The organism is Culturomica massiliensis (assembly GCF_900091655.1).
In the GTDB taxonomy this organism is placed as follows: domain Bacteria; phylum Bacteroidota; class Bacteroidia; order Bacteroidales; family Marinifilaceae; genus Culturomica; species Culturomica massiliensis.
The window spans coordinates 115,344-173,014 of the sequence record NZ_LT594621.1 but is presented as its reverse complement, the minus strand read 5'-3'; the positions used below and the strand labels follow the sequence as shown (position 1 = coordinate 173,014).

At 42.6% G+C, this 57,671-nt stretch carries 52 protein-coding genes (2 of these 52 cut by a window edge); 24 read left to right on the top strand and 28 right to left on the bottom strand.

The genetic code is table 11. The features are described from left to right. A protein-coding gene (locus BN8908_RS01870) for a TrkH family potassium uptake protein (RefSeq protein WP_021986716.1) crosses the window boundary here: on the top strand, nucleotides 1-540 show its 3' end. The gene continues 909 nt to the left of window position 1, outside the view; 540 of the gene's 1,449 nt are visible here — the last part of the coding sequence; its start codon lies beyond the left edge, outside the window; the stop codon is at nucleotides 538-540. Nucleotides 541-776: 236 nt separating this feature from the next. Here the strand turns inward: BN8908_RS01870 and atpG are convergent, their stop codons facing one another. From atpG to BN8908_RS01820, 10 genes are all read right to left on the bottom strand, one after another. Continuing rightward, entirely contained in the window at nucleotides 777-1,661 is an 885-nt protein-coding gene (gene atpG / locus BN8908_RS01865; protein ID WP_068688643.1) for an ATP synthase F1 subunit gamma, read from the bottom strand. Nucleotides 1,662-1,748: 87 nt separating this feature from the next. After that, a complete protein-coding gene (gene atpA, locus BN8908_RS01860; protein ID WP_068688641.1) occupies nucleotides 1,749-3,326 on the bottom strand; it encodes a F0F1 ATP synthase subunit alpha in 1,578 nt (525 codons plus the stop codon). 29 nt (nucleotides 3,327-3,355) lie between these two features. Continuing rightward, entirely contained in the window at nucleotides 3,356-3,892 is a 537-nt protein-coding gene (locus tag BN8908_RS01855) for a F0F1 ATP synthase subunit delta (protein WP_068688639.1), read from the bottom strand. Nucleotides 3,893-3,900: 8 nt separating this feature from the next. Then, a complete protein-coding gene (atpF, locus tag BN8908_RS01850; RefSeq protein ID WP_021986712.1) occupies nucleotides 3,901-4,398 on the bottom strand; it encodes a F0F1 ATP synthase subunit B in 498 nt (165 codons plus the stop codon). Nucleotides 4,399-4,522: 124 nt separating this feature from the next. Then, nucleotides 4,523-4,780 (bottom strand): ATP synthase F0 subunit C, encoded by a 258-nt coding sequence (atpE, locus tag BN8908_RS01845; RefSeq protein ID WP_021986711.1) that lies wholly within the window; start codon nucleotides 4,778-4,780, stop codon nucleotides 4,523-4,525. 84 nt (nucleotides 4,781-4,864) lie between these two features. Then, nucleotides 4,865-5,947: a F0F1 ATP synthase subunit A gene (gene atpB / locus BN8908_RS01840; protein WP_068688634.1), complete on the bottom strand. Its 1,083-nt coding sequence runs from the start codon at nucleotides 5,945-5,947 to the stop codon at nucleotides 4,865-4,867. A gap of 21 nt (nucleotides 5,948-5,968) precedes the next feature. Beyond that, a complete protein-coding gene (locus tag BN8908_RS01835) occupies nucleotides 5,969-6,202 on the bottom strand; it encodes an ATP synthase F1, epsilon subunit (RefSeq protein ID WP_021986709.1) in 234 nt (77 codons plus the stop codon). Nucleotides 6,203-6,230: 28 nt separating this feature from the next. Then, nucleotides 6,231-7,739: a F0F1 ATP synthase subunit beta gene (gene atpD / locus BN8908_RS01830; protein WP_021986708.1), complete on the bottom strand. Its 1,509-nt coding sequence runs from the start codon at nucleotides 7,737-7,739 to the stop codon at nucleotides 6,231-6,233. Nucleotides 7,740-8,052: 313 nt separating this feature from the next. Then, nucleotides 8,053-8,433, bottom strand: coding sequence for a hypothetical protein (locus tag BN8908_RS01825; RefSeq protein WP_068688632.1), 381 nt, complete (start codon nucleotides 8,431-8,433; stop codon nucleotides 8,053-8,055). Between the two features lie 96 nt (nucleotides 8,434-8,529). Continuing rightward, a complete protein-coding gene (locus BN8908_RS01820) occupies nucleotides 8,530-10,200 on the bottom strand; it encodes a putative transporter (RefSeq protein WP_068688630.1) in 1,671 nt (556 codons plus the stop codon). 234 nt (nucleotides 10,201-10,434) lie between these two features. Here BN8908_RS01820 and BN8908_RS01815 point away from each other — a divergent pair, with 234 nt between their 5' ends. Both BN8908_RS01815 and BN8908_RS01810 read left to right on the top strand, forming a co-directional pair. Beyond that, nucleotides 10,435-11,817 (top strand): aminopeptidase P family protein, encoded by a 1,383-nt coding sequence (locus BN8908_RS01815; RefSeq protein WP_068688628.1) that lies wholly within the window; start codon nucleotides 10,435-10,437, stop codon nucleotides 11,815-11,817. Nucleotides 11,818-11,845: 28 nt separating this feature from the next. Further along, nucleotides 11,846-13,471 (top strand): dipeptidase, encoded by a 1,626-nt coding sequence (locus BN8908_RS01810; RefSeq protein WP_082989195.1) that lies wholly within the window; start codon nucleotides 11,846-11,848, stop codon nucleotides 13,469-13,471. Nucleotides 13,472-14,182: 711 nt separating this feature from the next. Here the strand turns inward: BN8908_RS01810 and BN8908_RS01805 are convergent. From BN8908_RS01805 to BN8908_RS01795, 3 genes are all read right to left on the bottom strand, one after another. Beyond that, nucleotides 14,183-15,412, bottom strand: a complete 1,230-nt coding sequence (locus BN8908_RS01805) for an IS4 family transposase (protein WP_068688501.1) — start codon at nucleotides 15,410-15,412, stop codon at nucleotides 14,183-14,185. Between the two features lie 370 nt (nucleotides 15,413-15,782). Beyond that, nucleotides 15,783-16,970 carry a retropepsin-like aspartic protease gene (locus BN8908_RS01800; RefSeq protein ID WP_068688624.1) on the bottom strand — a complete coding sequence of 396 codons (1,188 nt, stop codon included), beginning with the start codon at nucleotides 16,968-16,970 and terminating at the stop codon, nucleotides 15,783-15,785. 11 nt (nucleotides 16,971-16,981) lie between these two features. Further along, complete coding sequence (locus BN8908_RS01795; RefSeq protein ID WP_021986702.1) at nucleotides 16,982-18,505, bottom strand: hypothetical protein; 1,524 nt, start codon at nucleotides 18,503-18,505, stop codon at nucleotides 16,982-16,984. Nucleotides 18,506-18,837: 332 nt separating this feature from the next. Between BN8908_RS01795 and BN8908_RS01790 the strand changes: the two genes are divergently transcribed. Genes BN8908_RS01790 through BN8908_RS01780 form a run of 3 tightly spaced genes read left to right on the top strand, consistent with a single transcriptional unit; the run spans nucleotide 18,838 to nucleotide 19,893 of the window. Further along, nucleotides 18,838-19,125: a YtxH domain-containing protein gene (locus BN8908_RS01790; RefSeq protein ID WP_021986700.1), complete on the top strand. Its 288-nt coding sequence runs from the start codon at nucleotides 18,838-18,840 to the stop codon at nucleotides 19,123-19,125. Nucleotides 19,126-19,160: 35 nt separating this feature from the next. After that, nucleotides 19,161-19,595: a phage holin family protein gene (locus tag BN8908_RS01785; RefSeq protein WP_068688622.1), complete on the top strand. Its 435-nt coding sequence runs from the start codon at nucleotides 19,161-19,163 to the stop codon at nucleotides 19,593-19,595. Further along, nucleotides 19,543-19,893 (top strand): hypothetical protein, encoded by a 351-nt coding sequence (locus tag BN8908_RS01780; protein ID WP_068688621.1) that lies wholly within the window; start codon nucleotides 19,543-19,545, stop codon nucleotides 19,891-19,893. Before BN8908_RS01785 ends, BN8908_RS01780 begins: the two co-directional genes overlap by 53 nt. A 1-nt stretch (nucleotide 19,894) precedes the next feature. Here the strand turns inward: BN8908_RS01780 and BN8908_RS01775 are convergent, their stop codons facing one another. The 11 genes from BN8908_RS01775 to BN8908_RS01725 form a co-directional block, all read right to left on the bottom strand. Then, on the bottom strand, nucleotides 19,895-21,316 hold the full coding sequence (locus BN8908_RS01775; RefSeq protein WP_068688618.1) for an NADH-quinone oxidoreductase subunit N: 1,422 nt from the start codon (nucleotides 21,314-21,316) through the stop codon (nucleotides 19,895-19,897). A 10-nt stretch (nucleotides 21,317-21,326) separates the two neighbouring features. Further along, nucleotides 21,327-22,820: a complex I subunit 4 family protein gene (locus BN8908_RS01770; protein ID WP_021986696.1), complete on the bottom strand. Its 1,494-nt coding sequence runs from the start codon at nucleotides 22,818-22,820 to the stop codon at nucleotides 21,327-21,329. Between the two features lie 34 nt (nucleotides 22,821-22,854). Then, the gene (gene nuoL / locus BN8908_RS01765) at nucleotides 22,855-24,750 is read right to left on the bottom strand and encodes an NADH-quinone oxidoreductase subunit L (protein ID WP_068688616.1); all 1,896 of its coding nucleotides are present in this window, start codon (nucleotides 24,748-24,750) and stop codon (nucleotides 22,855-22,857) included. Between the two features lie 51 nt (nucleotides 24,751-24,801). Further along, a complete protein-coding gene (nuoK, locus tag BN8908_RS01760) occupies nucleotides 24,802-25,110 on the bottom strand; it encodes an NADH-quinone oxidoreductase subunit NuoK (RefSeq protein ID WP_021986694.1) in 309 nt (102 codons plus the stop codon). Between the two features lie 16 nt (nucleotides 25,111-25,126). Next, a complete protein-coding gene (locus BN8908_RS01755; protein WP_021986693.1) occupies nucleotides 25,127-25,630 on the bottom strand; it encodes an NADH-quinone oxidoreductase subunit J family protein in 504 nt (167 codons plus the stop codon). Nucleotides 25,631-25,641: 11 nt separating this feature from the next. Continuing rightward, nucleotides 25,642-26,118 (bottom strand): 4Fe-4S binding protein, encoded by a 477-nt coding sequence (locus tag BN8908_RS01750; protein WP_021986692.1) that lies wholly within the window; start codon nucleotides 26,116-26,118, stop codon nucleotides 25,642-25,644. Between the two features lie 21 nt (nucleotides 26,119-26,139). Further along, a complete protein-coding gene (gene nuoH / locus BN8908_RS01745; protein ID WP_021986691.1) occupies nucleotides 26,140-27,216 on the bottom strand; it encodes an NADH-quinone oxidoreductase subunit NuoH in 1,077 nt (358 codons plus the stop codon). Nucleotides 27,217-27,302: 86 nt separating this feature from the next. Beyond that, nucleotides 27,303-28,925, bottom strand: coding sequence for an NADH-quinone oxidoreductase subunit D (locus BN8908_RS01740; protein ID WP_021986690.1), 1,623 nt, complete (start codon nucleotides 28,923-28,925; stop codon nucleotides 27,303-27,305). A gap of 75 nt (nucleotides 28,926-29,000) precedes the next feature. Continuing rightward, on the bottom strand, nucleotides 29,001-29,555 hold the full coding sequence (locus tag BN8908_RS01735; protein ID WP_068688614.1) for an NADH-quinone oxidoreductase subunit B: 555 nt from the start codon (nucleotides 29,553-29,555) through the stop codon (nucleotides 29,001-29,003). After that, nucleotides 29,546-29,896: an NADH-quinone oxidoreductase subunit A gene (locus BN8908_RS01730; RefSeq protein WP_021986688.1), complete on the bottom strand. Its 351-nt coding sequence runs from the start codon at nucleotides 29,894-29,896 to the stop codon at nucleotides 29,546-29,548. The genes BN8908_RS01735 and BN8908_RS01730 overlap by 10 nt, the downstream gene beginning before the upstream one ends. 80 nt (nucleotides 29,897-29,976) lie before the next feature. After that, nucleotides 29,977-30,336, bottom strand: coding sequence for a hypothetical protein (locus BN8908_RS01725; protein ID WP_021986687.1), 360 nt, complete (start codon nucleotides 30,334-30,336; stop codon nucleotides 29,977-29,979). Between the two features lie 679 nt (nucleotides 30,337-31,015). On the opposite strand from BN8908_RS01725, the gene BN8908_RS01715 reads away from it, so the two are divergent. Beyond that, nucleotides 31,016-32,872, top strand: coding sequence for a DUF3857 domain-containing protein (locus BN8908_RS01715; protein ID WP_068688610.1), 1,857 nt, complete (start codon nucleotides 31,016-31,018; stop codon nucleotides 32,870-32,872). Then, nucleotides 32,869-34,827 carry a transglutaminase domain-containing protein gene (locus BN8908_RS01710; RefSeq protein ID WP_068688608.1) on the top strand — a complete coding sequence of 653 codons (1,959 nt, stop codon included), beginning with the start codon at nucleotides 32,869-32,871 and terminating at the stop codon, nucleotides 34,825-34,827. The genes BN8908_RS01715 and BN8908_RS01710 overlap by 4 nt, the downstream gene beginning before the upstream one ends. 252 nt (nucleotides 34,828-35,079) lie before the next feature. On the opposite strand, the gene pepT is transcribed toward BN8908_RS01710, so the two are convergent. Both pepT and BN8908_RS01700 read right to left on the bottom strand, forming a co-directional pair. Then, entirely contained in the window at nucleotides 35,080-36,297 is a 1,218-nt protein-coding gene (pepT, locus tag BN8908_RS01705; RefSeq protein WP_068688606.1) for a peptidase T, read from the bottom strand. 66 nt (nucleotides 36,298-36,363) lie between these two features. Beyond that, a complete protein-coding gene (locus BN8908_RS01700; protein WP_068688604.1) occupies nucleotides 36,364-38,328 on the bottom strand; it encodes an OPT family oligopeptide transporter in 1,965 nt (654 codons plus the stop codon). A gap of 214 nt (nucleotides 38,329-38,542) precedes the next feature. Here BN8908_RS01700 and BN8908_RS01695 point away from each other — a divergent pair, with 214 nt between their 5' ends. From BN8908_RS01695 to meaB, 7 genes are all read left to right on the top strand, one after another. Further along, a complete protein-coding gene (locus BN8908_RS01695; RefSeq protein WP_068688602.1) occupies nucleotides 38,543-39,121 on the top strand; it encodes an RNA polymerase sigma factor in 579 nt (192 codons plus the stop codon). A gap of 30 nt (nucleotides 39,122-39,151) precedes the next feature. Further along, the gene (locus tag BN8908_RS01690; protein WP_021986681.1) at nucleotides 39,152-40,321 is read left to right on the top strand and encodes a FecR family protein; all 1,170 of its coding nucleotides are present in this window, start codon (nucleotides 39,152-39,154) and stop codon (nucleotides 40,319-40,321) included. 44 nt (nucleotides 40,322-40,365) lie between these two features. Beyond that, nucleotides 40,366-41,850: a M20/M25/M40 family metallo-hydrolase gene (locus BN8908_RS01685; protein ID WP_021986680.1), complete on the top strand. Its 1,485-nt coding sequence runs from the start codon at nucleotides 40,366-40,368 to the stop codon at nucleotides 41,848-41,850. A gap of 289 nt (nucleotides 41,851-42,139) precedes the next feature. Next, nucleotides 42,140-45,610, top strand: a complete 3,471-nt coding sequence (locus BN8908_RS01680) for a TonB-dependent receptor (RefSeq protein WP_068688600.1) — start codon at nucleotides 42,140-42,142, stop codon at nucleotides 45,608-45,610. Nucleotides 45,611-45,622: 12 nt separating this feature from the next. Further along, a complete protein-coding gene (locus BN8908_RS01675; RefSeq protein ID WP_068688598.1) occupies nucleotides 45,623-47,074 on the top strand; it encodes a RagB/SusD family nutrient uptake outer membrane protein in 1,452 nt (483 codons plus the stop codon). A gap of 18 nt (nucleotides 47,075-47,092) precedes the next feature. Then, nucleotides 47,093-48,274, top strand: a complete 1,182-nt coding sequence (locus BN8908_RS01670; RefSeq protein WP_068688596.1) for a C1 family peptidase — start codon at nucleotides 47,093-47,095, stop codon at nucleotides 48,272-48,274. A gap of 126 nt (nucleotides 48,275-48,400) precedes the next feature. Further along, nucleotides 48,401-49,492, top strand: a complete 1,092-nt coding sequence (gene meaB / locus BN8908_RS01665; protein ID WP_068692043.1) for a methylmalonyl Co-A mutase-associated GTPase MeaB — start codon at nucleotides 48,401-48,403, stop codon at nucleotides 49,490-49,492. A 48-nt stretch (nucleotides 49,493-49,540) separates the two neighbouring features. Here the strand turns inward: meaB and BN8908_RS01660 are convergent, their stop codons facing one another. Further along, the gene (locus BN8908_RS01660) at nucleotides 49,541-49,996 is read right to left on the bottom strand and encodes a type I restriction enzyme HsdR N-terminal domain-containing protein (protein ID WP_068688594.1); all 456 of its coding nucleotides are present in this window, start codon (nucleotides 49,994-49,996) and stop codon (nucleotides 49,541-49,543) included. Nucleotides 49,997-50,010: 14 nt separating this feature from the next. Beyond that, nucleotides 50,011-51,237: an S-adenosylmethionine:tRNA ribosyltransferase-isomerase gene (locus BN8908_RS01655; RefSeq protein WP_068688591.1), complete on the bottom strand. Its 1,227-nt coding sequence runs from the start codon at nucleotides 51,235-51,237 to the stop codon at nucleotides 50,011-50,013. Between the two features lie 266 nt (nucleotides 51,238-51,503). On the opposite strand from BN8908_RS01655, the gene BN8908_RS01650 reads away from it, so the two are divergent. From BN8908_RS01650 to BN8908_RS01610, 9 genes are all read left to right on the top strand, one after another. Further along, on the top strand, nucleotides 51,504-52,274 hold the full coding sequence (locus BN8908_RS01650) for an AMP nucleosidase (protein ID WP_021986673.1): 771 nt from the start codon (nucleotides 51,504-51,506) through the stop codon (nucleotides 52,272-52,274). A gap of 9 nt (nucleotides 52,275-52,283) precedes the next feature. Next, complete coding sequence (locus BN8908_RS01645; RefSeq protein WP_021986672.1) at nucleotides 52,284-52,715, top strand: DUF1573 domain-containing protein; 432 nt, start codon at nucleotides 52,284-52,286, stop codon at nucleotides 52,713-52,715. A gap of 73 nt (nucleotides 52,716-52,788) precedes the next feature. After that, nucleotides 52,789-53,106, top strand: coding sequence for a preprotein translocase subunit YajC (gene yajC, locus BN8908_RS01640; RefSeq protein ID WP_021986671.1), 318 nt, complete (start codon nucleotides 52,789-52,791; stop codon nucleotides 53,104-53,106). 272 nt (nucleotides 53,107-53,378) lie between these two features. Further along, nucleotides 53,379-54,362: a CdaR family protein gene (locus BN8908_RS01635; protein WP_118773773.1), complete on the top strand. Its 984-nt coding sequence runs from the start codon at nucleotides 53,379-53,381 to the stop codon at nucleotides 54,360-54,362. 9 nt (nucleotides 54,363-54,371) lie between these two features. Next, nucleotides 54,372-54,959 carry a dephospho-CoA kinase gene (gene coaE / locus BN8908_RS01630; RefSeq protein ID WP_068688589.1) on the top strand — a complete coding sequence of 196 codons (588 nt, stop codon included), beginning with the start codon at nucleotides 54,372-54,374 and terminating at the stop codon, nucleotides 54,957-54,959. Nucleotide 54,960: 1 nt separating this feature from the next. Beyond that, the gene (locus BN8908_RS01625; RefSeq protein ID WP_021986668.1) at nucleotides 54,961-55,689 is read left to right on the top strand and encodes a TerB family tellurite resistance protein; all 729 of its coding nucleotides are present in this window, start codon (nucleotides 54,961-54,963) and stop codon (nucleotides 55,687-55,689) included. A 64-nt stretch (nucleotides 55,690-55,753) separates the two neighbouring features. Further along, nucleotides 55,754-56,164 carry a DUF5606 family protein gene (locus tag BN8908_RS01620; protein ID WP_021986667.1) on the top strand — a complete coding sequence of 137 codons (411 nt, stop codon included), beginning with the start codon at nucleotides 55,754-55,756 and terminating at the stop codon, nucleotides 56,162-56,164. 195 nt (nucleotides 56,165-56,359) lie between these two features. Then, nucleotides 56,360-57,064, top strand: coding sequence for a tRNA1(Val) (adenine(37)-N6)-methyltransferase (locus BN8908_RS01615; RefSeq protein WP_068688587.1), 705 nt, complete (start codon nucleotides 56,360-56,362; stop codon nucleotides 57,062-57,064). Nucleotides 57,065-57,417: 353 nt separating this feature from the next. Beyond that, nucleotides 57,418-57,671: the start of an ROK family protein gene (locus tag BN8908_RS01610; RefSeq protein WP_021986665.1), read on the top strand. Its footprint extends 709 nt past the window's final position; 254 of the gene's 963 nt are visible here — the first part of the coding sequence; its start codon is at nucleotides 57,418-57,420; the stop codon falls past the right edge of the window.

The following is a 57,671-nucleotide window of genomic DNA, read 5'->3' as shown; positions in this document are numbered from 1 at the left end:
GATGCAGCCTTCCAGGTCGTAACAATCATGACGACAACCGGTTTTGCAACGGCCGATTACTTGTTATGGCCGACCTTGTTAGGCTTACTTATTTTCGTATTGATGTTTATCGGCTCCTGTGCCGGCTCGACTGCCGGAGGTATTAAAGTCGTCCGAGTCGTTCTGTTATTCAAGAATTCTTTCACCGAAATGAAGCGGATCATTCACCCCAATGCTGTCATTAACGTCAAATACGACGGTAAAAGCGTACACCCTACAGTTATGACCGGAGTAATGGCCTTCTTCATTCTTTTTATGATTGTATTCAGCATCGGAAGTATCATTATGGCTATATTTACCGACGACATTGCTACGGCCTGTAGTGCTGTCATCAGTTGTATGAGCAATATCGGTCCCGGATTCGGTTCTATCGGCCCGATGGACAATTTCTCACACTTAAGCGATGCCGCCAAACTATTCTGCGCAGCCCTGATGTTGATCGGCCGCCTCGAAGTATTCACCGTATTGGTATTATTCAGCAAAGCGTTTTGGAAAAGATAAAAGAAAGCTTGTAAACTAAAAACAGGAAGTGAATCAGAGAAAGCCATTCCGGCTTTGATTGATGACTGATGATTTTTGATTATCAACACTTTAGCAAATTCATCCCACACAAAACCGAAAAACTTCAGATTAGCTTTATGTGATTAATCCAAAATCAGACAACTTCCGGTTAAACGATCAAAATCTATCTCTTTCTGTCCTCAATTGTAAATCAAAAACTCCAATTCAAAACTCTCTTATTCTTCGACATTACCACCTGCCATATCCAGCAATTCGGTCGTAATACCCTGCTGCCGCAGTTTATTATATTCCAATTGTAAACTTCCCAATAATTTATAAGCATTATCACTGGCCATTTGCATGGCTATAATACGAGTGGCTTGCTCGGAGGTCTGATTTTCCAAAAATGTCTTATAAAACATAGTTCGTATAATCAGCGGATAGAGTATCTCAAAAATTTCCCGGCAATCCGGTTCATAAATATAAACCCTGGGAAGATTCGGACGGTCGGGGCCTGACTGTTCTTCCTGCTTACGACCGAGCAATGGCAACAATTGCAAACGGGTAACAATTTGAGTCCCACGGCTCTTATAATGAGTATATATGACTTCCACCTTATCGACATCTCCTTGTAGAAAACGGGCGATCAACTCATCCGTCAAAACTTTGACTGCTTCCGGATACTTCTTCTCTATAAATAAATCCGTACTCTTCTTATAGTCGATATTTTGCATTCGCTTGACATATCCGACCATCTTTTTTCCGATCGGATATACTTCCGGATGCTGAATACCCAGTGAAGCATATTCCCGGATCGTTCCAAGAAGTTCCTTGTATAAATTGATATTAAAAGCCCCGCACATTCCCTCATCAGAGCCAAGACATATCAAAGCCACCTGCCGCACAGGACGTATTTTCCGCAAAGGCGATTCGTAATCACAATCCTTTTCGTTGACGTGCGCCAATATGGATTGCAATTGCTCCTCATAAGGCAGAGTGCGGTTTAAGGCAATCTCTGCTTTACGCATCCGGGCAGAAGAAATCATCTTCATCGCCGCAGTAATCTTTTGAGACGATTGCACCGAATTGATCCTTCGCTTCAGTTCACGCATTGTGGCCATAACTTCTCTTTTAAATACTCTATATGAATGATATATTCACGGTAATCCCTGTCTGTTCCCAGAGATCACCGGATCCAATCGTATATATTACATCTTAAAACGTTCGCTGACTTCCTTAGCAACGGCTGTCATCAACTCTTCTACCTTATCGTCCAGGATACCTTCTTTCAAACGATCGAGTACCTCTTTCCGATAACGGGCATTCAACAATTCCAGATATAACTTTTCAAAATCCGATACATGATGCAAAGGGACATCTTTCAACAAACCCTGCGTTCCGCAATAGATCACGGCTACTTCTTCCTCTACCGGCATTGGAGCATACTGCGGTTGCACTAACAAACGGGCATTTTTACGTCCCTTATCGATCACCATTGCCGTTACAGGGTCCATATCCCCACCGAATTTAGAGAAGGCCTCCAATTCCCGGTACTGAGCCTGATCGATCTTCAATGTTCCGGCAATTTTTTTCATCGATTTCAACTGGGCATTACCTCCCACACGTGACACCGATATGCCGACATTAATAGCGGGACGCATCCCTTCATTAAATAAGGTCGTATCCAGGAATATCTGTCCGTCTGTAATTGAAATCACATTGGTCGGAATATAGGCAGAAACGTCCCCGGCCTGCGTTTCAATAATCGGCAAAGCCGTCAACGACCCACCCCCTTTAATCATAGGTTTCAACGATTCGGGTAAATCGTTCATCTGAGCAGCAACATCGTCATTGGAAATAATACGGGCCGCCCGTTCCAATAAACGGGAATGCAAATAAAAAATATCTCCCGGATACGCTTCCCGTCCGGACGGACGCCTCAATATCAGGGAGATCTCCCGGTAAGCTACGGCCTGTTTCGAAAGATCATCGTATACGACCAAAGCATGTCGTCCGCTATCCCGGAAATACTCTCCGATAGCAGCTCCGGCGAATGGGGCGTAGTAACGCATGGCGGCAGAATCCGAAGCATTGGCAGCAACGATGATACAATATTCCAAGGCACCTTTTTCACGCAAGGTATTCACCAAAGTAGCCACCGAAGAAGCTTTCTGTCCGATAGCGACATAAATGCAGTACACAGGATCCCCATTCGTAAAATTCGCTTTCTGATTGAGAATCGTATCTATGGCAATGGCTGTCTTTCCCGTTTGCCGGTCTCCGATAATCAATTCCCGTTGTCCTCTTCCGATCGGAACCATCGAATCGACAGCTTTAATACCCGTTTGCAAAGGTTCTTTTACAGGTTGACGGAAAATCACCCCCGGCGCTTTCCGGTCCAAAGGCAACTCGATTGTATCCCCGGCAACAGGGCCGGCACCGTCAATCGGATCTCCCAAAGTATTCACAACCCGTCCCAACAACCCATCTCCGACACGTATTGAAGCAATATGCCCTGTACGTTTCACCGTAAAATTCTCTTTCACCCTGTCTCCTGCATTCATCAGGATAACCCCGACATTATCCTGTTCCAGGTTCATCGCCACTCCCCGCACTCCATTCTCAAATTCAACCAACTCACTGGAACGCACATTGTCCAATCCGAAAACATGGGCTACACCGTCACCGACCTCCAACACCGTACCCACCTCCTCAAAAGCGGTTTTCGTATCTACGCCCTTGAGCTGCATTTCCAATATATCCGAAACCTCATCCAATTTACTCATAACTTCAACTTATTAACTGTTTATATCCTCTAGCCCAGTAAACCTTTCCGTATCTGTTTCAACTCTCTCCGCACGGAAACGTCTAACTGTTCCGAGCCGATCCTGAGTATAAATCCGCCTATAATCTCCGGATTGACAGTTGTCGTAAACTCAACCGTAAATTTCGTCCGTTCGGTTACCATAGCCTTGATTTTATCGATAACTGCCGCCGAAAGTTCTTTGGCTGTCGTTATATTCACCAGGATAATTCCATGTGCTTTACGATACATATCCTCGTATATCAGAGCAATTGTCCGCATATAGCTTTCCCGGTGGTTCCGGATCAACAAACGAATTGCCCGGATATAAGCCTCTCCGGGTTCAATACCGATAGCCGTTGAAAGCAGCAATTCCTTATCCTTCGGCGAAAGAACCGGGTTGAGCAAAGCTTTCTGTAAATCCGGATAGGCCGTATAATTTTCCAGGAACAGTTGCATCTTTTCATAGACCATCCCATCCACCCCCAATTCCTTGGCATACCGGAACAACGCTTTGGCATAACGCTGTGAAATCAATCCCTCGTTCATCTATTTACTCAATTTTTATTCTCCAGTTCATCCAGGTATTTTTCGACCATTTCCTCCTGAGCTTTATTCCCGTCCAGATTCTGACGGATCACTTTCCCGGCGATTTCCAGCGATAATTTCCCGACCTGCCGGCGCATCTGTATTTCAGCCTCTTTTTTCGTTTGCTCGGCAACCAGACGGGCAGCGTCCAGAATTTTCTGCGCCTCGGTAGTTGCAGATTTTTTAGCCTGCCCGACAATATCATCCTTCAAGCGTTGCGCTTCCTGAAGGATTTCCAATTGTTTGCGCTGAGCATCTGTCAAAAGAGTTTGCGCATCGTATTCGGCTTGCTTTTTCAACTCGATAGCCTCTCGTGCCGAAGCAACCCCCTTATCGATATAAGCGGCCCTTTCTTCTACACTCCGGATAATAACCGGCCAGGCATATTTAGCTAAAATACCGAACAAAGCCAGAAAAACAACCAGCATCCAGAAAATCAACCCGAATTCCGGTTCGAATAGTGCCATATTTTTTCTTTTTTATACGGGAATAAATACCCGTCATCTACCAATTGATATATTACATGTCTTCTTTCTCCGAAAAGACAACAGAAAACATAAAGCCTGATCGCTCTGTGGACCTTATCGCATGTTATTGAATAAACAAAGCCAACACACACACGATGATTGCAAAAAGTGCCACTCCTTCGATCAAAGCTGCAATCACAATCATATTCGTCCGGATATTATTTGCCTCTTCCGGCTGACGGGCAATAGCATCCATCGCGTTAGCTCCGATTTTACCAATTCCGATTCCGGCTCCGATAGCTGCCAAACCAGCTCCGATACAAGCTCCGATTTTAGCCAGACTTACGCCGGCTGCCACCTGTAATGCAATAATACTTAACATACATTCTTGTTTTTAATTGTTACAAATTTTTCCTATTGTCAAAAGTCAACCCAGCGCTGTAAAAACAGCTTCTGATAATTCGGGTCAGCTTTCTATATTTACACTTTTCTTTACATGCTCATGAGTTTCAGGACGCGCAAGACTGATAAAAATCGTCGATAACATCATAAATACATAAGCCTGTATAAAACAAATCAAAAAATCAACCAGATTCATAAATACGGCAAACAATACGGCTATAACCGTAGAACCGGCCGTCACAGCAGCTCCCCACGCCCCGAAAACAAAGATAAGGGAAATCAATACCAAAGTAATCAAATGTCCGGCCAGCATATTGGCAAACAACCGGATCATCAAAGCGATCGGCTTTGTAAAAACACCGAAAATCTCGATAACCGGCATAATCGGCAAAGGCAATTTCAACCACCCCGGTACATCCGGCCACAACGTTTCCCGCCAATATTTCCTCGTTCCCGATAGATTGACAACCAAAAAGGTACATACAGCCAATACCAAAGCGACCGAAATATTTCCCATCACATTGGCACCTCCCGGAAATACAACCATTAATCCCAAAACGTTGGAAAAGAGGATAAAAAAGAACAATGTAAGCAAATAAGGAGCAAAACGCCTGGCATCTTTTCCCAACACCGGTGCAATAACCTCATCATACACCATTCCGATAATCAATTCCATCAATCCGACTCCACGCCGGGGTGCTGTCAGCGGATTTCTCCTATACCAACGAACCAAGGGAAAAATGCAAAGCATCACGACAAACGCCGTAATCCATAAAGCCAGTACATTCTTTGTCACAGACAAATCCCAGGGTCGATACTGTTCTCCGCCTGCCATCTCTATTATTTTTCCGGCATACCGGCCTTCTGTAGCAATCCGGAATCCTTTATATTCCTGACCGTCCTGTATACGGCTCGAACTGAAACAATGCCAACCGTCCTTACCATATAAGATAATCGGTAAAGGAATGATCAGTTGCCTGTCGTGAGGTAGCTTAATACTCCACCCGTATTCATCGCCCAAATGCCCGAAAATAGTACTTTCCAAATCAAAAGATTTCTGTCCGCCGGACTCTTCGGCCCGAAGAATTTCCGGTGTAATCAGCAGCAATCCGAAAAATACCAGATATAGTATTATCCTCTTTTTCATTTTTTTACAGTCATCCCGATATTAATTTACACATACAGCGACCCAGTTATCCCGCACCTCCACAATACCCCCCTCTACAACAACCCGTTTTTCCACCCCATTCACAACATATACGATTTCACCTTCCGCCAATGTTGAAATCAAAGGAGCATGTCGGTCCAGCACAGTAAAAGGGCCGCAACTTCCCGGCAATGTTACCCGGTCAACCGGACCGTCGAAAAGAATCTTTTCCGTGGATATAATGCGTAATATCATACTCTCGATTTATTGACCAGATTTATTTTCAATTCTTCCCGGCTTTTTCCAGCATCTCTTTTCCTTTTTGAATCGCCTCGTCTATCGTTCCGACATTCATAAACGCCTGTTCCGGATATTCATCCATCTCTCCGTCCAGAATCATCTTAAAGCCCCGGATCGTTTCTTCCAAAGGAACCATTACACCGGGTATACCGGTATATTGCTCGGCCACATGGAAAGGCTGGGACAAGAAACGCTGTGCCCGTCTTGCCCGGGCAACCACCATCTTATCTTCATCCGACAATTCATCTACCCCCAGAATAGCTATAATATCCTGTAACTCATTATAATGCTGCAACAAACCGATAACCTGCTGAGCTACATTATAATGCTCTTCCCCGACAATATTCGGGTCAAGAATACGGGAAGAAGATTCCAACGGATCGACTGCCGGATAAATTCCCAACTCCGTAATCTTACGACTCAAAACCGTCGTTGCATCCAAAAAATTAAACGTCGTTGCCGGAGCGGGGTCCGTCAAGTCGTCTGCAGGCACGTAGATGGCCTGTACCGAAGTAATAGAACCGTACTTTGTAGAAGCAATACGTTCCTGCAACTTACCCATTTCCGAAGCCAGTGTAGGCTGGTACCCGACAGCCGAAGGCATACGTCCCAACAAAGCCGAAACCTCCGAACCGGCTTGCGTGTATCTGAATATATTATCGATAAAAAGCAATATCTCGTTACCGCCTTCATTCGAATCCCGGAAAGACTCCGCTACCGTCAAACCAGACAAAGCGACCCTCAAACGGGCTCCGGGGGGTTCGTTCATCTGCCCGAACACTAAGGTTGCCTGGGATTGATTTACTTTCTCCATATCAACAGTCTTGACATCCCAGTTTCCCTTTTCCATCTCTTTCAGAAAAGTCTCTCCGTAATTGATGACATTCGACTCGATCATTTCCCTTAACAAATCGTTTCCTTCCCGGGTCCGCTCCCCGACACCGGTAAATACAGAGTAACCATTATGTCCTTTGGCAATATTATTGATCAATTCCATAATCAGCACAGTCTTACCGACACCGGCACCACCGAAAAGACCGATCTTCCCCCCCTTTGAATAAGGCTCCAGTAAATCGATAACCTTAATCCCCGTATAAAGGAATTCCTCAGAAATAGATAAATCTTTAAACTTAGGCGCTTCCTGATGAATCGAGCGGGTATCGCTATAATCCAGGGGTGCCAGATGATCGATCGCATCCCCGGTAACATTCATCAACCGGCCTTTAATCTGTCTTCCCGTAGGCATAGTAAGGGGACGTCCCAAATCCCAGGCCTTCATTCCACGATGCAATCCATCGGTCGTATCCATTGCCACGCAACGGACGGTATCCTCCCCTATATGTTGCTCCACTTCTACGATCAATTTCTCTCCATTGTCCCGTTCGATCCGAAGGGCTTCATAAATAGGTGGCAGACTATCTCCACCTTCTTCAAATATCACGTCGACAACAGGTCCGATCACTTGTGTAACGTATCCGAATTTCTCTGTCATATCTTTATTTACTTTCACCATAATTTCAATTCCTAATCCAGCTTCCGGTTGCAGATACTGAAAAATCCGCTTCACCTTCAATTTTCTCCATTCCGGCAAATGCAACTACCCACAAATCCTAAAACGTAAAAACATATTAAAAGTTACGAACGGTATACCTCAAAAATTATACCATTCACACAATATGTAATCATACATAACGAAATTTATACTATGATAACATACTCTCTCCGACAAGTATATATTTCAAGAAGCAATAGAGCAAAAACTCCAGGAACACGACGGCACTGAAGTTCTCTGTTATATGAGGCTATTAAACGATTAACTTAGCCAAAAAGAAGATATAAAAACCGTGAAGATGGCGTGTAGACAAAAAATCCCGAAATTGCCTGTTACCCCTATAAAAAGAAAGGCAAACCGTGAGATCATAAAATACATTATTTTTTAAGCGATACAAAAAAGAACCTCCTTTTCCCTGATTACCCTGTGATAAATTATCATCGGTCACCGGCGAAAATGCATTTTTTAAATGATGGTAAATCGTGGCCAGCTTCAACTGGAGAATACCTTGCTTGTTTCCTATCCGAACCACCTCATTTTCACTCTGTACCGGCACATTTTCTGATTGCTTTTCAACACCCTGAAAAGTCAGTAAGAAAAAAATGCTTGTTATACAAAGTAAAAATAACTTCATAATCGTCTCCTTATTTCTACAAAGCTAAAAAGAAGTTTCGACTTTTAAAACAAATCGGCTTCAAGAATTTGCAAAAGAATTTTATAAAACTGCAACCTATACGAGAGACAATACCAGTATCTGCGCCGTCAATACCCGTAAAAACATCGTAAGCGGATACACCGTGGCATAACCGACCGAAGGCATATCGTTACCCGCTGTTGTATTGGAATAAGCCAAAGCAGGCGGATCGGTTGTACTTCCTGCTATCAATCCCATAATCGTAAAATAATTGATTTTATATACAGCTCTGGCAATAATACCGATAATGATCAGCGGTAAAAAGGTAATGATAAAGCCATAGCCAATCCAGACAAAACCTCCTCCGTTAACAACCGTGTCGACAAAACCGGCCCCCGCAGTCAAACCGACACAGGCAAGAAACAACGAAATCCCGATCTCTCTCATCATCAAATTAGCACTCATTGTCGTATAAGTTACCAATTTATAATGAGGACCGAACCGACTGATCAAAATCGCAACGATAAGCGGCCCACCCGCCAATCCCAGCTTTACGGGTTGCGGTATACCCGGAAAAGCAAAAGGAATACTTCCCAGTAAAATCCCCAAAGCTATTCCCATAAATATAGGTACTAAATTCGGCTCCCGTAAACGACGTAAAGAATTACCCAAAACTTTCTCCACTTGTGCAATAGCTGTTTCCGAGCCAACAACCGTCAACCGGTCGCCGATCTGTAACTGTAAACCGTTATGTGCTACCAGATCAAACCCGGCACGATTTATCCGGGTAACATTCACACCGTACCCGTTGCGCAGATGTATTTGCCCCAGAGTTTTTCCATTCACCTCTTCCCGGGTGATAACGATTCGTCTGGATACTAAATTAACATCCATTTTTTCCCAGTCTGCCCGGTGCATTTCAATCCTTTCTCCGATAAATGCCGTTATAACTCCTATATCCTGGGAAGCTGCAATGATAAACAACCGATCTCCTTGCTCCAACCGGGTATGCGGCTGGGCAACTTTCAGCTCGGCATCTCCATGAATGATACGGGAAATCACAAACTTTTTATCCATTAAAGCCGCCACCTCTACAATCTCTTTTCCGAACAAAGCCGGATTTTTTACCCTGACAGATATATGTGTCGCCCGATCCGTTTTAGCATCAGCCACGCTTTGCGCTGAAGCCAACTCTTTTTCAAAATTGATCCGGAACATATAACGAATCAAAATAATTGCCGATATAATCCCCACGACCCCCAAAGGATAAGCGACAGCATATCCCATCGCAATAGCCGGTTGCTCTGTGCCCATCATATCGTAATAAGCCTGCTGGGCAGCCCCCAAACCGGGAGTATTGGTCACTGCTCCGGAAAGAATTCCAACCATCGTGGTTATCGGAATACCCGTTATAAAATGAATGATACAGGTGATCGTAACCCCCAGGAACACAATGCCCATTGCCAAAAGATTTAACGTTACGCCTCCTTTTCTGAAAGAAGAAAAGAACCCCGGTCCTACCTGTAAACCAATAGAATAAACGAAGAGAATCAATCCGAATTCTTGCAGGAAATGGAGCGCATGGGTATCCATCCGCATTCCGAAATGACTGAAAATAATCCCGACAAAAAGTATCCAGGTAATACCCAGGGATATGCCGGCAATTTTTATTTTCCCCAACCATATTCCGACAAATATAACCACAGCCAACAACAGTATCGAATGTCCGATTCCCGCTCCGAACAATAAATTATTTATCCATTCCATGCATTCATTTCTTTTGTGCCGCAAAATTAGGAATAAAAAATATATTTTTCCGAAAAATTTATATCTTTGAAAATCCTAAAAATGAAAAATGGAGCTTTTTAACCGTTTTCTTGTAAAATACAATGCGGCTTATATGGGCCTCTATGAGTGCTGGATTTGTTAACCCTGCACCGAAGTATACTTTTCTGTACTGAAATTCAATCTTGTATATTTATCAAACCTAAATTTATTAATATGTTTTCAAAAGAAACTTATATCAACAGACGCACACGTTTGAAAAAAGCAATAGGCAATGGGATATTGCTTTTCTTGGGAAATAATGAAAGTAGTATGAACTATGCCGATAACACCTATTTTTACCGGCAGGATTCGACATTTCTATATTATTTCGGTTCTGACTATGCCGGCTTGACAGCGGTTATCGACATCGACGATAACCGGGAAATCATTTTCGGCGATGAGCTGACGATAGACGATATCGTTTGGATGGGAACTCAACCGACGATACGGGAGAAAAGCGAGCGTGTCGGGATTTCAGATACCCGTCCGGCGAAAGAATTACAGACCTACCTTCAAAAAGCACAGGCCCAGGGACGCCGTATCCACTACCTCCCCCCTTATCGCGGAGGACATTATATCGCTTTACAGGAATTGCTCAATATCCCGCCCAGCCGTCAACAGGAAGGTGTTTCCATTGATTTTATAAAAGCCGTTGTCAATCAGCGGAATTATAAATCGGCTGAAGAGATCGAGCAAATCGAAGAAGCTGTTACCATCTCGGCAAACATGCACATCAAAGCCATGCAAATGATCCGTCCTGGCATGAAAGAATCCGAAATTGCTGCTGCAGTTACGGAAATTGCTTTACGCGATGAAGGGTATCTTTCTTTTCCGGTAATTGCAACTGTCAACGGACAAACCTTGCACAACCATCACCACGGCAATATTGTCCGGGAAGGAGATATGTTCCTGTTGGATGCCGGTGCTGAAAACCGGATGCATTATGCCGGCGACCTGTCTTCGACCTTCCCTGTCGGTAAACATTTCAGCGAACGTCAGAAAGAAATCTATAACATCGCTTTACATGCTCACCAAACAGCCGTGGCGGAACTACGACCGGGAATTCCTTTCAGGGATATACACTTGAAAGCCGCTGCCACCATTGTTGAAGGAATGAAATCCATCGGATTGATGAAAGGCGATGCTGCGGAAGCTGCGGAAGCCGGAGCTCACGCACTTTTCTTCCCTTGCGGCCTGGGACATATGATGGGGCTGGATGTACACGACATGGAAAATCTGGGTGAGGTATGGGTCGGTTACGACGGTCAGCCGAAAAGCACCTTGTTCGGTATCAAATCATTACGACTGGCGCGGAAGTTGGAGCCGGGTTTTGTCCTGACCATAGAACCCGGAATTTATTTCATTCCGGAATTGATCGACCGTTGGAAAGCCGAAAAACGCTTTACCGATTTCATCAACTATGATAAAGTTGAAAAATACAAAGATTTCGGAGGACTGCGCAACGAAGAAGACTATCTGATTACTCCGGAAGGCAAGAGAAGATTAGGTAAATATGTACCGACCACCATAGAGGAAGTCGAAGCCGTGAGACAATAACAGCAATTCATCAATTAAAAAAATAAAAATGAAGACATTCATCCTATTTGTCCTACTCTTTGCATTCTTTCAGGGACAAGCTTGTACAGTAATCGTAGCAGGTAAAAAGGCAACCGTAGACGGAAGTGTACTCAATTCCCATACGGATGCGGGGGCCGATTGCCGTATCCGGGTTGTCCCCGGCCAAAAATTTGCCAAAGACGCCAAAGCTCCGGTATATTACGGAATACAACGGGTAGACTTACCCTTGAACGATAACGGAAAAATTTTAGGCTACATCCCGCAGGTAGAACAAACCTTCACCTATTTTCAATCGGCTTATTCCCATATCAACGAGTATGAGCTGTGTATCGGGGAAAGCACCCTCAGCCAACGACCGGAATTACAGGTAGACCTCGGAGAAGGTGAACAAATCATGACTGTAGAACAAGCTATGATTTTTGCATTGCAACGTTGTAAAACCGCCGATACAGCCCTTGAACTCATCACCTCATTAATGGAGCAATACGGTTTTCTGCCCTCTTGCGGACCGGAATCCGAATGCCTGACAATTGCAGATCCGGAAAAAATCTGGGTACTCGAACTTTTCAGTGTCGGAAAAGGCTGGAAAGCCGGAAGTGGTAAACCTGGTGTAATCTGGGCTGCACAACGCGTTCCGGACGACCATGTAGCTATCATTCCGAACTGGAGTATTATCAAAGAAATCGATCTCTCGAAACCGGACTATTTCAAAGCCTCTGCCAATTATATGCAGGTAGCCATCGACAGCGGCTGGTATGCTCCTGAAAGCGGCCAACCGTTCATCTGGCAGGATATATATGCCCCCACTCCGCGGGAATGGGCTACCAATCGCTTCTGGCTTTTCGCAACAACATTTGCTCCTTCAACAGCACCGATGAAAAGCCGGAAAACTCAAAATCCCTTCGACAATTTGAACCAATACATACAGTTCGTCGAGCCTCTGAGTGTATATCCCTTCTCCTTTAAACCGGAAAAACCCGTATCGGTAAAAGATTTCATGGATTTCCAACGCTCTACCTTCAGCGGAACCATTTATGACAAAGAGAATGATGCCGCCTGGTATTATCCCGGCAAAGACAACAAGTTGGTAAAAAGCAAATTAGCGACTCCGTTCCCTTCGGGAGAGACGCAGAAACTCATGAAAACGACCCGCCGCCGTGCAGTTGCCAGAGTAGACGGAGAATACGGTATGGTTGCACAACTTCGTGCCGGCATGCCGAAAGGTATCGGAGGTATTTACTGGGTATTCCAGGACAATGCTTATACTTCACCTTATTTACCGATATTTACCGGAGTAACGCATATCCCCGAAGTATATTCTACCTATGATCCCAAACAATACACAGACAATTCAGTCAGATGGGCCATTGACTTTGTAGATAACTTACTTTATCTGAACTGGCAGGACGGTAAAAAGGATTTAAACGATGCCCGTACCCCTTTGGAAAGTAATTTCTTTAAACGCAATACTGAAATTGAAAAAGAGTATGCGGAATTATATCAGAAAAATCCTAAAAAAGCTGCCGAACTATTGAACAAATATACCCAGGAATGTGCCGACGCTGTAATGGATACCTATGTCCGGCTGCGGAACACCCTTATTACCAAATATACAAATAATAAAATGAGATAATCGACTCCAGATTTTATAAACTGAACCCACCCACCCCATTAAATTCATAAAATTGAAAATGGGATGAGTGGGTTTTTAAATTAAATATTTTCAATTTTAATCGTCCCTGATCCAAACGTAACCTCTCCCATTAGTCATTTTATTCGCAAACATGCCGGCCATTAACCCGGTTTACAGCAACCGGCAATTCCCCAAATAGGACACGATTAAATTTAAATTGACAATACCCGATAAGTAAATAAAGATAAAACGCATTAACCCCAACCGAAAATCGAAAATCATAAATCGTAAATTACACAATGAGTCCGTCCGTGTGTTATTTTCACCCACCCTTTTTCTCAATTTAAAATCTAAAATCTAAAATTTAAAATCATAAACCACCTCTTCCAAAACCCTATACAAATCAAAAATCTCCCCAATCGTAAATCAAAAATCGTAAATCGTAAATTACACAATGAGTCCGTCCCAGTGTGTTATTTTCACCCACCCTTTTTCTCAATTTAAAATCTAAAATCTAAAATTTAAAATCATTAACTACCTCTTCGAAACCCTTCTACAAATCAAAAATCTCCCCAATCGTAAATCAAAAATCATAAATCGTAAATTACACAATGAGTCCGTCCCAGTCATGTTCGGAAGAAAAAATATTGTCCATGGTTGTCTTTTTCCATATATTCTTTTTTTCTGGTCTTCTCAAGTGCTCCTAAATTTTCAGACAGGAGGTCTGAGTTGCGTTTTATTCAGATCTCCCCCGCTTTCAATAACGATAATGGCCATAATCAGATTTTCGAGTTCAATGCCCATTCTTCTGACAGCCGTGGTATATCCGATATTATTTTCCCGTTTATAAATCATCACCAGCATAGCCGTAATCAGGGTCATATACATCACAATCTGTATTCCGTTTTCATTCATGGAGAGAAAATGGCTGAAATTCAGTTCCTGTTTGATAAAACGAAAAAAGACTTCAATATCCCACCGTCGACGGTATATCTGAGTAATAGTCTGAGCTGTAAGTTCCAGACAGTTAGTTATGAGTAAAATTTCGCCTTTACCCTGAGGTTTAAAACGCACTACCCGGAAAGTTTCATCAACGAGTCTGGTTGTTACTACTTTTCTTCCTTCTTTATTGAGTTTTTCTTCCCGTTTATAAAGTTTAACCAATTTGTCTTCAAGAAGGTCTCCGTCTGTGAAAACATCATTTCCCTTTTTCAGGTCCTCCACCACCAGCATTTTCCGTTTATCGGTCAGTCTGCCTACAAAAAGGAGTCCATCCTGACTTTTCATTGTCCTGAATGCTTCGGCAGAATTCTGACCGCGGTCAAGGATATAAACAGAAGAGTGATCCTTTATCTTTTGAAAATGGCTGAGCACATTCTCAGGAAGTACATGGGATTCGCTGGCTTCACTATCACCCGAATGAGTCGTTGCAAAAGAAGCAAACATTCCGTCAAAATTGATGGTATATTTCATCATTTTCTTTTTCCCGTAAAGATTGCCGCACGGCATTCCCTGTTTGAGGTGATTGCAGGCTTCACTTACAAGAGTACTGTCCACACGCTGAAGACATAAGTTTTCGATCTCTTTCGTACTGTATAAAGAACTGAAAATATGATAGATCGTTTCGTAGCACTCCCGGAAGAAATCAGTATTCATGGTGGACAGACGATCGGATATGGAACTATGGGATATCGTTGGTTTACCTTTAAAATTAAATAAAGTACGAAAAAGAGGAGAGGAAAAGGAATCAGCCAGACCACGCTGGCTCAATTTATCTGTACGAAGGATTCCTGATAAAAGCAAATAAAACATCAAACGGCCATTCAATACTTTGGCATAATGATCAACTTTACTTTTAGTGGCTATTTTTAGGATATGTTCATCAGGAATCTGACGCAATAGCTGAATCAAATCAATTTTCTGATTAAAGATGGTTGACATATATCTATTGTTTATGAAAACAAATATAGATATTTAAATACAAGTCAATACATTATAAAACAATTAGTTACTAACAAAATAATACATGATTGTTAATAACTGGTATGTTTTTTTTGATTTCCAAAATTGGAGGGACTGTTCTTCCGAACATGACTGAGTCCGTCCCAATGTGTTATTTTCTCCCACCCTTTTTCTCAATTTAAAATTTAAAATCTAAAATTTAAAATCATTAACTACCTCTTCCAAAACCCTATACAAATCAAAAATCTCCCCAATTGTAAATCAAAAATCGTAAATCGTAAATTACACAATGAGTCCGTCCCAGTGTGTCATTTTCTTTATGCCCATTTTGTAATTTTAAATCTAATATTCAAATTGCCCGGATTACGACTGTTTTCTCCTCTCCCGAAGCCGTCCGGATCAACAAATCCATCTGGTCAGCATCCTCGTCGGATACGAGACTCTCGATAAGCAACTGGCACGGATCTTTTTCTGTTATTTTTATTCCGTTTACTTCTAAAATCTCATCTCCGATAGCGACCTCTTTAAAATCTCCCCATATCAAACCGATCACCAATTTATCCCCCATAAAAGTCGGCATAACTTCCCAAATTTTCTCCGGTTTGACTTCGATTTCACCTTCCGTAAAAGGCATAAAATAAAAGCGGGAACGGGAATAATCGATAACAACCCGTCCGTAATCCAACAATCCAAGTCCCATCCGGGAATTATCATTATTCATCGTTTCCGTAGATACATTTTTGAAAACCGATGTACCGACACCGAAATAAGGCACCCCTAACAATAGTTTATCCATCTTCGGAGCATTTCCCCACAACCCCACACTATTGCTCCCGTGGCCGACTTCCTTTATTCGAAACACCCCTGAATCCGCAGCAATAAATTGGTTGTAGTTCCGTTCTGAAATCTGCAAAAACCCCCCGTCTCCGGTATCGAATAATAATTCCAATACCATATTTTCAGCCACTTTTACAGGTATAATAGGACTGCTTTGCTGGCTACGGTGTAACATTTTGATCCCTCTTTGTTTAGGCATATCAAGCCGCTTCAGCCGGTCCGTCAGAATAATTTTCTGCTCATCATCCCGGAATTCAACCACCGATTTCCAACAAATATTACTTCCGATAAAACCATCAACCTCAAAACATACGGCAAAAATCGAATGATCCGATAGGATACCGGCCGGAACTCCATGAAAGCTCGTACCTCCGATCTTGATTTTATCCACCCGGATGATTTTCGCCGTATCCACTTGATTATATGCATCATACAAAGGCATACTCTGAATTACCTTACATCCCAGCTCTTTAGCCAGACTCTCCGTCAGCAGCACCGTCGCTCCGGTATCCCATATAAAACGCCTTGGCTTTCCCCCGATTTCAACCGTTACGATAATCTTCCCTCCCACCTTTTCGTACGGTATTTCTTCGTAATATCTTTTTTGCTCGGGTTTCCCCTGTGTAAAACTGAAAACATCTTGTGCCATCCCGGTATACATACACAAGCACAACGCCAACAATACGGAATATCTCAACATAACAAAGTTTATTACTGACCCAGATCCGGTTTATATACGACAGGCAATCCCGAATTCCCGGATTCTTCATCTTTTTTATAACGATATACACATTTTTGCGGAGAAGAGGAAGCATAGCGGAACCGGTCCTGTATGGCTTCCGTTTCTCCCAAATTCCACTCTTCAATTGCAGCATTCATCTCATCGATACGTGCATTGCATTCAAGAACATCCTCGAGTAAAACAGCCGGCCCGTTCTGTAGCCTTGCAATATCCTGATCCGAACCGTACACACCCGTCGCCAATACATAAGTTGCCCTAACCAAGCCCCCCGTCTGCCCCACAATTCCGTAAACATATTCTCCGCCGACAACGTCGCCGACACTGTAACAGGCATAGAACACCCCATTCACACAATCCCCGGACAATCCGCCGACCGAACGGTTTGCCTGAATATCTCCGGTATTGTAACAAGCGATATAGATCGTGCCGCCGTCACCGCATATACCACCGACCATTTTATCTCCGTATATTTGTCCCCGGTTCGAACAACCGATAAAATAAGCATTATTATTACCGCTCGTACCCAGTATACCCCCTACCTGTATTCCTTTCCCGGCAACCACGCCTTCATTCGAGCAATGCAGCATTTTCCCACCGCCAAAACCAAAAATTCCTCCTACAGCCGCTTTTTCTCCGAATACGGTATCCCGGTTTATGCAATTTTCAAGCAAATAAGTGGACGTCCCGCATATCCCGCCGACTGTCGCATATCCTTCTATCCTTCCGTCATTGTCGCAGTCTGTAATGACAGCTTCATTCACCCCACAAATTCCACCGGCATTATTGGAACAAAAAATCATAGCATCATTAACACAGTTTCTTATCAAATTGAAATTCCGTCCGCACATCCCACCGGCCCCGGATTCCCGCCCCCATATCCATCCCTCATTCCGGCAATTCCGGATTTCTCCCCGGTTTTCTCCGCATATCCCACCCACAAAATAACTTCCGTTCACCCGCGCTTTATTCACACAGTTTTCTATCAATCCGAAGTTATACACACCAAACGTGCCGATATGCAAATCCCTTTTCTTGGTTATCACTCCGCTTTCTATCGTCAGATTCTTTACCTCTCCATAACTATCCTGGGCACCGATACAATAGAAAAGTCCGCCTTCCGGAAAGTTTCCGTTATACAATCCGGCTATCCGGTGTCCTCCCCCATCAAAACGGCCTTTCCAAGGCCTCCCTGTTGCATAACCGATAGGCATCCAGACATTCAACTCCTTATCCTCCGGCATAAAAGTTCCATTCCGTTCAAACTTCACCCCCGGATTTAAATCAATATCTGTTGTCAGCAAATAATTTTTTTGCAAATCGCCCTCCGGAGAAGCGAGCCAGGCCAATTGAGCTGCACTCTCAATCAAAACCGGATCGGCGTTCAAATCCGGTTGTTCAATCCGCTTTCCATCCCAATCCGTCTTTCCTGCATTACACCCATACAACAACCATATCAACAAAACAGATACATAAACATTCAAACTTATCTTCATAATACAATATTTAAAATTGTAGACTTACGATTTTAGATTAAAAAATCCGATAACGAATCAATTTGCCGGGCAACTTAAAATTTACAATTCACCTACATCTGATTTTCTAAAATCCGGTTTGGTATTTTTTTCAAAAATAAGCAATTTTATCACATTGTTCCTTCTGAAAAGAAAAAATATCGCCGGCCTCAACCCTTCCAAAACAATAATTATTACCGTCTACCCGGCAATACCTACCTCCACAGATTGTAAAATATAAAATAGTATTAAAACCTGAACTTTTATCGCCTTAGTATCGTTGATAGGATACATAACTTAAAAACAACAATATCATGAAAAGCGAAAATTCACATTTAATTGCAGGGATGATCTTTGGGGCCCTTATCGGAGCATGTTCCACTTATTTTATCATCAAAAATCAAGATAAGATCAAGAGGGAATTCGAACACGCCCGTGATAAAGTAAAAGATTTTAGTCACAGAGCAAAAGAAAGAGCCGAAGAATTTACAGAAAGAGCTGAAGAAAAAATGAATGAATTCGGGAAAAACGTATCAGAAAAGGCCAATAAAGCAGCCGGCGCCGCTGATGACAAAAGTCAGCGTCTAAACAACCCGGCTTAACTCGATATTTGATCTTTATTTTTCGACCTCAAGGCATGAGACAAGAACCCGAAGAAATCCTGAATCAATTCAAAGAACGGCTACTCTCCTATATCGGAGTGAAAGTCGAACTCTTTAAATTGGATGCTTACGAAAGGATTGCAAAAATCATTGCAATCCTTTCACACAGTCTTATTTTGATGTTGTTATCCCTTTTCCTCATATTGTTTCTCTTTTTCACACTGGCTTTTTTCTTAGGAGAATTATTCAACAGAACCTACATCGGTTTTTTCATTGTCGCGTGTATCTACCTCCTGTTGTTTATTATCGCCTACCGCATGAAAAAGAGGATTCAAACCGGCATTATGAACATGATTATCGGAGCCATACAAGAAAAAGAAGAAGAAGACAATGACGAAACACACGACCTATCCGGCAATGAACAACCGACCGCAACAAATAACACCACTGCAACAACTGATCGCAGATAAGCGTTCGCTCCGGCGCAGACTCCGGGAAGAGGAGCAGGAACTGGACGAAGGCTGGCAACTCGTCCGGGACAATGCCGGACGTTTGATCCTGACCGGACTCAGCCGGCTGTTTTTTCCCCGCCGGAAAAATACATCCTCTGCCTCTTCTCAGGAAAACAGAGCCGGTTTTTGGCAAAATATAACGGACAATCTCCCTTATTACCTGAATATGACCCGCGAAGGGTTGTCTATAGCCTGGCTATTTATTAAACCTTTGTATAAGAGATGGCAAACACATCACAACAAGAGGGAGGAATAGCTTACATCCCTGAAGTCAACAGATAAATACGATCGTATACCACACTCAATACGCCCAGCAATAAAATACCGGCAGTACAAATCACCAGACTTAGCCGGGTATAATTATCCGAACGGAACGTATTTATAGGATTTTCGTTCAGATTAATAAACATCGCTTTTACGATCAACAAATAGTAATACAGGGATATGATCGTATTGATTAACGCCAACAATACCAGCAAATAAAAACCTTCCCGGGCCGCCGACATAAAAATGAAAAACTTACTGAAAAATCCGGCAAAAGGCGGAATACCAGCCAAAGAAAACAATGCCAGCATCATAATGATACTCAACCGGGGATTGGTTTTATACAAGCCGTTATAATCATCCATCCGGACCTTACCGCTCCGTTGCTCAATAATAGCGATTACACCGAAAACAGCCAGGTTTGAAAATAAATACACCAATATGTAAAATACCAGGGAAGTCATTCCCTGTGCCGTTCCGCCGATTACACCGAGCATCAGGTAACCGGCCTGGGAAATGGAAGAAAACGCCATAAAGCGTTTTAAATTATGCTGACGTATGGCAAATAAATTGGCTATCGTTATCGTCAGAATAATAATCCCGTACAATAACATCTGCCATTGGTCCAGAATCGGTGTAAACACCTTCATCAAAATCGTCATTAATACAAAAGCCGCAGAACCTTTGGAAATAACCGATAAATAGGAAGTAACGGCCGTAGGTGCCCCCTCATAAACATCTGCTGTCCACAAATGGAACGGGACCAATGAAATCTTAAATCCCATCCCGACAAAAAAGAATGCAAAAGCCATCAACTGTATCGGACTGCCTGTAATTCCGGCCGGAATATCTTCAAAATACATTGTACCGGCAGTTCCATATAAAAGGGAAATACCATACAACATCAAACCCGAAGCAAACACGGCCGACAAAATGTACTTGGCTCCGGCTTCGGCCGAATTATGACGGTATTTATCAAAAGCGGCCAAAGCAGCCATCGGTACGGAAGCCGTCTCCAATCCAATAAAAAACAACAGGAAATTCCCGGAAGAAATCATAAAATACATTCCCAACAGAGTCGTCAGCGTCAAAAAATAAAATTCCCCCTGTTTGATTACCGTATCTTCCCGATTCAGCCAATTCCTGGCCTGCATAAAAATAATCAATGTCCCGACACTCAAAATCGTCTTCATAACCGACATGATCGGTGAACTGATATACATTCCGCCAAAAGCACGGGCATCAGGCATGGGCACGACATTGACGACAATATGTATTCCCAACAGCAAACACGCTATCAGGTGAAAATAACTCCTTCCTTTGCCGGCAGCAAACAAATCGAATACCAACAAAACGACCATCACTACAATCAGTGATATCTCTTCCCTTAAATATAACAAATTCGCGAAATTCATAAGCTCAATTCTATAATCCCAATTTTCCAATCACCGGCAATACACTTCCGTTTATCATATCCGAAATCCATAAAGGAGCCAGTCCAATACCGGCTACTGCAATAATCAGACATATCACAGCAAAACGCTCGTCCCAGGTAGCATCTTTCAGCGTCAGATGAACAGGATTTACAACGCTTCCATACAACAATTTTCCAACCACGCGCAAGATATACACCGCTGTTATCACGATAGAAGTAGCAGCAATGATCGTCATAACCCGATGAAATACATCTGCATGTTCGAAAGCCCCTACAAAAACAGTCATCTCCGCCACAAAACCGCTCAATCCGGGCAACCCCAGAGAAGCCAAACCCGCAATCACATAACATACTCCCAGAAACGGCACAATCCGCATCAATCCCCCCATTTCCGTAATCATACGGGTATGGGTACGGGAATAGATCATTCCGATCAAAGCAAAAAACAAGGCTGTCATCAATCCATGCGATAACATTTGCAATACAGCCCCCGTTATCGCTGTCTGATTCAGCATCAGTATAGCAAACAACACCAAGCCGCAATGGCTCACCGACGAATAAGCATTGATGTATTTCAGATCTTTCTGCACAATTGCACTATAAGCCCCGTATACCACACTGATACCGGTCAGAATAATAAATATCCAGGATAATTCTTTAGCAGCCTCCGGCATCAGATAAATTGCTACCCGAAAACAACCGTATCCGCCTAATTTCATCAATACGCCCGCGTGTAACATAGACACAGCCGTAGGCGCCGAAGCATGTCCGTCAGGAGACCAGGTATGGAAGGGAAACAAAGCCCCTAAAACACCAAAACCGACAAATGTCAATGGAAAAAACAAACGCTGTGCAGCTTCCGGGATATGATAGCCCGCAATTTCCAGTAAATTCATCGTATAAGTGCCACCGGCCGGTGCAGAGTGGAAATAGATACCTAAAATACCGACCAGCAAAAAGGCAGACCCGCCCATTAACATCAGCGTCAGTTTCATCGCTGCATATTCCTTCCGTCCGCTTCCCCATACGCCGATCAGCAAGTACATCGGGATCAATGCCACTTCATAAAACATAAACATCGTAAACAAATCGACGGATATAAAGAAGCCGAATACGCCTGTCGACAGCAGACAAAACCACATAAAATATTCTTTTTGCAGCATATTCATCCGCCAGGAAGCAAAAGTCCCCGTAAACACAATGATAGCCGACAACAACAACATCGCCACCGAAATACCGTCGACACCCACTGCATAATGAATATTCAACGGTGCAAACCAAACCATATCCGCCTGAAACAACATTTCAGCCGTATTACCGTTTGTCCGCTCTCCCAAATACATAATAACCGTCGTTACAGCCAGCCCCAGTAACAAAGATGCCCCCGTCGCCATAACCGTCCGGATCTGCTTCAGATTGGCAGCCACCAGCAACCCCAACATCATGGCTACCGGTATCCCAACAAACAATGATAAAAAATTCATCGTATTTTATTTTATTGTTTTCTTATGAATAATCTTATAATACCAAAACAAGTACCATGATCAGGGTACCCAGTAAAAAGACAAAAGCATACTGCTGTACTTGTCCGGACTGAAAAGTCCGTATACTGAAAGCTACCTGCTGCGTAACATAGGCCATCAGATTCATCGTACCGTCTATGATATGTCGGTCAAACCAAGCTATTCCCCTGGAAACTCCGGCGAAAATAATCCGTTTCGTGATAAACAGATAAACTTCATCCAGATAAAAACGGTGTGTAGCGGCACGGTAAAACCAACCGAAATCCGTTGCCAGCCGTCCCGGTATGGCAGATGTTCCTTTGCAATACAACTTCCTGGCCAATCCGATAGCGATACAGGCAATTAACACACTGACTAAAGCCACTTTCCAATCCAAATGTATAATATACCCGGCCCCGTTACTGCTGACAAATTTCCCGAACGGAATAAATCCGGCACAGAGGGTAACGACAGCCAAAAACATCAACGGTATCGTCATCGAAAAAGGTGCTTCATGAGGGGTATGCTCGCGTACCGCTTCTTTACCCCAAAATATATTGTAGTACAAACGAAACATATAGAAAGCAGTCAATCCGGCAACACCACTCATCCAGATTCCCATCCAACTGCTGTACATAAACGCAGCGGCCAATATTTCGTCTTTACTGAAAAATCCGGAAAACGGAGGAATACCTGAAATAGCCAGACAGGCAAACAAAAAGGTGATATGCGTCCACGGCATATACTTGCGCAACCCTCCCATTGCCGACATTTCATTACTACCGATGGTATGTATGATAGCTCCGGCACAAAGGAAAAGCAAAGCCTTGAACATAGCATGGGTAAACAAATGAAACATACCGGCCATATATCCTAAACCGGCATGTCCGCCCATTCCACTTACCCCCAAAGCCACCATCATAAAGCCGATCTGTGAAATTGTAGAAAAGGCAAGTACCCGTTTGATATCCGTCTGTACACAGGCAACTACGGCAGCATACAGCGAAGTAAACGCCCCGACGACGGCTATTCCCTCTAAAACACCGGGTGCTTCCGTTACATACAAAGGAAACATACGGGCTACCAGATACACTCCGGCAACCACCATTGTCGCAGCGTGAATCAATGCAGAAACCGGGGTAGGACCTTCCATGGCATCCGGTAACCAGATATGCAGGGGAAACATAGCTGATTTTCCCGCACCTCCGATAAATATCAGAGCCAAGGCCCAAGCGACAACCGAACCACCCATAAAAGTAACCCCGGCAGCCGACGACAAAGAGGTACCCTGCATCAAATCGGCAAAATTAAATGTCTGGGAATAAAAGGAAAGCAGTAAAATTCCGATCAGAAATCCGAGATCGGCAAAACGGGTAACGATAAATGCTTTCTTAGAAGCAGCGACGGCGGCAGGCTTGGTGTAATAAAAGCCGATCAGTAAATAGGAAGACACACCAACCAATTCCCAGAAAATATACATCTGAAAAATATTCGTAGCCACGACCAGACCAAGCATCGAAAATGAGAACAGGGACAAGAAAGCGTAATAACGCTGAAAACCCCGTTCTCCCTTCATATACCCCAAACTATAGATATGCACCATCAGAGATACCGTCGTGATAACCACCAGCATCATCACTGATATCGGATCCAGTAAAATTCCCAGATCGATATGCAAATGCTCCGTAAAATGCAGCCATTCGACATTGAATACCGTCAACGGTTGCCACACCCCATCTACCCGTCCACTACCGAAATACTGCCAGGCCATCGCATAAGCCAATGCTGTAATAACCGCCAATCCCGTCGTTCCCAGTAATCCGGCCGTCGACGGTTTCATCCGTTGCCCGCATAGTCCCAGTATCAAAAACAAAAGCACCGGTACCAACAAAATCAATATTGTATAATCCATATTTTTCTCTTTTAACCGAAAAAACAAAACCGCTTACACGTCCACCTTCAATCAGTGCTTCATCTTATCCAATTTACCGACCTGAATATTCCGTATATTCCGGTAAATATTAATGATTATAGCAATAGCGACAGCCGTCTCCGCCGCCGAGATTCCGATGGCAAACAAAGTGAAAAAGAATCCCTCCGGCCGGCCGGCATATAAATAACGGTTGAATACGGCAAAATTGATATCCACAGAATTCAGTATCAACTCTATCGAAATCAATATCGCCAACAGATTTCTACGTGTAAAAAAACCGTATATTCCTGCAAAAAACATGATGGTACTCACCACCAGATAATACTCCATGTGTATCATACTACTCAACTTTAATTTATCCTCTTTTCCGGGCGATCATAATCCCACCGATCATACAGGCCAGCAACAACACGCTGATCGCCTCAAAAGGAAGCATATACTGATATTTTTCCGTGCCCAACAAGGCAAAGCCTATTTTCTTCATATCAATCTCACCCGGAACAAAATGAGTTTCCGGAAAAGTGTGACTCAACGTAATAAAAATACAGATCACAGCACCCGCCACCGCAGCAACCAAACCGGCAAACAACTTTCCTTTCGGCAAGCGTGTGGCCAGCTTATCCCCGTCAGGACTCGTCAATAAAATCGAAAACACGTACAATACGATAATCCCCCCGGCATATATCGTAAGTTGTACTGCACCCAAAAAGGAATAATTCAACTCAAAATAAATTCCTGCCGTAGCGAACAATACAAACAACAGATAGGTGGCCGATCTTAAAATACGCTGAGTCGTTACTGTCAATATCGAAAAAACGATGATGACTGCCGCCAGAATATAAAATACAACTACTTCCATAATCTTTTCATTTAAATTTTTTCCCGAGGAGTTACCTGCAGAACAGAACCTTCGTGATTCAGCCGGCGAACCAGCTTTTCCCGGGTAAACACAGCATTTTCGAACTCCGTTGTAAAATGCAGAGCCCCATGAGGACAATTCACGACACAAAGCTGACAAAAAAGACAACTTCCCAGATCATATTCATATACACGCAATACTTTCCGTTTCTTTCCCTCCTCATCCGTAACCATATCCGCATGTATATGAATCGTACCGTTCGGACAATTCATTTCACATATACCACAAGCCACACATTTGTGCTCATTCCGGTCGTTATGTATCAATTCCAAAGCTCCCCGGAAACGATCGTACATTTTTAATACCGAACGATTTTCCGGATAACATTCGGTTGTCTTTTTAGTAAAGAACTCCCGTAATGTCACCTTCATACCTGTCAGCAAAGACCAGATTCCTCCGAATAAACCGTTATAATAATTCGTTTTCATTTTAGTTTACAAACCTTTATTTTACCAATGCCATCCAAACACGACGACAAGCACCATCAAAAACATATTGACCAGATTGATCGGTAACAGATATTTCCATTCCAATGTCAGCAACTGGTCTATCCTCAACCGGGGAAAGGTCCATTTAAACCACATGATGATAAATATCAATACACCCGTTTTTCCAAAAAACCAACATATCGAAGGAATATAATCCATCACCCGGTTAAAACCTTCCCAACCTGCAATATGCAAAGGCATCCATCCACCGAGAAAAAGAGTAGCAGCCATGCCGGCAACGATAAACATATTCAGATATTCGGCCAGATAGAAAAAACCGAAATGCATACCGGAATACTCCGTATGGTAACCGGCTGTCAACTCGGAGTCGGCTTCCGGCAAATCGAAAGGCCCCCGGTTCGTCTCGGCCGTACCGGCAATCAGATAAATGACAAAAGCAATAAAAGCCGGAATATGCCCTTTGAATATAAACCAACCGTCTGCCTGATTCAAAACGATCTCCGATAATTGGGTCGTATCCGTAAAAACAATAATCGTCAATACCGACATTCCGATAGACAATTCGTAACTGATCATCTGCGCCCCACTACGCATAGCCCCGATCAATGAATACTTGTTGTTGCTCGACCAACCGGCCAGCAATATCCCGACAATCCCCATCGAAGACACAGCCATGACAAAAAAGGCCCCCACATTAAAATCGATAATTTCCACACCTTTGGCAAAAGGCAGGCAACTGAAAGCGATAACAGAGGCTATAATAACAATATAGGGGGCCAGATTAAACAGGAACCGATCGACATGATTGATCGTTATCAACTCTTTGGTCAACATTTTAATCATATCGGCAAAACTCTGGGTCAAACCACAAGGTCCTACCCGATTCGGCCCGAGACGACATTGAAAAAAGGCACATACTTTACGCTCCACATAAATCAGTACCAAAGCAATCACGGCATATCCGATCAGAATACATATTCCGATAATCAGGAATTCAACCGGTATCACCCATCCGTCCGGTAACAGCGAGCGCAATATCCGGTCTACCCACTCTGTTACAACTGAAAAATCAAACATACACTTATTTTTTAATTACTGCTTTCAACCTACAGGCCTTTTCACAACACGTTTCCTCATCACCTGTAAACCGAAAATCCAACCGATTATCTATCAATATCGGGAACCACATAATCCAATGATCCGCCGATGGCTATCAAATCCGCAATTTTATTTCCCGTCGCCAAAGTATCCACCACCGACACCAACGGTAAACCGGGAGAACGGAACTTCAAACGGTAAGGATACTTATCCCCGCGACTATCGATAAACACCCCGAATTCTCCCCGACTGGCTTCAACACTTGTAAAATAACTTCCTTCCGGCAATTTGACAATCGGTTTCATTTTTACGGCATAGTCTCCTGCCGGTATATTATCGATCAACTGCTCCAATATCCGCAACGACTGCGTAATCTCATCGAGACGTACCATATAACGTCCGAAAACATCTCCGTCTTCCCGGATCACTTCATCGAAATTCACCCGGTCATATACACCATAAGGATGTATTTTCCTCACATCACAAGCCCATCCCGAAGCCCTTCCCGACGGTCCGGTCACTCCATACGAAACAGCCTGTTCCCTTGATAACACGCCGATACCTTTCATACGTTGCCGGGCAATCACATTGCCGGTAAAGATTTCATGGTATTCTTTCATAGCGGGCGGCAGATAACGCATAAAATCTTTCACTCCCCGTACAAAATTGGGATGTATATCTGCCATCACACCGCCGATTACATTGTAATTCATAATCAACCGTCCCCCACAAGTCTCTTCCAACAGATTCAAAATCTTTTCCCGATCCCGGAAACCATAGAAAAAAGCTGTCAAAGCCCCCAAATCCATACAGAAAGTGGACCAAAACAACAAGTGCGAAGCCACCCGGGTCAACTCATCCATAATCGTCCGAATATACTGCGCCCGTTCCGGTACTTCCACGCCCATCGCCTGTTCTATACAACGACACAAAGCATGACGGTTCTGATGGGCCGATAAATAATCCAAACGATCGGTCAAAGCCAGAGTCTGCGGATAAGTCATATTTTCACACATCTTCTCTATACCACGGTGAATATATCCGCAATTGACATCTACCTTTTTGACAATTTCTCCTTCCAACGATACCCGGAAACGCAATACCCCATGGGTAGCCGGATGCTGCGGACCGATATTTACCACATATTCGTTATTATCGAATACTATATTTTCCTTCTCTTCTACAACTCCCTCCTCCGTTATCTCCAGCACCGGAGTTTTGTCCAATGTCTCATCGCTTTCCAGATTGACCGGGTTAGCCGCTAAATTATAATCCTTACGCAACGGATAACCGATCCAGTCATTTCTCAAAAACAACCGACGCATATCCGGATGGTTGATAAAACGAATACCTAAAAAATCAAATACTTCCCGTTCATTCAGCACCGCTGTCGCCCACAAATCGGAAACCGTTAATAATTCGGGGTTCTCCCGTCCTACGGCAACCACTTTAACCATCAATTCCCAATTGTATACCGTCGAACGGAAATGATATACCACACCCAATTCTTCTCCCCAATCCATACCCGTCATACACAACAAATAGTCGAACTGCAACTCTTCATCATTCCGCAAATGCACGGCTAACAACCGAAAATCGCCGGGATTCACTTTGACAGTCAACACCTGCCCTTCTTCCCATTCGGCAAACGGAACCAATTTTATTATATAGTCTTTCAAATTTCCCATCCTTGTTTCATATTAAATAGAAGGACCGCTGATTTTCCCATAAAATAAACCGTTATGATTGGTCAAAATCAACACTTATTTTTTCTCTTTCCGGTTTACACCTCCGATAAATTTCTGTACCTTGATTTTACGTTGTAGCTGCATCATACCGTACAACAAGGCTTCCGGCCTCGGCGGACAACCGGGGACATATACATCCACCGGCAGAATCGTATTTACGCCTTGTACCACATGATAGGACTTGCGGAAAGGCCCTCCGGAAATCGCACATCCCCCCATAGCGATCACGTATTTCGGCTCGGCCATCTGATCGTACAAACGCTTCAGCACCGGTGCCATCTTATGTACAATCGTTCCGGCTACAATAATGACATCTGCCTGACGGGGACTGGCCCGGGTCACCTCAAACCCGAAACGGGCAAAATCATAACGTGCCGCTCCCACAGCCATAAATTCGATACCACAACAGCTTGTGGCAAACGTAAGCGGCCATACCGAATTCGAACGTCCCCAATTAATAAGGTCGTCCAGACGTCCCACGACAACATTCGTCCCGGACGCCCGAAGCTGTTCCAGATATTCATTATCATTGAAATCTTCATATTTCATTGATTTTACCGTCACTTCCATTCCAACGCTCCTTTCTTCCAGGCATAAGCCAATCCTAAAATCAGCACCGCCATAAAAAATAAAATACAATACAATCCATCTATCCCCGTCTCCTTGACAATTACCGCCCAGGGAAACAAATAGACCGTTTCCACATCAAACATTAAAAACAGAATAGCAAACAAATAGTACCCCACTTTAAACTGCATCCACGATTTTCCCCGCGTCGGAATACCACACTCATAGGCCTCTCCTTTTTGTCCGTTAAAAGAACGGGGAGAAATCAGCCGGGCTACGCCTAAAGCCACAGCCACCAATGCTATCGCTGTAATCAAAACGACTACTAACAACGTAAAATTCATAAATACAACTTTAAATCCGCTAATAAATATCGAATCAAGAAAATATCACAATCCCGGATACAACCGGACACAAGGATACACTAAACAATTATCCGGTGAAGTCCGAAAACAGAATAAATACCCAGTCGGGATAAACCGAAGTCACAAATATTGCCGATAACAGAAACTTTATCGGCACAACTACCTTTATCCATCGGCCGTATTCCGGACAAAATGAAAAAATATTTTTGATCAGAAGTGAAATGATCTAAATTAGAGGCAGGCTCTCCGGATTCGTTGTCGAAAAGATAATCCGAAGTTGTATAACATCCATTCGCATCAATACGATCGGTCGCAATCTTATTCCCACGATTCCGGCTTCGTTCACATACAGCCTTCTCCGTAGTAAAAAAGAGCAAGGACATCAGTACCAACAAACCATATACAATAAATTGCTTCATAAAAACGAATGACCCTGCAAATTTAAATTTTATTCATAAATAAAAAAATAAAATGCTGAAAACAATTTAAACAAAAGACTTCAAGGGAAGATTTGGAATTTTAAATTGTAGATTGTAGATTTTAAATTGAAAAATGGGGAGGGTAAAAATTACACACTGGGACGGACTCATTGTGTAATTTACGATTTACGATTGTTGATTTACGATTGGGGTGAATACTGATTTGTAGAAGGGTTTTGGAAGAGGTGGTTTATGATTTTAAATTGTAGATTTTAAATTTTAAATTGAGAAAAAGGGAGGACGAAAATTACGGTGTGATTGTTGATTTACGATTGTTGATTTACGATTGGGGGGATTGTTGATTTGTAAAAAGCGGATTAATGTTCATGTTGTTTACGAATAAAATTATATTAATTCAAAAAATCAAGGGTAGTCAAAAATCGGAATCTATCTGCGGGATCAGCGAAACCTGCGGACCTAATCCAAAATCACAGATCAATAATTATTTTCGTCAGCATTTTATTCAAAATTATATGTATCGAAAAATATACATTAAATATTTTGTTATTTTGATATATTTTTTAATATATTTGGAAAAACTTTAACACATCTATCATAAAAACTACTTTTAAATTTATTCCTTTATTGCTCATTCCATGTCAAACGAAAGATTCGTACCATGAAACAAGCCCTTTTGATTTTCGGTATTTTATTTTCTTTTTCCCATTTAAAAGCCCAGCAATATCCGGCAGAACTGACATTCCACAAAACGGTTATAAAGGCCGGAAACAAAACCCTGACGGAAACCGTCACAAATCAAATTACAATTTTTAACCGGACGGGAGAAAAATATGCAGCTATTGCCATTTACGGCAACAAACTCAATAAAATCAGCAATATCGAAGCCAGTTTATTAGACAGGCAAGGCCGGACCATCCGAAAATTAAAGAAAAACGAGATAAAGCAAAGAAGTGAATTTTCAAGCTCTACCTTTTACGACGATGCATATGTGCTGGAATTTATGCTTAAACACAATGAGTATCCTTATGTGATTTCCTATTCGTATCAGAAACAAAGCAGTCAATTTATTCTATTAGAAGACTGGATTCCGGTTTTAAGCTCTTCTATCCCGACACGGCAGGCCATTTTAGAAATCAGAACCCCCATTGATTATAAAATCCGGACTTCCGAACAGAAAATCCGGAAAATGTCTACCGATACGGTAAATGGCCAAATCATCTATCAATGGATTACGGACTACACAAACCTTATTCAACCGGAAATCTACTCACCTCCCATTACAGAATTTCTTCCCCGGGTTTCAGTTTTTCCCTTACAATTCAAATATGTTATAGAAGGGGCTCAAGACAATTGGGAAAATTTCGGCAACTGGCTTTATCGCTTATCGGCAAATTGTTCCGATCTTCCGGTTCAGCAACAGGAGGAAACAAGAATACGCGTTAAGAATATATCCGACGACCGGGAAAAAATCCGGGTATTATATCATCGGTTACAGGACCAGACCCGCTACGTTAATATCTCTCTTAAAGCGGGAGGTTTATTGCCTTATCCGGCTTCCTACGTATGCACCAACAAATACGGAGACTGTAAAGCCCTTAGCTTTTACTTCAAAACAATTCTGGAAAGTATCGGAATCCAGGCTTATTATACATTGGTATATGCCGGTAACCCGATTCCCGGATTCGATACAACACCTTCGCCTGGATTGCATTTCAACCATGTCATTTTATACATCCCGTTACCTCAGGATACGTTATGGCTTGATTGCACCAGTAAACAGGCTTTCGGCTATCTCGGGACCTTTACTCAAAACCGCCTTGCATTTATAGTCGATAAAGACAATAGCCGCCTGATCCGCACTCCTGCCCTCCGACCGGAAGACGTTACGATCTCCAGATCGCTCCGGATTGCACAAACGACAGAAACCTCTGCTTCTGTTCAGCTTTCAAACCGCTACAAAGGTAACGGGTTCGAATATTTCTCCACGCTTGATAAGGCAGTCGATGCCAACACCAAAGATCACGCTGTTCGCTATAAGCTTTCGGGAAATTATTTCAACATCCTTTCCTATAAGATACATGACCAAGGCCGGGATGCAGACAGTATTTACATCACAGCGGAAGGTTCTTCCGAAAAATTAATCTCACTCTATGGGGATGAATTAATTCTGCGTATTCCGAGATACGAATTACCTGATTTCGAAGCTCCGGGAAAAAGAAAAACTCCGGTGCAAATCGACCATCCCATCCATACTGTTGATTCCATTCAGATTCTCATTCCGGAAGGATACGGCCTGTCCGATTCCATTCCGGTATGTGTTATAGAAACACCTTTCGGTATCTATCGTCAAAGTGTCGGACAAACGGATAGTTTATTAAATATCCGTCAAGAGACGTGCGTATTTGCCGGCAAATACCCTCTCTCTCTGTATGCAGATTTCCACGCATTTATCCAACTCATTACGAAACAAAACCAAACAAAATACATTACTTTCCAAAAAACTCACAAACCATGAAACAACTCATTCTTTTATCTCTGTGTTGTTTTTACTGTACGTACTTACATGCACAAACCGAAAAGGAATTCGGGCGTTACCGTCCGGAAGAACTCTTTATGAAACAATTTCCGGACGACACCATAGCTGAAGCCGTCATTCTCTTTGACGAAGGGAAAGCGAATTTTGTCAATACAAACGAAAGCGGATTCAATATTATATATGAACGGACTACCCGTATCAAAATATTATCGGAAGCCGGATTAAAGTGGGCCGAATTCGAAATTCCTTTCTATCAGAATGGGAATACATTTGAAATAATATACGATGTGGAAGGCTTTACCCACAATATGACCGACAATATGTATCATAAAACCCCATTGAACGCAGAGCAAAAATACGAAGAACAAATCAACCCTTATTGGAAACTCCGGAAAATCGTGATGCCCGACGTAAAAGCAGGTTCAGTTATCGAACTCCGGTACAAACTCTCTTCTCCAAGATTATTCAATTTAAGACCCTGGAACTTTCAAAGTAACATTCCCACTGTATGCAGCCAATTCGAACTTCAGATGATCCCTTTCTATGTCTATAATTATCTGTTGGAAGGGGCCCGTAAATTTGACGAAAATAAATCATTCACTTCTACAGGCCCGGAAGAAAGTTTCCATGGCATCAATTTCCGCAGACTGGTACACCAATTCAAAATGACTGATTTACCGGCCTTCAGAGACGAATCATTTATCACCTGTCCTGATGATTATATCGTCAAACTGAATTTTCAACTTGCAAAAGTCAATTATCCGGACGGACGGACAAAAGAATTCCTCAGCACCTGGCCGGTATTGATCAAAGAGTACCTGGAGGATGAATCCGCCGGAAAATTCATAAGAAAATGTGAAAAATCTGCGAAAAGCTTATTAGGTAACAGCATATCACAGCTAACCGATGAAAAAGAAAAATTTACCGGTATTATCTCTTTTATAAAAAACAATTTCAATTACAACAACCGCAGAGGAATATATGCGTCCGAAGACCTGAAAGAATTTATCAGAAACAAGCATGGAAACAGTGCCAACATCAATCTCTTATTGATCGGTCTGTTACGCAGTGCCGGTTTACAGGCCGATCCGATCCTGATAAGTACCCGCGATCACGGAAAAGTAAGAGCCGCTTATCCCTATATGCACTTTTTTAACAACGTCATTGCCTGCGTTTCGATCAACGGGAAAAAACGCCTGGCAGACGCAACAGACGCGTATCTGGCTGACAACCTGCTTCCGATTGCCTGTTATAACGAGTTGGGATTAGTTATGAAAGAAGGAGATGTCACATGGCTCAATTTGCAAAGTTCAACCCCGGCTTCTCAAAACATTTATTTGCAAACCTCATTGAACGACACCTCTTTTCTGACTGCCATCAGGCTCCAGGCTACCGGTTTTTTTGCCGCCTCATTGCGAAAACACTATGGGAACGACCCGGAAAAAATCCGTAACAAATTACAGGAAGAAGGAGAACCGGTCGCAGACTCTTTACCTCAGGTAATCAATTATTTCGAACGAAATGAAAGGTATCAATTGTATTATTTTCAACAAAGTCAACCGGAAATCATCAATGGAAACATCTATTTTTCACCTTTCCTGAACTTTCCGATATCGAACAATCCGTTGAAACAACCAACCAGACAATATCCGATCGATATGGTAAATACGACTGTTCACCAATATGCAAGCCGAATACAAATACCGGAGAACTACCGATTCAAATTTTTACCGGAAAATTTAAATATCGATAATGATTTGTTCAGTATAAATTATACATCTACGCTGGAAAAAAACGCCGTACTAATCAATTGTTCCTATAAATTTAAAAAAATCATATACCCGGCTACAGATTATCCGAAACTACAAAATTTCTTCAATACAATTATCAAAAAAGCCAATGAGAAGATAGTCGTGACTTCCACGACAGAATAAGCCCGACCGGATAAATATAAATAAAGACGTGATAAAACCCGGGTTTTATCACGTCTTATTTAAAACTATATTTCCTCACAAATAGCGATCTATTCCTGTCAAAATCACAACATCACGGTATTTCACCCCATTGTTTTCCTACCTATTTTTGTCATGTAATCCTGAATAGGGATACTACTTTAAAAGAAATTGGTTTTTTATTGATTAATAATTGGTTTACCGGATGTCTATGCCATCAGACATCCGGTATTTTTATTTTCCCCACAAAACAGCCAGATTCAAAATCGTCTGCATGGCCTTGTGCATTGTTGTCAACGAACAATACTCATATTTACCGTGGAAATTCATGCCTCCGGTGAATAAATTCGGACAAGGCAAGCCCATGTAGGACAAACGGGCTCCGTCCGTACCACCGCGAATCGGACGTACAATCGGTTTCACCTCAGCCTGCTGCATGGCCTGCAAAGCCTTGTCGATTACTTCCGGATGCGGTTCCACCATTTCCCGCATATTGTAATATTGATCTTTTAAGGTCATCGATACGACTCCTTCCCCGTATTTTTTCGTCAAAAACTCCACAACATTTGTCATAAACTGTTTTTTAGCTTCGAACTTTTCACGGGAATGATCGCGGATAATATACTCAATAGCGGCTTTCTCCACTTCTCCGCTTATGGATATCAAATGATAAAAACCTTCGTATCCTTCTGTATGTTCAGGACGTTCCCAAGCCGGTAACATAGCATTGATCTCCGTCACAACCTGCAAGGCATTGAGCATTTTATCCTTCGCATATCCCGGGTGGATATTACGGCCTTGCACCTCGATCTTTACTCCGGCAGCATTGAAGTTTTCATATTCCAGTTCTCCCTCGAAACCTCCGTCAACAGTATAAGCACATACGGCCCCGAATCGTTTCACATCAAAAAAATCGACTCCCCGGCCAATTTCCTCATCCGGTGTAAATCCGATGCGAATCTTACCATGAGCGATCTCCGGATGTTGTATCAGATACTCGGCTGCCGTCATAATTTCAGCAACACCGGCTTTATCATCCGCTCCCAGCAAAGAAGTGCCGTCTGTCGTAATCAAAGTATGCCCTTTATAAAACGACAACTCCGGGAAATCAGCGACAGTCATGGTCAATTTATCATTCAAGCGGATATCTTCACCGTCGTATTTCTCGATAATCTGCGGACAAATATCAGCTCCGTTCATATCGGGACTGGTGTCGACATGGGCTATAAAACCGATCACAGGACGATCTTCATGTCCGGGAGTAGCGGGGATGGTCCCCATCACATAACCATACCGGTCCATCTCGACATCGAGCAGGCCTATACTTTTCATTTCATCTGCCAGATAACGCAAAAGTACCAATTGTTTATCCGTAGAGGGAAATTTTTCACTTCCGGGATCACTTTGTGTATCGAACCCGACATACTTTAAAAAACGTTCTTTTAATTCCATAGTCTATATTTTATCAAAAACCGGGCATTCAAAATAAAAACTTCGGATACCGCAGTTCCATTATATTTATTCTTTTTTACCTCTTAATGCGTCCCAGATAAAATAACCTATAATCACAATATACATGACAACCGCCAAATAGCCCGCTCCTTCCCAGGACATATTCCAATCGGCTCCGACATATTTCAATATTGCACTAATCACACCCATCAATGCCCCGCCGGCGATAAAGCCGGAAGCGATTAAGGTACCGCGGTCACGTCTGAATTTATTGATACTCTCGTTTTTGCTCCGGGTAGAAACAAACCAGCTTACCAAACCTCCGATCAATAAAGGAGTATTCAATTCCAACGGAATAAACATACCCAAAGCGAAAGCCAAAGCCGGTACACCGATCATCGTCAGAATCAATGCCAACGCTGCCCCCGCAAAATAAAGCATCCAAGGGGTAGCCCCACCTTCCATCAGCGGTTTAATCACAGCCGCCATCGCATTTGCCTGTGGTGCAACCAAAGAACCTTCTCCGACAAAACCGTACGTTTCATTCAGAATAATCATAACACCGGCCACTGTTGCAGCAGAAACAGCCGTTCCCAAAAACTTCCAGGTCTCCTGCTTGGCGGGAGTGGTGCCCAACCAATAACCGATTTTCAAATCCGTAATAAAACCGCCGGCCATAGATAAAGCCGTACACACCACACCTCCGATAACCATCGCTGCCATCATACCGCCCGTTCCGCTCAAACCGGCACTGACCAACACCAAAGAAGCCAGAATCAAAGTCATCAACGTCATTCCGGATACCGGGTTTGTACCGACAATCGCAATTGCATTCGCAGCTACAGTCGTAAACAAAAAAGAAATAACAAAAACAATAAGAATAGCTACTACCGTTTGCAGCCAGTTACCCAATACGCCGAACTGAAAAAAGATAAAAGTAGTTACCAATGTAGCCAATATACCGATCATGATAAACTTCATCGTCAAATCACGTTGGGTACGCTCCACATTTTCTTCTGCCGTTTTTTTGCCTTTCAACTCATTCACCGCTAAGCCCAAAGCCTGTCTGATAATACCCGACGAACGCACGATACCGATAATACCGGCCATAGCAATACCACCAATACCGATATGGCGGGCGTAATGTGTAAAAATCATTTCCGGCGACATATCCCGTATCAAAGTAGTAATTCCTTCCCCGACAGCCAATGTCTGACCGTCTCCGAAATAACTCAAAAAAGGAATCAATACAAACCAAACGGTAAAAGAACCCGCACAAATAATAGCAGAATATTTCAAACCGATAATATAACCGAGTCCCAAAACGGCTGCTCCTGTATTTACTTTAAATACGACTTTCATTTTCTCAGCCACCATATCTCCCCACCCGATCAGACGCGTAGAAATATTTTCGGTCCACCATCCGAACGTACTGACACAAAAGTCGTACAAACCGCCAACCAATCCACTTATTGCCAATAATTTAGCCTGATTTCCTTTTTTCTCTCCGGATACCAGTACCTCCGTCGTCGCTGTCGCTTCCGGAAAAGGATATTTTCCATGCATATCTTTCACAAAATATTTACGGAAAGGGATCAGCATCAAAATTCCCAATAATCCTCCGAACAAAGAAGCCAGGAATACCTGGTAGAATTGCGCTTCCAAACCCAGGATATACAAAGCGGGCAAAGTAAAGATAGCTCCGGCTACAATTACTCCCGAACTGGCTCCGATCGACTGAATGATCACATTCTGTCCCAACATATTATTTTTCTTCATCAGATTACCGACTCCGACAGCAATAATAGCAATCGGGATAGCAGCTTCAAATACCTGTCCCACCCGCAGTCCGAGATAAGCCGCAGCGGCAGAAAAAACAATCGCCATAATAATACCGAAAGAAACGGAGTAAACAGTAACCTCCTTCGGCTTTGTATTAGCCGGCATCATCGGTTTGTATTCCTCGCCCGGCTTTAATTCCCGATAAGCATTTTCAGGTAACGAATTCATTTTTTGTTCTTCTTGTTCCATGTATTTTAAGTTTTAGTTTGTTTTTTTCATGCTTTCAAAGATAAAGAAAATGTCATAATGTACAATATATCATAAAAACAAAGGCATTGACCGGAACAAATCACACAATTTGTTATTTTTTCACAACTTTCAAACTATTGGAGTTAAATTTCTCACAAAAAAGACCAAATTTCAATTCTTTTCGTATTTTTCGCAATCAATAATCAATTCAAAAGTGAAAACGGAAGAGTTACCGGACATCTTACCTCAATTAGCCTCAGGAGGGGAAAAAGCTTTTCGGAAAGTATACGAAAAGTATAATCCGATGCTGCGTTTTTTCTGTCTACGCTACTGCAATGACAAAGAAAATGCAAACGATGTCGTCCAGGAAGTTTTCGTTAAACTCTGGGAAGCTCATCTTACATTCAAAGATGAGACCGCTTTGCGTTCCTATTTGTTTAAAACCGCCAGAAGCCTTTGTCTTAACCAATTACGCCACGACAAAGTAAAAGATCGCTACACGCAATTTATCAGTCAGCAAGAACATTACGATTCTTTTTTAGAAGACATGATGGAAGCTGAAATATTCAGTATTCTTAATCGGATATTCGAAGAGATTCCGCCTGCCTGCAAAGAAGTTTATCTTTGCAGCCTGGAAGGGAAAAAACATTCGGAAATTGCAGAGCGATTCCATATATCGGTCAATTCAGTAAAAAAATACAAAAACCGGGCACATCATTTTTTACGGAATAAAATAAAAATCATTTTTCCGGATAAAAAATCTTCAGATGATGTATACCAAAGCTCGATTTAGGTGTTTTATGATAAATAAAAATACAAACGGATGGAAGAAAGAGACTCCGACAATATAAAAAAACTGCTGCTTGAGTACATCACCGGAGCAATAGACAAGAAGGGCCTGGAGATTTTGACCCACTGGCGGCAGGAAGCTAAGAGCCACGAAGAACTTTTTCAACGGCTTATATCAGAAGATTTCCTGCCTAAAAACCGGGAAGAATGTATCCTGTCTCCTCAAGATACTGAAAAAGAATGGCAGCAAATCTGCCGGCGTACATTCCGTAAAAAAACAATCCGTTGGCAACGTATTCTCCGTTATGCTGCCGTATTTCTGTTACCTTTATGTCTCTGTCTGTTTTTACTAAAACAAAAGCAAGATATACCGGAATTACCTCCTTTAGCCCAGGCCATACAAGAGTTAAAAACCACGGCTCCTATACTGACTCTTTCAGACGGCAGCTGTATCCCGCTGGAACACAAAGCCACCGAAGAAATACGCTCCTCCCATTCATCTATTCTACGTACCGGCGATACATTACGATATACAGCCGTAAAATCGGCGGACACGACAATCCATTACAACACATTGACGATTCCCAAAGGAAACGATTATCACCTGATGCTTAGTGACGGTACGATTGTGTATCTCAACACCTCTTCCAGTTTAAAGTATCCGGTCAGATTCAACGGGGCAATCCGGGAAGTCGAACTTGTGGGTGAAGGATATTTCAATGTCAAGCATGATCCCGAACATCCGTTTATTGTAAAGGCAAACGGAATCGCTGTGAAAGTTCTGGGTACATCTTTTAATGTCCGGGCTTATCAGGAGGAAAAAATCATATCTACAACCTTAGTCGAAGGAGCCGTATATGTAAAAAACCGGCAATCCGAGGTAATCCTCACTCCCTCTCAGCAGGCGGTGTGTACTCCGGAAGGCCGGGATATCGACGTACAAACGGTAAATACCGATTATTATGTCGGCTGGATTACCGGACGTTTTATATTCAACAACACCCGTTTGGATGATATCCTTACCCGGTTACAACAGTGGTATAATTTCGAAGTCTTTTATGAAAAAGAGCAACTGAAAGATCTGCCTTTCTCATTAAATATCGACAAACAAAAAGATTTTTCTAAAATATTGAATGCTTTGGAAAGAACGGAACGTATCCGCTTCTCAATAAAAGGCAATACAGTTGTCGTCAAAAACTATTAACGACTTTGTTCCGCTAAATAATCTAATCTAAAACCCATATAATCATGTTCAAAAATATTTTATTGTCCGTTAGTCTATTCTGTGCATGCACCGTAGGACTTGCCCAGGAAAAGGCGGCTTATACGCCTGAAATGCAAGCGTTTCACAACATTTCCAGTAATGAAATCTACAAGTTCGTAGAAGAATTGTGTAAACCCGAATACCAGGGCAGACAGGCCGGTTCTCCCGAATATATGGCATGTGCTCACTGGGCTGCCAACCGATTTGCCGAATGGGGACTAAAACCGGGAGGCGACCAGGGTAGCTACTTTCAACATTTTCCCATCCATTATACGGAAATGACCGGTCCCGGCAAACTGGAAGTAATAACCCCGGCAGGCCGGAAAAGCTATCAAATTGCAAAAGATTATTTCCCGGGAACAAACTCTTTAAACGGGAAAACGAAAGCTTCAGTCCTATACGCAGGCTATGGCTTAACGGCTCCGGAACTGGGATATGACGATTACAAAGGCATCGATCCCCAAAATAAAATTGTTTTGATAGAAAGCGGTGTTCCCTGTACCGACCGGAATCACAAAGATTATCAGGCCTGGAATGAAAAATATATCAGTACGGTAGGCAGGATTGCCAACGCTCTGAAGCACGGTGCCAGCGGCGTACTGTTAATCGGGAAAACCTCCAATCCCAATATCAAGCACCAGGGGATCATATTTTGCCACATATCGGAAGAGATTGCCAACGAGATTTTAAAACCTTCCGGACAGGAACGGAAAGCCTTAAAAGAAAAAATTAATAAGTCCCTGAAACCGGCCAGTTTCGATACCGGATGCGAAGTTGAAATGCAAACCGAAACCAATTACAACCCACACAGCCAAACCTGTAATGTCATTGCCGTAATGGAAGGTACAGACCCGGTATTGAAAAACAAGCCCTTGATTCTCGGAGCTCACCTCGACCACCTTGGCAATCACGGAGGAATATTCCGGGGTGCCTGGGACAATGCTTCCGGCTCCGCTATTGTACTGGAAACAGCAAAAGCTTTCGGTAAATCCGGCCTATCTCCCAAACGTACCATCGTATTTATTCTTTTCGGCGCCGAAGAATGTGGAATTTTAGGGTCTGCCTACTATGTTGCTCATCCCTTGTATCCGTTGGCGCAAACCTTGTGCATGATCAACCTTGATATGGTCGGAGGCGGCGACGGTTTTTCAATGGGAGGCATCAAATCGTTCCCACAATTGGAAAAATATTTTGCCGATGCCAACGAAAAATACATCCATCGTTACCTGAAAACCTCCGAATACCGAAAAATGAGCCCGACAGCCGTCGCCCGTACCGACGGAGCGACATTCAACCGGGCCGACGTTCCTACTTTCCATACCGGGACTACAGGAAAATACAAAAACCCAATGTACTATCATGATTTACGGGATGTTCCGGAATTACTCGATCCCGAAATTATGGAAGATGTAGCCAAATTTCTTTTCCTGGGTATAGCAGGAGTCACAAGCGATGCGACAATCCAATAAATACAAAACAGCCTGAAAATCTTCAGGCTGTTTTCAATTATTTTCAATAGCAAGCTCTTTATTCTTATCCCCTTATTTATTGACAATATTTAACAGTAGTTCAAAAAAAACGACACGGCATACATTTAAATAAAAAAAAGACTAAAAAAAGACAATTTTTAATGTACACTTTTTTCTCTCTTAGGTGTTTTGATAACAAACCGATCAGTTTTCAGAATTTAAACCAAACCGGCTACCTTTTGTCGTATCTGGCCACACGGCAAAAATCAGCACAACAAACTTAAACGTTATGGAAAAAACAGCCACGAAGAAAAAACATTCCGGAATTCTCCGGTTGTTATGGGTAACGCACGTGTTACTGCTTTTCACTTTCGCTTCCGTACCGGCCAAAGCCGTTAATCTTTTACAAGGCTACCGGATAAATTTAAACCTGAGTAATGTAAGTATTAAAAATGTCATCGAAGAGATCAAAAAACAAACGAATCTGAGTTTTGTATACAATGAACTGGATATACAAGACGTCGGTCTGTTGAATATGAAAGTAGAAAACCAGACTGTCGAGAAAGTACTGGATCAAATATTGAAAGACAAACGACTTTGTTATGAAATTGTAGACGAAGTCATCATCATCCGACGGGACAACCGACCGGTTCCCGCTCCCCCTCAAGACACGAAAAAAACGATAAAAGGAAATGTCACGGACGAAAATAACCTCCCACTTCCCGGTGTCGCCGTGCGGGTAAAGGGAACAACCATAGGTGTTGCCACGGATGTCGACGGGAATTACACCTTAGTATATGAAGATAACGGACATATTGTACTGGAATTTTCTTTCATCGGTATGAAAGTCCACGAAGAAAAACCGGGTAACCGTTCGGTACTAAACGTACAATTACAATCCATAAGCACCGACCTGGAAGAAGTTATGGTCGTTGCTTACGGAACGACTAAAAAAGAAGCCTTTACCGGATCTGCTGTCAGTGTCAGCGGAGACAAAGTGATGAGGGAAGCCGCCGATGCCGTTTCTCCGGAAAAAGCCCTGAAAGGCTATGTAGCCGGTGTACGTGTTTCCCGGGGAGGCGGTCAACCGGGAGAAACTGTCGGCCTGCAGATTCGCGGTATCGGTTCGATTTCCGAATCTACAAATCCGCTGTATGTTATCGACGGGATTCCCCTCAGCGAAGACTTCGATCTGAACAATCTCAATCCGAACGACATTGAACAAATGACCGTTCTGAAAGATGCCGCAGCAACTTCTTTATATGGTTCCCGGGCCTCTGCCGGTGTTATCATCATTACCACCAAAAAAGGACAGGAAGGTAAAACCCGCTTCGAAGTAACCTATGAAAGAGGCTTCTCCTCCGAAGCCATTAAACGTCAGTTAAAAGGTTATTACATGAGCGGAGGTGAATATACCCGATATGCAACCGAGGCTTTAAAAAATTACTACCTGTATTCTCAAAATGCACTCCCGGGAATGTCTGATGAAGATCAATACCTGACACTTCAAAATGACGCCCGCATTTATGCCCTTCAAAATTTGAATACTTATGCCAAAATCGTACATCCGGACGATCCGTTGGACGGAACTTTCGACTATAAAAACCTGACGCCGGCACAATTGGAAAAATATTTGACACACCCCCGGAATTACAATTGGTATGATGCAATGTTCAAAAACGGTTCCGAAGATAAAATCAATTTCTCGGCCCGGGGAGGAAATCAAAAAACCAACTTTTTTGCATCCTTGGGTTATTTGCGGCAATCCGGTATTACCGAAGGAAGCGACTTCAAGCGTTTTACGGCCCGGTTAGCGCTCAATAACAAAACGGCACAATGGCTGAATTTCTCCATGAACCAAGCTATCGCTTATACGGAACAGGAAACTAAATTGGACTATCAGGGGGCAACCGTGGGTAATCCGATCTCCAATCTACGGGCTATGAATCCGACTCAGCCGATTTATTTACCGAACGGTCAGTTGAACCAAACACCCGGATTCAACTCAACAGACCCGAATTTCCTGGAAACCATATCCTTAGACAGAGACCGTACAACAAGGTTCTCCAGTACGACCAATCTATCCGTAACCGTCGATATCACCAAATGGTTGAAATTTACCACGACCAATGCCGCCGATATACGCTATAGCCGGTATTTACAAACCTGGGATCCAGCCTCCAACCAAGGAGCCACAAATCACGGAGAAGTAAACGAAACCCGTTCTTTCTACACAAATATCGTAACCTCGAATATACTCACATTGACAAAATCTTTCGGGATACACAATATTAATGCGACCGGCGTTTATGAAGCCAAACGACAGACATACGACTTTCTGGACGCCAGTGGATATAATCTTCCCATCAGCCGGTTATTGTTCATGAGTAATGCTTCCCTGCCGAATTCCGTCGGCGGATACGATAACACCGACCGTTTGATTTCCTGGGCTGCAAAACTCGATTACAATTACGACAATAAATATTTTCTGAGCGGTAGCTGGCGGCGTGACGGGACGTCCCGTTTCCTGGCCTCCAATCGCTGGGGAGATTTCTGGTCTGCATCCGCAGCCTGGAATATAACAAGGGAATCCTTCATGGAATCCACTCAAAACTGGCTGGATAATTTAAGGGTAAAATTATCTTACGGAACAAACGGTACTCAACCGGGAAACTACTACAGATCGCTTTCCCTGTTCAGTATAAACAACACCTATATGTCTGATCCGGCCTACAGTGTCAGTAGCTACGGTAATCCTAATCTGACCTGGGAAAGCTCCTATACCTGGAATGCCGGTATTGATTTTTCGTTGTTCAAAAGCCGGTTGAGAGGTACAATTGAATATTATAACAAGCACACCGTCGACCTGATTAACAATGCAAGTACCCCATATACTTCCGGTTGGAGCAGCATGATCGTAAACGAAGGGGAATTACGGAACACCGGTCTGGAAATCACATTAGACTCCCGGAATCTCATAAAAGACGACTTCAGTTGGGAGACTAATTTCAACATTTCCTTTATGCGGGCTAAAGTGGAAAAATTAGCTAAAGATAACGAAAGCATATTGACGAACTACATTTATCGTCAGGGAGAACATTTGTACTCTTATTATATGAGAGAATATGCCGGTATCGATCCTCAAACCGGACGCAGCCAATGGTATAAAAATACAAAAGGAGAAGACGGAAAAACAGTCATCGATCACACCAGTATTTCCCAAGATCCTTCGGTAGGAGTTGAAAAAGTCATCCATAAAAAAGGATATCCGGATTGGTTCGGCGGATTAACCAACCGTTTTACTTACAAAGGCTTCGATCTGTCGTTCCTGCTTACATTCACCATCGGCGGTACCTTGCTTGATAGCCAATATTCAGCGACAGTCCGCGACGGTGCCTCTCTGGGAACTGCAAATGTCAGATTCGACGCTTACAAAAATGCCTGGAAAAAACCGGGAGATAAAGGTACACCTATCATTATATACACTGACCCGTTCAATTCCAACTATGTCTCAACCCGAAGTCTGCGTTCTTCTGATCATCTGAAGATCAAGAATATCAGTTTGGGATATACTTTCCCGAAAAAATGGATCAATCAGTTGGGATTATCGGAACTTCGGTTATATGTAAACGGAAACGACATCTATACCTTCTACGGTGTTGATTACGTGAATCCAGAAGTAAACAATTCCGGATCCTATAACAGCTATTCATACCCGTCCTTACGGACCTGGAGATTCGGTATCGATATTAAATTCTAAAAGAGAAGTGTTATGAAACAGATAAAATATCTACTTTTAATCGGATTAATCACAGGCATTTACTCCTGCGGCGACAAATTTCTCGACTCATCTCCTGCCACCAGCCTCCCGGACACGGAGATAATCTCGGATATCAATGACCTCAACAATTTTACAAACGGTTGTTACAATTACCTGAAACTCACCAGCGGAGCTTACGGTTATTATTACGATGCCACATTTATGTTCAGCGGCGATCTGATGGGAGACGATTTCCGGGCCGGAAATACCGGTTGGTTAGCAGACTACTATTCATTCAAGTCAACTCCCTATGACATAACGACCCTGATCTACAGAAACCTGTACAACCTGGCTTACGCTTCAATAAAAGTTTTCGAATCGGCCAAAGCCCTGGAAGAATCGGAAAAAAAGAAAGAATACCTGGCAGAAATCCGTGTATTACGTGCATTGATGTACTTTGACATGGTTCGTATGCACGCTCCGCTTCCTTCAAACTGGGGAAAAGGCAATATCGCGGCCGACCCGCTCGGTATTTATATTGCTAAAACAATCAAAAGCGATATCAGTCAGCCCAACTATAGAAACACTGCCCGGGAAGTTTGGGAATACATCGGTACCGAATTGAAAGAATCTGTGCCCCTCCTGAGTAAAACCAGAAAAAAAGGCAGATTAGACTGGTATGCCGGTCGCGCATTTCAGGCCAGATACTACCTGTATATGGAAAATTGGCCAGAAGCACTGAAAGCCGCCCAAGACGTCATCAACTCCAAAGTCTTTACCCTTTACGAAATTGACAACTACAAATCGGTATGGAGCACGGCCTTTGCCAGTGAATCGATTTTCGAAGTCAATGTATCCGATACCGAACCGAATCAATGGGTTTGCCTGGGTACCCTGATCGGCGGAACCCGTTACCAAAGAATTGGTACGACTACCGATTTCGAAGCACTGATGCAGGAAAACCCGACGGATGTAAGGTTCTCTCTCTACGAACCGTCCACCCTTTTCCAATATTACTATGCCCGTTGGAAATGGGAAGGTAGAAATGGCAACGAACTGATTACCAATCCTAAAATTTTCCGTCTCTCCGAAATGTACCTGATTGCAGCAGAAGCGGCACTCAAAAGCAACGACACCAATGCCGGAAAGTACCTCAGCGACCTGCGGGAAAAACGGACAACTGTCGACCCGCGGAAATACGACAACGGCGTAACCCTGGACGATATCCTGTATGAAAGACGACTCGAACTGGCCTGTGAAGGGCACAGAGCCTGGGATCTGTGGCGTAATTGCAGAGAGGTTGTGAGATGGAGAACCCCGGAAGAAAAATTAGCTAAGCAGCATCTGGACAATTTGGGAGTCATTCCGTTCGATCATTTCCGCCGGATATGGCCGATCTCTTACACGGAAATCCAGTTATTCCCACCCGCCGACAGGGACAGTCAACAAAATCCAGGTTATTAATTCCATAATAAAAAAAGAATGAAAAAGAATATTGTATTGACATTTGCTTGTGCCTGTGTATTTTTATACCAGGCCCAGGCTCAGGAACAGAAAGAAGAGGGATATCGGTTTACCGACATCAAGCGTATGCCGGCAACCAGTGTCAAATCACAGGACCGGAGCAGCACTTGCTGGTCATGGTCGGGCATATCGTTCTTCGAATCGGAAATCGCCCGATTGGGAAAAGATACTGTCAGTCTCTCCCCGATGTACGTCGTATGGCATACTTATGACGGAAAAGCCGACCGTTACGTACGTCTCCACGGTGCGATGAATTTTGGTCCCGGTGGAGCACATTATGATGTACAATGGGCCATAGACCGTTACGGTATTGTACCTCTGGAAGCCTATTCCGGTTTGAATTACGGAGAAAATATACATGCCCACGGAGAACTCAACAGCCTGTTACGGGCATACGCCGATGTCATTGTCAAAAACCCGAACCGGAAAATCACAACCGCCTGGAAAAAGGGTTACCAGGGTATTCTAGACGCTTATCTGGGGAAATTACCGGAAACCTTTACCTACAAAGGTAAAGAATATACCCCGCAAAGTTTCACCCAAATGCTGGGACTGAATATGGCGGATTATATACAGTTGACCTCTTTCAGCCATCATCCTTTTTACTCTCAGTTCGCTATCGAAGTACCGGACAACTGGTTAAACGGAAATACTTACAACCTTCCGCTCGACGAATTCATGGACGTTTTGGATAAAGCCATCGACAAAGGATTCACCTTTGCCTGGGCTACCGATTTATCCGAAAAAGGATTTACCAATGGCATCGCTGTCGTGCCGACTTTCGATACCAAAGAAATGAAGGATGCCGAAATCACCAAATGGCTGACATTACCCAAAGAGGAACAACAACGGCAATTCATCCAACATCCCTGTAGTGAGAAAAAAATCACCCAGGAAATGCGGCAGGAAGCCTTTGACAATTACCAAACCACCGACGACCATGGTATGCACATCGTTGGAAAAGCCAAAGACCAAAACGGTACCCCTTATTTTATTGTCAAGAATTCCTGGGGAAAATACAACAAATACGACGGTTATCTTTACGCTTCCTATCCCTTTGTCGCATACAAAACGACATCGGTCATGATCCATAAAGATGCCTTATCCAAAGAATTGAAAAAGAAACTGGGTATCGATTAATTTCAGCCTGGAATACTTTGTTTTTATTATCTGAAAGTCGGAAGCTTGTTGGCTTCCGACTTTTGTCTTTTCAACGAATTAATTCTATCTTTGCCTAAATCAAAAAAAACAGTCATGGAGCAATGTATTGAACACCCGGAAAACTCTTCGGAATACGAGGGTTTGAAAGTAAATAAAGGTATAGATCAACCGGATCCGGTAAATCCGAACCTAGTTGCCCGTTTAAAAAATATAAAAAAGAAAGCTTTAACAACAGATGATTATGTAGAGGGTATCCTAAAAGGCAACATCAACATTCTCAGCCAAGCAATCACTCTGGTGGAAAGTTCAAAAACCGAACATCAGGCAATAGCTCAGGAAGTCATCAAGCGTTGTCTGCCTTCTTCAGGACGTTCTGTGCGCATCGGGATAACCGGTGTACCGGGAGCCGGTAAAAGTACATTTATAGAAACCTTTGGAAAATTTCTGACAGACCAGGGCCATAAAATTGCCGTACTGGCGATCGACCCCAGCAGTGAACGCTCCAAAGGCAGTATTCTGGGGGACAAAACCCGAATGGAAGAACTGTCGCGGGACCCGAATGCCTATATCCGGCCTTCCCCGTCTGCGGGTTCTCTCGGTGGTGTAGCCCGTAAAACCAGAGAAGCCATGATCCTTTGTGAAGTAGCAGGTTTCGACATTATTTTAATAGAAACAGTAGGCGTCGGACAAAGCGAAATCGCCGTCCATTCTATGGTTGATTTTTTCCTGTTGGTACAGATTGCAGGGGCCGGAGACGAACTACAAGGCATCAAGCGGGGTATCATGGAAATGGCCGACACCATCATTATCAACAAAGCAGACGGTAACAACATTCATAAAGCCGAATTAGCCAAAGTACAATTGCAAACAGCTTTACACCTGTTTCCGCCCCATGAATCCGGTGTAGAACCGAAAGTTATGACCTGTTCAGCCTATGAAAAAACAGGAATATCCGATATCTGGCAAGCCATTCTCAACTATTGTAACACAACCCAGCAAAACGGTTATTTCGAAACACACAGAAACGAGCAAGCCAAATACTGGATGTACGAAACAATCAATGAACAACTGAAAAACCGTTTTTACGAAAGTCAAAAAGAAAACCTGAAAAAGGCGGAAGAAAAAGTACAGAAAAACGAAATGAGTTCTTTTACTGCTGCCTTTGAATTACTCGACAAATATTTTAAGAATTGTTGATCTGAACTTCCGGTACCCTGTGATTTGTTGTCCGGAAGTGATAACAAATCACAGGGCCGGAAAATCTTCAAATTCCGGTATCTCCGGCAAAAAACAAAATTGCCGGTTGCAGTCTAGATGACCGCAAAAATGCCGGATACCATTTGTAATGGCAACATAAGGAGCAGCCAGAATCAAATTATAGCCGAAAACCTGATCGAAAACCGTTTGTGAAAGTGTTACGCCGGCAGCCTTACACTCGACAATCAGATACGGATTTCCCCGGCGGTCATAGCATACCAAATCAAAACGGCGTTTCAAGCCGTACACCTCGATTTCTCTTTCCAATGCAATCAATGCCTGCGGAAAGCCCTTCTGACGAATCAGATAATGCACGAAATGCTGACGTACCCATTCCTCCGGCGTCAGTTTGACATACTTTTTCCGGATAATATCATAAATGAATACAACCCCATCCTGCTTTTTGACCTTGTATTCAAATGCCGGTAACGATAATTCTAACATACAGACACCTCTCCTTATTTTCTGACTTTCAAAAAACTACTGTCTCCGTAACTCAAAAAACGGAAATGATGCGAGAGGGCATAAGCATATATTTTTCGCCAATCTTCACCGACTGCGGCCCCGACCAGCAGCAGTAAAGTACTTTGCGGTTGATGGAAATTCGTAAACATGGCGTCTATAACCTGAAACCGGTATCCTGGCACAATGATAATCGTCGTCCGGGCTTTCAGCAACTCCTCTCCGCTCCGGTCAAACCAATCCACCAATGCCGCCATCGCCTCCTGTAAAGAATAACCAACAGGTAAAGTATAAGCTTCCCACTGGGATAAAGAATAAAATTCTTCCTCCCCCATCAATCTCTTCACTCCCATCCAATATAAACTTTCCAAAGTCCGTACCGAAGTAGTTCCTACCGCAATGACCTCCCCTTGTTTCCGGGACAGATCGTCCACCAGTTTCCGGGAGATAACAATATGCTCCGTGTGCATATCATGCCCGCCTATCCGCTCGGCCTTCACAGGACGAAAAGTACCTGCCCCGACATGCAGCGTCAGTTCATCTATATGCACCCCTTGCTTTTCCAAAACCGACAAAATATTCCGGGTAAAATGCAGTCCGGCTGTCGGAGCAGCCACTGAACCTTCTTCCCGGGAGTACACCGTTTGATAACGTATCTTATCCGAATCTTCGGATTCCCGGTTCAAATAAGGTGGAATCGGTATTTTGCCGCAATATTCCAAAACCTCACTAAAAGACAACTCCTTATTCCACGAAAAACGAACATGTACTTCCCCTCCCGTTTGTCCGAGCTTTTCTGCTTTTAAAACCACCTCATCCTGCCCCCGTTTAAAACGACAGAAAATAGCACCGTCACGCCATTTTTTCAGATTACCGACCATACAACTCCACTCACAGTAATAATTACTCTCGAAATTCCGGGCATAATCCGCAGGTACCAAAGGCTCCAGACAAAAAATTTCGATATGCGCTCCCGTTTCTTTCTGAAAAAATAAGCGGGCATATATTACCTTTGTATTATTAAATATCAACGTCTGTCCCGATTTCAAAAGAGCAGGCACCTGGGAAAAAAACGTTTCAGAAACGGCTCCCCTATCATATATCAACAACCTGGAAGCCTCCCGGTCGGCCAAAGGAAATTTTGCAATTTTTTCCTCCGGTAAATCATAAGTATAATCCTCAATTTTTATATTTTTGAGGGCAGTAAGTTCTATAGTATTCATCGATGTAATTAACTGTTCTGTTTTGCCGGTCTTATTTTACCGATACCCGGAAATGAGACAGACAAAGGTAATAAAAGATCAGTCAATCACCTCATGGAGCAAAACGGAAAAGTATTTATCACAAACTCAAAATTCCGGAATCAAAAAATGGAACACCATACATTGGCTTCCTTTTCCGATACTGTGACTCTTTTATTAAAAAAACGTAAGAAAAGAGGAAACCGGTTCATAACCCAAAATGAAATAACGTTAAAGCTTTATGCATTATGAAAACAAAAAAAGAAATCGTAGATAACTGGCTGCCACGCTATACCGGCCGGGCATTAAAAGATTTCCCCAAATATATTCTATTGACGAATTTCGAATACTACCTGGATTTATTTTCGGAGCTATTCAACGAGCCGATTGTCGGCGCCGATAAAACCATGCCCAACGTATCACACGGAAATATCGTCCTGATCAATTTCGGTATGGGAAGTGCCAATGCAGCTACCGTCCTGGACCTTTTAACCGCTATCGAACCGGAAGCCGTCCTTTTTCTGGGTAAATGCGGAGGATTGAAAAATAAATCTTCAGTAGGAGACTACATTTTACCCATTGCAGCCATAAAGGGGGAAGGTACCTCAGACGATTACCTGCCCCATGAAGTACCGGCATTGCCGGCTTTCAGCATTCAAAAAACCTGTTCCCGGATCATCAACGATCACAAGCGGCAATATTTCACCGGAGTCGTCTATACCACCAACCGGCGTGTCTGGGAATACGACGATCATTTTAAGGAATATCTGGTAAAAACCCGGGCTATGGCTGTAGATATGGAAACAGCAACCATTTTCACCGTCGGCTTTGCTAACCGTATCCCTACCGGAGCCCTGCTACTGGTTTCCGACAGACCGATGATTTCCGAAGGAATAAAGACAGCCGAATCAGACAAAGAAGTTACCCAAAATTTTGTCAAACAACACCTGGAAATCGGAATCCAGACAATGGAACATATCCAAAACAAAAATTATTCCGTAAAACACCTCATATTCTAAACGAAAAAAATGAAACCGCTCACTATATGGAACTGCCGGGCAGTCCGAAAAGTAAAAACAGGACTACTTTTATTCATCTGCCTGCAAGCATGCCATACCCAAACAAAACAAACAACAGCCCCTACAGCCGATACCCGCATCGAATTCACACAACCGACATTCAACTTCGGGAAAATAACGGCCGGAGAAACCGTGATGCATACATTCAATTTTAAAAATACAGGCTCAGAAAACCTCATAATCCGCAACATAGAAACCGGCTGTGGCTGCACCACCGCCGATTACACCAAAGAACCGGTAGCCCCCGGAAAAGAAGGAAAAATAGAAATTGCTTTTAACTCTTCCGGCAGATACGGTAAACAATACAAAGAAATCCGTATATTTGCAAATATTCCGGAAAAGGTGATTACATTGAAATTCACCGCCGATATAAAAAATTAAAGCGGTAAATCCTTATGTACAAAACATATAAATAAAACCGGGAAAATACATTTATAAAATAAACACTAAAATTATGAACACATTTTTTATGATCGTATTACAAACCCAAACCCAGGGTGGTGGTTTGATGAGCTTTTTACCTCTGATCCTGATTATTGTTGTTTTCTGGCTTTTTATGATCAGACCTCAAATGAAAAGACAAAAAGAGTTGAAAAAATTCAGAGAGTCTCTTCAAAAAGGAGATAAAATCGTTACCACCGGCGGTATCTACGGAAAAGTTGCAGAAATTCAGGAATTCGCAATTATTATGGAAGTTGAAGGCGGCGTTCGCTTAAAAATCGACAAAGCAGCTGTTATCAAAGACATGACTGATGCAGCTCCCGCTAAATAAATAAACAAAAGAGGGTACCCCATCAGAGTGCCCTCTTTTCCAAATAATACCCGATTTTCATTTTTTAATTCAAAATTACCCCTCAGTTTATTTTTAATATACGATTTTTGGGGTAAGAATTAAATATTTAGGGTCAATCTAAAATCTACAATTAGAACGAACATATAAATTGTAAATTGCTTGACAAAGGGATTCATCGTCGGATTCATTTAATCAATAATTTAAAATCGTAAATCTACAATTTTAAACTTACTATTTTCGTCCGTATGTCTATGAAGAATAATTTATTTGCCTATTTGCAAAAGCATCATATTCACATCGACCGGCATATATTGAGCTACATGATGTGCGTAGTTATTGCCGCCATCCTGTGGTTTTTAAATGCACTCAATAAAGAATATACGAGCGAAATCACCTATCCCGTAAAATACACTGATTTTCCCAAAGGAAAATACCTCGTCTCCACTCTACCTAAAAGTATAAGTCTGGAAATCAAAGCTACGGGGTTCTCTTTACTCAGATACCGGATCAGTACGTCTTTTCTACCTATCACATTGGATGTCAATGGTTACAGCAATCATCTGCTGGAGAAAAACAACATTCTCGAATACACCCTCCAGTTAAAAAACATCAAAGACAAAATCAGCAACCAGTTAAATTCCGACATCAAATTATTAGACATCAAACCGCAGGAAATCGATTTTAAATTTTCATATGCCGTTTCCCGGAAAGTTCCGGTACACCCCATCGTAGATTATAAACTGAAAAAACAATACATCTTAAAAAATAAAATCAATGTGACACCGGACAGCATTCTCATTACAGGGCCGGCAATAATCGTTGATACTCTAAAATACATACCTACCGAACACTGGAATATCGGAGAAATCAAAAAAGACATATCTAAGGATATACAGCTTGCCCAAATACCCGGCATAACAAACAGCATCCAGGATGTACGGGTCACGCTGCAATTGGAGCGTTTCACAGAAGCACAAAAAAGTGTTCCGATCAAAGTCATCGGACTACCGGACTCCCTTACAATCCGGCTTTTCCCCGCTTCCGTCGATGTCACGTATGACGTCGGATTAAGCATGTATGACCGGGTATCCGATAAAGATTTCAATTTTATCATCAATTATAAAGACGTGGGCAAATCTAATTTTTTACCCATACAAGTTACCCAAAGCCCCTCCTTCATTAAGAACCTGGCATTCTCCCCTCAAAAGGTAGAATATATTTTGGAACAAAAGTAATGCTCTGCTATGATAAAAATAGGCCTGACAGGTGGAATCGGTTCCGGTAAAACGACAGTTGCCCATATTCTGGAGCAGGAAGGTTATCCCGTGTACATTTCAGACCGTCAGGCTTCCGAACTGATAAATAAGAATAGGGAAATACGTTCGGCCCTTACCGGATTATTCGGAACAACCCTTTATTCCGATGACAATAACCTGAACAAAAAGAAATTGGCCGAAATCATTTTCAATGATAAAACAGCCTTACAGAAAGTCAATGCAATCGTACACCCGGTTGTTCTGGAAGATTTCCGCCAATGGAGCTTGCTGCAATCCGGGAATTTGGTCTTTTTCGAATCGGCTATACTATTTGAAGCCGGATTGGAAAAAAATTTCGACCGGATTATCTCGGTATATGCTTCCCGGCAAACCCGGATACAACGGGTTGTCGACCGGGATAAGGTATGTCCTGAACAGGTCATAAAAAGAATAGAAAACCAAATGGCTGACGATATAAAATGCCAAAAATCCGACTTTACGATCTATACGGACCGGGGGCTGGATTTAAATCAGCAAATTAAAGATATTATAGAACAATTAAATCAAAAACAATAAAATGGCAAAATACGGAAAATGGATCGGTGCCGGATTAGGCTTTGTTATGGGAGGACCGTTAGGAGCACTTTTCGGACTTTTTATGGGTTCGGTCTTCGATAATGTCGATGTAAAAGTTGCATCGGCTCCGGGTTCCGGGAACCGGACAGGCCGGGGTGACTTCATGTTCAGTCTCACCGTACTGCTTACGGCAATTATGAAAGCCGACGGCAAAATGACCCGTTCGGAACTGGATTATGTCAAAAATTTTCTCCGTACCAATTTCGGAGAAGAAGCGGCCCGCGAAGCCCTGCTCATGATCAAGGAACTTCGTACCAAAGAAATTCCATTAGCAGAAGTATGCCAGCAAATCCGGTTCAATATGGACCTGTCTTCGCGCATTCAATTACTCTATTACCTGTTTGGAGTAGCCCAATCTGACGGTAGCATCTGCCCTGAAGAAATCCGGTTGATTGAAAATATAGCTTTCCAATTGGGTATCGACAACACCAATTTCAATTCAGTAAAGGCCATGTTCTACGACGATCTGAACTCAGCCTATCAAACACTGGGAATCACCTCTGCTGCAACCGATGAAGAAGTGAAAAAAGCTTATCGTAAAATGGCCATGGAAAATCATCCGGACAAAGTAGGACATTTGGGAGAAGACATTCGAAAAGCTGCGGAAGAAAAATTTACCCTCATCAATACGGCCTATGAAAAGATTAAAAAGCAAAGAGGGATAAACTGATTTATCAAAAATTCTTATTACTTTTGCACTTCATTTTAACAAACGACTAAAATTTACACGACACATGTTAAAAGAAATTTTATCTATATCAGGAAAACCGGGATTATTTAAACTGATCAACAATACCCCGAATGCAATTATAGTGGAATCACTTATCGACGGCAAACGCTTTCCGGCTTATTCCAACTCAAAAATCATATCCCTGGAAGATATATCCATATATACGGAAGATGAAGACATGCCTTTAAAAACCGTATTAAAACGCATCAATGAAAAGGAGAACGGTGCCAAAACCCTCTCCCACAAAGAACCGACAGAAAAAATCATTGCTTATTTCAATGAAATCCTGCCGGAATACGACAAAGACAGAGTATATGTATCCGATATGAAAAAAGTCATTCAATGGTACAATCTGCTCGCAGAAAAAAATATGCTGAATTTCGAAGAGGAAAAAGAAGAAAAAGAGGAAAATTAAAATCGCATACCGCTACGACTGTACCGCTAAAGGGAAATAAAATTTATTACCTTTAGCGGTATTGTTTTAACAGGTTAGTTTCAATTGCTGATTTTAAAGCTACAACCCAAAAACAGGATCACATAATTTCAATCCAAAAAGTTTGCTGTTCAAAACAATACTTTTATAAATAGCCTTGCCAGCTTCCACAAATCCATGAACAATTACTTCCAATTCAAGCAATTTACGATCTATCAGGATCAAACAGCCATGAAAGTAGGAACTGATGGCGTCTTATTGGGTGCCTGGGCCGATTTATCTGAGGCAAACACCATATTGGATATCGGAACCGGAACCGGATTGATTGCCCTCATGGCCGCCCAAAGAAATCCAGGAGCGGCAATAGATGCCGTAGAAATCAACCCCGCTGCATACAGACAAGCAACAGAAAACATTGCCCAAAGCCCATGGCCGGAAAGAATAAAGGTTTATCCCGACTCCATATTCTGTTATCATCCGGACAAACGATACGATCATATCGTCTGTAACCCGCCCTTTTTTATACAATCGACACCTGCCCCTGACACCGCCCGGAATATGGCACGCCATTGTGAAAATTTCACACATAATGCTTTGATTGAAGCCGTTCTCCGCTTATTATCTCCAACCGGGAAATTCAGTGTCATCCTCCCTGCCGATGAAGCATTTTCCTTTATCGGTAAAACCCGGGAAACCGATCTTTGTCTCAAACGGCAGACACAAATCTACCCCAATCCGGGTAAAAAAATAAAAAGATTATTGATGGAATTTGTCGAATATCCATGTATCCCCGAAACGACAACCCTGACGCTGGAAATCAGCCGTCACAACTATACAGAAGAATACATCCGGCTTACCCGGGAATTCTATCTCCACATGTAAATTTCCTCCTTGGGCCAACCATTATTCCCCCCGATTTAAAAATCCGAACGACTTATATTTTCTTTTCTATAAAAGTTTTAAGAAATTTATACACAACACTTCAAAACAAATTAAAATTTTTAACTTTCCATTAACCATTTTGTTCAATTTTTCATTCTATATTTGTAATATCAAAAACGGCCAATAAGAAGACGTTTTTTTCATAAGTTTGTATGTTTAGGTTAGTAGTTAGTAAAAAATGAGAGATCGCTCCTGATCTCTCATTTTTTTTCTATATTTACGTCGTCAAACGGCAGCGAAGGCTGAAAACGTTACCGTAAACAACCAACAACATTAATTAATATAAACACGACATGAAAAGGCAAGTAGCATTAGGAATTGACATTGGCGGAACGAACACCACTTTTGGTTTCATTGACAGAGAAGGAAACTATATCGCAGACGGGAATATTGAAACCCAAAAGCATGAAGATATAAACGACTACCTGAAGGAACTATACCTCGAAATTGAAAAAGTATTGGATCCGTTACGGGAAGAAATCGAAATGATCGGCATCGGTATAGGAGCTCCCAACGGCAACTATTACAAAGGTTCTATTGAATTTGC

Coding starts and splice junctions, on each gene's coding strand:
- atpG (WP_068688643.1), bottom strand. CDS start 1,661: ATGGCCACAATGCGTGAACTGAAGCGAAGGATCAATTCGGTGCAATCG.
- atpA (WP_068688641.1), bottom strand. CDS start 3,326: ATGAGTAAATTGGATGAGGTTTCGGATATATTGGAAATGCAGCTCAAG.
- BN8908_RS01855 (WP_068688639.1), bottom strand. CDS start 3,892: ATGAACGAGGGATTGATTTCACAGCGTTATGCCAAAGCGTTGTTCCGG.
- atpF (WP_021986712.1), bottom strand. CDS start 4,398: ATGGCACTATTCGAACCGGAATTCGGGTTGATTTTCTGGATGCTGGTT.
- atpE (WP_021986711.1), bottom strand. CDS start 4,780: ATGTTAAGTATTATTGCATTACAGGTGGCAGCCGGCGTAAGTCTGGCT.
- atpB (WP_068688634.1), bottom strand. CDS start 5,947: ATGAAAAAGAGGATAATACTATATCTGGTATTTTTCGGATTGCTGCTG.
- BN8908_RS01835 (WP_021986709.1), bottom strand. CDS start 6,202: ATGATATTACGCATTATATCCACGGAAAAGATTCTTTTCGACGGTCCG.
- atpD (WP_021986708.1), bottom strand. CDS start 7,739: ATGACAGAGAAATTCGGATACGTTACACAAGTGATCGGACCTGTTGTC.
- BN8908_RS01825 (WP_068688632.1), bottom strand. CDS start 8,433: ATGAAGTTATTTTTACTTTGTATAACAAGCATTTTTTTCTTACTGACT.
- BN8908_RS01820 (WP_068688630.1), bottom strand. CDS start 10,200: ATGGAATGGATAAATAATTTATTGTTCGGAGCGGGAATCGGACATTCG.
- BN8908_RS01815 (WP_068688628.1), top strand. CDS start 10,435: ATGTTTTCAAAAGAAACTTATATCAACAGACGCACACGTTTGAAAAAA.
- BN8908_RS01810 (WP_082989195.1), top strand. CDS start 11,846: ATGAAGACATTCATCCTATTTGTCCTACTCTTTGCATTCTTTCAGGGA.
- BN8908_RS01805 (WP_068688501.1), bottom strand. CDS start 15,412: ATGTCAACCATCTTTAATCAGAAAATTGATTTGATTCAGCTATTGCGT.
- BN8908_RS01800 (WP_068688624.1), bottom strand. CDS start 16,970: ATGTTGAGATATTCCGTATTGTTGGCGTTGTGCTTGTGTATGTATACC.
- BN8908_RS01795 (WP_021986702.1), bottom strand. CDS start 18,505: ATGAAGATAAGTTTGAATGTTTATGTATCTGTTTTGTTGATATGGTTG.
- BN8908_RS01790 (WP_021986700.1), top strand. CDS start 18,838: ATGAAAAGCGAAAATTCACATTTAATTGCAGGGATGATCTTTGGGGCC.
- BN8908_RS01785 (WP_068688622.1), top strand. CDS start 19,161: ATGAGACAAGAACCCGAAGAAATCCTGAATCAATTCAAAGAACGGCTA.
- BN8908_RS01780 (WP_068688621.1), top strand. CDS start 19,543: ATGAACAACCGACCGCAACAAATAACACCACTGCAACAACTGATCGCA.
- BN8908_RS01775 (WP_068688618.1), bottom strand. CDS start 21,316: ATGAATTTCGCGAATTTGTTATATTTAAGGGAAGAGATATCACTGATT.
- BN8908_RS01770 (WP_021986696.1), bottom strand. CDS start 22,820: ATGAATTTTTTATCATTGTTTGTTGGGATACCGGTAGCCATGATGTTG.
- nuoL (WP_068688616.1), bottom strand. CDS start 24,750: ATGGATTATACAATATTGATTTTGTTGGTACCGGTGCTTTTGTTTTTG.
- nuoK (WP_021986694.1), bottom strand. CDS start 25,110: ATGATACACATGGAGTATTATCTGGTGGTGAGTACCATCATGTTTTTT.
- BN8908_RS01755 (WP_021986693.1), bottom strand. CDS start 25,630: ATGGAAGTAGTTGTATTTTATATTCTGGCGGCAGTCATCATCGTTTTT.
- BN8908_RS01750 (WP_021986692.1), bottom strand. CDS start 26,118: ATGAAAACGAATTATTATAACGGTTTATTCGGAGGAATCTGGTCTTTG.
- nuoH (WP_021986691.1), bottom strand. CDS start 27,216: ATGTTTGATTTTTCAGTTGTAACAGAGTGGGTAGACCGGATATTGCGC.
- BN8908_RS01740 (WP_021986690.1), bottom strand. CDS start 28,925: ATGGGAAATTTGAAAGACTATATAATAAAATTGGTTCCGTTTGCCGAA.
- BN8908_RS01735 (WP_068688614.1), bottom strand. CDS start 29,555: ATGGAAGTGACGGTAAAATCAATGAAATATGAAGATTTCAATGATAAT.
- BN8908_RS01730 (WP_021986688.1), bottom strand. CDS start 29,896: ATGAATTTTACGTTGTTAGTAGTCGTTTTGATTACAGCGATAGCATTG.
- BN8908_RS01725 (WP_021986687.1), bottom strand. CDS start 30,336: ATGAAGCAATTTATTGTATATGGTTTGTTGGTACTGATGTCCTTGCTC.
- BN8908_RS01715 (WP_068688610.1), top strand. CDS start 31,016: ATGAAACAAGCCCTTTTGATTTTCGGTATTTTATTTTCTTTTTCCCAT.
- BN8908_RS01710 (WP_068688608.1), top strand. CDS start 32,869: ATGAAACAACTCATTCTTTTATCTCTGTGTTGTTTTTACTGTACGTAC.
- pepT (WP_068688606.1), bottom strand. CDS start 36,297: ATGGAATTAAAAGAACGTTTTTTAAAGTATGTCGGGTTCGATACACAA.
- BN8908_RS01700 (WP_068688604.1), bottom strand. CDS start 38,328: ATGGAACAAGAAGAACAAAAAATGAATTCGTTACCTGAAAATGCTTAT.
- BN8908_RS01690 (WP_021986681.1), top strand. CDS start 39,152: ATGGAAGAAAGAGACTCCGACAATATAAAAAAACTGCTGCTTGAGTAC.
- BN8908_RS01685 (WP_021986680.1), top strand. CDS start 40,366: ATGTTCAAAAATATTTTATTGTCCGTTAGTCTATTCTGTGCATGCACC.
- BN8908_RS01680 (WP_068688600.1), top strand. CDS start 42,140: ATGGAAAAAACAGCCACGAAGAAAAAACATTCCGGAATTCTCCGGTTG.
- BN8908_RS01675 (WP_068688598.1), top strand. CDS start 45,623: ATGAAACAGATAAAATATCTACTTTTAATCGGATTAATCACAGGCATT.
- BN8908_RS01670 (WP_068688596.1), top strand. CDS start 47,093: ATGAAAAAGAATATTGTATTGACATTTGCTTGTGCCTGTGTATTTTTA.
- BN8908_RS01660 (WP_068688594.1), bottom strand. CDS start 49,996: ATGTTAGAATTATCGTTACCGGCATTTGAATACAAGGTCAAAAAGCAG.
- BN8908_RS01655 (WP_068688591.1), bottom strand. CDS start 51,237: ATGAATACTATAGAACTTACTGCCCTCAAAAATATAAAAATTGAGGAT.
- BN8908_RS01650 (WP_021986673.1), top strand. CDS start 51,504: ATGAAAACAAAAAAAGAAATCGTAGATAACTGGCTGCCACGCTATACC.
- BN8908_RS01645 (WP_021986672.1), top strand. CDS start 52,284: ATGAAACCGCTCACTATATGGAACTGCCGGGCAGTCCGAAAAGTAAAA.
- yajC (WP_021986671.1), top strand. CDS start 52,789: ATGAACACATTTTTTATGATCGTATTACAAACCCAAACCCAGGGTGGT.
- BN8908_RS01635 (WP_118773773.1), top strand. CDS start 53,379: ATGAAGAATAATTTATTTGCCTATTTGCAAAAGCATCATATTCACATC.
- coaE (WP_068688589.1), top strand. CDS start 54,372: ATGATAAAAATAGGCCTGACAGGTGGAATCGGTTCCGGTAAAACGACA.
- BN8908_RS01625 (WP_021986668.1), top strand. CDS start 54,961: ATGGCAAAATACGGAAAATGGATCGGTGCCGGATTAGGCTTTGTTATG.
- BN8908_RS01620 (WP_021986667.1), top strand. CDS start 55,754: ATGTTAAAAGAAATTTTATCTATATCAGGAAAACCGGGATTATTTAAA.
- BN8908_RS01615 (WP_068688587.1), top strand. CDS start 56,360: ATGAACAATTACTTCCAATTCAAGCAATTTACGATCTATCAGGATCAA.